Source organism: Streptomyces crystallinus (assembly GCF_039521265.1).
Taxonomy (GTDB): Bacteria; Actinomycetota; Actinomycetes; order Streptomycetales; family Streptomycetaceae; genus Streptomyces; species Streptomyces crystallinus.
The window spans coordinates 99079-155451 of record NZ_BAAACA010000066.1; the positions used below are offsets into that span (position 1 = coordinate 99079).

At 72.4% G+C, this 56373-nt stretch carries 49 protein-coding genes, 1 tRNA gene and 2 pseudogenes (1 of these 52 only partly in view); 22 read left to right on the forward strand and 30 right to left on the reverse strand.

All coding sequences use genetic code 11. From position 1 onward, the window contains the following. Positions 1-496: 496 nt before the first annotated feature. A complete protein-coding gene (locus ABD236_RS33955) occupies positions 497-1783 on the forward strand; it encodes a PucR-like N-terminal domain-containing protein (protein WP_344081276.1) in 1287 nt (428 codons plus the stop codon). Here the strand turns inward: ABD236_RS33955 and ABD236_RS33960 are convergent. Continuing rightward, positions 1719-3623 carry an AMP-dependent synthetase/ligase gene (locus ABD236_RS33960; protein WP_344081279.1) on the reverse strand — a complete coding sequence of 635 codons (1905 nt, stop codon included), beginning with the start codon at positions 3621-3623 and terminating at the stop codon, positions 1719-1721. The two genes, ABD236_RS33955 and ABD236_RS33960, sit on opposite strands and share 65 nt — an antisense overlap. Before the next feature lie 239 nt (positions 3624-3862). Here ABD236_RS33960 and ABD236_RS33965 point away from each other — a divergent pair, with 239 nt between their 5' ends. Both ABD236_RS33965 and ABD236_RS33970 read left to right on the forward strand, forming a co-directional pair. Continuing rightward, complete coding sequence (locus tag ABD236_RS33965; protein WP_344081282.1) at positions 3863-4855, forward strand: urea transporter; 993 nt, start codon at positions 3863-3865, stop codon at positions 4853-4855. A 70-nt stretch (positions 4856-4925) separates the two neighbouring features. Then, positions 4926-7004: an MDR family MFS transporter gene (locus ABD236_RS33970; protein ID WP_344081285.1), complete on the forward strand. Its 2079-nt coding sequence runs from the start codon at positions 4926-4928 to the stop codon at positions 7002-7004. A 52-nt stretch (positions 7005-7056) separates the two neighbouring features. On the opposite strand, the gene phsA is transcribed toward ABD236_RS33970, so the two are convergent. Continuing rightward, a complete protein-coding gene (gene phsA / locus ABD236_RS33975; RefSeq protein WP_344081288.1) occupies positions 7057-8889 on the reverse strand; it encodes an O-aminophenol oxidase PhsA in 1833 nt (610 codons plus the stop codon). A 66-nt stretch (positions 8890-8955) separates the two neighbouring features. After that, positions 8956-9372, reverse strand: coding sequence for a YchJ family protein (locus ABD236_RS33980; RefSeq protein ID WP_344081291.1), 417 nt, complete (start codon positions 9370-9372; stop codon positions 8956-8958). 182 nt (positions 9373-9554) lie between these two features. Here ABD236_RS33980 and ABD236_RS33985 point away from each other — a divergent pair, with 182 nt between their 5' ends. After that, positions 9555-11339, forward strand: coding sequence for a hydroxysqualene dehydroxylase (locus tag ABD236_RS33985; protein ID WP_344081294.1), 1785 nt, complete (start codon positions 9555-9557; stop codon positions 11337-11339). Between the two features lie 64 nt (positions 11340-11403). Here ABD236_RS33985 and ABD236_RS33990 read toward each other — a convergent pair whose 3' ends face one another. Together ABD236_RS33990 and ABD236_RS33995 are read right to left on the reverse strand one after the other, a co-directional pair. Continuing rightward, positions 11404-11640: a DUF397 domain-containing protein gene (locus tag ABD236_RS33990; protein ID WP_067166531.1), complete on the reverse strand. Its 237-nt coding sequence runs from the start codon at positions 11638-11640 to the stop codon at positions 11404-11406. Next, a complete protein-coding gene (locus ABD236_RS33995) occupies positions 11641-12501 on the reverse strand; it encodes a helix-turn-helix domain-containing protein (protein ID WP_344081301.1) in 861 nt (286 codons plus the stop codon). It lies immediately after the preceding gene. 184 nt (positions 12502-12685) lie between these two features. On the opposite strand from ABD236_RS33995, the gene ABD236_RS34000 reads away from it, so the two are divergent. Together ABD236_RS34000 and ABD236_RS34005 are read left to right on the forward strand one after the other, a co-directional pair. Continuing rightward, a complete protein-coding gene (locus ABD236_RS34000; protein WP_344081304.1) occupies positions 12686-13153 on the forward strand; it encodes an ATP-binding protein in 468 nt (155 codons plus the stop codon). Beyond that, the gene (locus ABD236_RS34005) at positions 13150-13578 is read left to right on the forward strand and encodes a hypothetical protein (protein ID WP_425544015.1); all 429 of its coding nucleotides are present in this window, start codon (positions 13150-13152) and stop codon (positions 13576-13578) included. The genes ABD236_RS34000 and ABD236_RS34005 overlap by 4 nt, the downstream gene beginning before the upstream one ends. An 81-nt stretch (positions 13579-13659) precedes the next feature. Here the strand turns inward: ABD236_RS34005 and ABD236_RS34010 are convergent, their stop codons facing one another. The 4 genes from ABD236_RS34010 to ABD236_RS34025 form a co-directional block, all read right to left on the reverse strand. After that, the gene (locus ABD236_RS34010) at positions 13660-14574 is read right to left on the reverse strand and encodes a LysR family transcriptional regulator (RefSeq protein WP_344081310.1); all 915 of its coding nucleotides are present in this window, start codon (positions 14572-14574) and stop codon (positions 13660-13662) included. Continuing rightward, complete coding sequence (locus ABD236_RS34015) at positions 14571-15752, reverse strand: glycine C-acetyltransferase (RefSeq protein WP_344081314.1); 1182 nt, start codon at positions 15750-15752, stop codon at positions 14571-14573. The genes ABD236_RS34010 and ABD236_RS34015 overlap by 4 nt, the downstream gene beginning before the upstream one ends. Before the next feature lie 47 nt (positions 15753-15799). Further along, on the reverse strand, positions 15800-16828 hold the full coding sequence (tdh, locus tag ABD236_RS34020; protein WP_344081317.1) for an L-threonine 3-dehydrogenase: 1029 nt from the start codon (positions 16826-16828) through the stop codon (positions 15800-15802). A 191-nt stretch (positions 16829-17019) separates the two neighbouring features. Further along, positions 17020-17736 (reverse strand): MmyB family transcriptional regulator, encoded by a 717-nt coding sequence (locus ABD236_RS34025; RefSeq protein ID WP_344081320.1) that lies wholly within the window; start codon positions 17734-17736, stop codon positions 17020-17022. Between the two features lie 292 nt (positions 17737-18028). On the opposite strand from ABD236_RS34025, the gene ABD236_RS34030 reads away from it, so the two are divergent. The 3 genes from ABD236_RS34030 to ABD236_RS34040 are packed head-to-tail and all read left to right on the forward strand — an operon-like array spanning position 18029 to position 20806. Further along, complete coding sequence (locus tag ABD236_RS34030; protein ID WP_344081323.1) at positions 18029-18709, forward strand: helix-turn-helix domain-containing protein; 681 nt, start codon at positions 18029-18031, stop codon at positions 18707-18709. A gap of 52 nt (positions 18710-18761) precedes the next feature. Next, positions 18762-20036 carry a VWA domain-containing protein gene (locus tag ABD236_RS34035; protein ID WP_344081326.1) on the forward strand — a complete coding sequence of 425 codons (1275 nt, stop codon included), beginning with the start codon at positions 18762-18764 and terminating at the stop codon, positions 20034-20036. Beyond that, on the forward strand, positions 20036-20806 hold the full coding sequence (locus tag ABD236_RS34040) for a hypothetical protein (RefSeq protein WP_344081329.1): 771 nt from the start codon (positions 20036-20038) through the stop codon (positions 20804-20806). Before ABD236_RS34035 ends, ABD236_RS34040 begins: the two co-directional genes overlap by 1 nt. Before the next feature lie 7 nt (positions 20807-20813). On the opposite strand, the gene pcaDC is transcribed toward ABD236_RS34040, so the two are convergent. The 5 genes from pcaDC to ABD236_RS34065 are packed head-to-tail and all read right to left on the reverse strand — an operon-like array spanning position 20814 to position 24864. Further along, on the reverse strand, positions 20814-21962 hold the full coding sequence (gene pcaDC / locus ABD236_RS34045) for a bifunctional 3-oxoadipate enol-lactonase/4-carboxymuconolactone decarboxylase PcaDC (RefSeq protein WP_344081332.1): 1149 nt from the start codon (positions 21960-21962) through the stop codon (positions 20814-20816). Next, entirely contained in the window at positions 21949-22470 is a 522-nt protein-coding gene (gene pcaG / locus ABD236_RS34050; RefSeq protein WP_344081335.1) for a protocatechuate 3,4-dioxygenase subunit alpha, read from the reverse strand. The genes pcaDC and pcaG overlap by 14 nt, the downstream gene beginning before the upstream one ends. Beyond that, positions 22467-23273: a protocatechuate 3,4-dioxygenase subunit beta gene (gene pcaH / locus ABD236_RS34055; RefSeq protein WP_344081338.1), complete on the reverse strand. Its 807-nt coding sequence runs from the start codon at positions 23271-23273 to the stop codon at positions 22467-22469. The genes pcaG and pcaH overlap by 4 nt, the downstream gene beginning before the upstream one ends. Next, positions 23270-24064 (reverse strand): CoA-transferase subunit beta, encoded by a 795-nt coding sequence (locus tag ABD236_RS34060; protein ID WP_425544016.1) that lies wholly within the window; start codon positions 24062-24064, stop codon positions 23270-23272. The genes pcaH and ABD236_RS34060 overlap by 4 nt, the downstream gene beginning before the upstream one ends. Beyond that, positions 24061-24864: a CoA transferase subunit A gene (locus tag ABD236_RS34065; RefSeq protein ID WP_344081341.1), complete on the reverse strand. Its 804-nt coding sequence runs from the start codon at positions 24862-24864 to the stop codon at positions 24061-24063. The genes ABD236_RS34060 and ABD236_RS34065 overlap by 4 nt, the downstream gene beginning before the upstream one ends. 188 nt (positions 24865-25052) lie before the next feature. On the opposite strand from ABD236_RS34065, the gene ABD236_RS34070 reads away from it, so the two are divergent. Further along, complete coding sequence (locus ABD236_RS34070; protein ID WP_344081344.1) at positions 25053-25514, forward strand: MarR family winged helix-turn-helix transcriptional regulator; 462 nt, start codon at positions 25053-25055, stop codon at positions 25512-25514. 59 nt (positions 25515-25573) lie between these two features. On the opposite strand, the gene ABD236_RS34075 is transcribed toward ABD236_RS34070, so the two are convergent. From ABD236_RS34075 to ABD236_RS34095, 5 genes are all read right to left on the reverse strand, one after another. After that, entirely contained in the window at positions 25574-26980 is a 1407-nt protein-coding gene (locus ABD236_RS34075) for an FAD-dependent oxidoreductase (protein ID WP_344081347.1), read from the reverse strand. Positions 26981-27186: 206 nt separating this feature from the next. Beyond that, on the reverse strand, positions 27187-29244 hold the full coding sequence (locus ABD236_RS34080; RefSeq protein WP_344081350.1) for a phosphocholine-specific phospholipase C: 2058 nt from the start codon (positions 29242-29244) through the stop codon (positions 27187-27189). A gap of 208 nt (positions 29245-29452) precedes the next feature. After that, positions 29453-31162, reverse strand: a complete 1710-nt coding sequence (qcrB, locus tag ABD236_RS34085; RefSeq protein ID WP_344081354.1) for a cytochrome bc1 complex cytochrome b subunit — start codon at positions 31160-31162, stop codon at positions 29453-29455. Positions 31163-31610: 448 nt separating this feature from the next. Beyond that, positions 31611-31994 carry a hypothetical protein gene (locus ABD236_RS34090; protein ID WP_344081357.1) on the reverse strand — a complete coding sequence of 128 codons (384 nt, stop codon included), beginning with the start codon at positions 31992-31994 and terminating at the stop codon, positions 31611-31613. 188 nt (positions 31995-32182) lie between these two features. Continuing rightward, positions 32183-32270, reverse strand: a tRNA-Leu gene (locus ABD236_RS34095). Positions 32271-32602: 332 nt separating this feature from the next. On the opposite strand from ABD236_RS34095, the gene ABD236_RS34100 reads away from it, so the two are divergent. Together ABD236_RS34100 and ABD236_RS34105 are read left to right on the forward strand one after the other, a co-directional pair. After that, positions 32603-33877 (forward strand): DUF2254 domain-containing protein, encoded by a 1275-nt coding sequence (locus ABD236_RS34100; RefSeq protein WP_344081864.1) that lies wholly within the window; start codon positions 32603-32605, stop codon positions 33875-33877. A gap of 66 nt (positions 33878-33943) precedes the next feature. Beyond that, complete coding sequence (locus tag ABD236_RS34105) at positions 33944-34399, forward strand: peroxiredoxin (RefSeq protein WP_344081360.1); 456 nt, start codon at positions 33944-33946, stop codon at positions 34397-34399. An 88-nt stretch (positions 34400-34487) separates the two neighbouring features. On the opposite strand, the gene ABD236_RS34110 is transcribed toward ABD236_RS34105, so the two are convergent. Both ABD236_RS34110 and ABD236_RS34115 read right to left on the reverse strand, forming a co-directional pair. Next, positions 34488-36023, reverse strand: coding sequence for an aldehyde dehydrogenase family protein (locus ABD236_RS34110; protein WP_344081363.1), 1536 nt, complete (start codon positions 36021-36023; stop codon positions 34488-34490). Positions 36024-36296: 273 nt separating this feature from the next. After that, entirely contained in the window at positions 36297-37235 is a 939-nt protein-coding gene (locus tag ABD236_RS34115) for a beta-ketoacyl-ACP synthase III (protein WP_344081867.1), read from the reverse strand. Positions 37236-37389: 154 nt separating this feature from the next. Here ABD236_RS34115 and ABD236_RS34120 point away from each other — a divergent pair. Then, positions 37390-37556, forward strand: a pseudogene (locus ABD236_RS34120) (2Fe-2S iron-sulfur cluster-binding protein); the annotation flags it as partial. A 32-nt stretch (positions 37557-37588) separates the two neighbouring features. Further along, positions 37589-38437 (forward strand): formate dehydrogenase accessory sulfurtransferase FdhD, encoded by an 849-nt coding sequence (fdhD, locus tag ABD236_RS34125; RefSeq protein WP_344081366.1) that lies wholly within the window; start codon positions 37589-37591, stop codon positions 38435-38437. 9 nt (positions 38438-38446) lie between these two features. Here fdhD and ABD236_RS34130 read toward each other — a convergent pair whose 3' ends face one another. Next, a complete protein-coding gene (locus tag ABD236_RS34130) occupies positions 38447-38911 on the reverse strand; it encodes a MarR family winged helix-turn-helix transcriptional regulator (RefSeq protein WP_344081369.1) in 465 nt (154 codons plus the stop codon). Between the two features lie 96 nt (positions 38912-39007). On the opposite strand from ABD236_RS34130, the gene ABD236_RS34135 reads away from it, so the two are divergent. Continuing rightward, positions 39008-39940 carry a quinone oxidoreductase family protein gene (locus ABD236_RS34135; RefSeq protein ID WP_344081372.1) on the forward strand — a complete coding sequence of 311 codons (933 nt, stop codon included), beginning with the start codon at positions 39008-39010 and terminating at the stop codon, positions 39938-39940. Here the strand turns inward: ABD236_RS34135 and ABD236_RS34140 are convergent. After that, positions 39924-40961 (reverse strand): bile acid:sodium symporter family protein, encoded by a 1038-nt coding sequence (locus tag ABD236_RS34140; protein ID WP_344081375.1) that lies wholly within the window; start codon positions 40959-40961, stop codon positions 39924-39926. The genes ABD236_RS34135 and ABD236_RS34140 overlap by 17 nt on opposite strands. 190 nt (positions 40962-41151) lie before the next feature. Here ABD236_RS34140 and ABD236_RS34145 point away from each other — a divergent pair, with 190 nt between their 5' ends. After that, positions 41152-42021 (forward strand): LysR substrate-binding domain-containing protein, encoded by an 870-nt coding sequence (locus ABD236_RS34145; RefSeq protein WP_344081378.1) that lies wholly within the window; start codon positions 41152-41154, stop codon positions 42019-42021. Here ABD236_RS34145 and ABD236_RS34150 read toward each other — a convergent pair. Then, positions 41996-42964: an Lrp/AsnC family transcriptional regulator gene (locus tag ABD236_RS34150; RefSeq protein WP_344081381.1), complete on the reverse strand. Its 969-nt coding sequence runs from the start codon at positions 42962-42964 to the stop codon at positions 41996-41998. The genes ABD236_RS34145 and ABD236_RS34150 overlap by 26 nt on opposite strands. A 115-nt stretch (positions 42965-43079) precedes the next feature. On the opposite strand from ABD236_RS34150, the gene ABD236_RS34155 reads away from it, so the two are divergent. Then, the gene (locus ABD236_RS34155) at positions 43080-44564 is read left to right on the forward strand and encodes an MFS transporter (protein WP_344081384.1); all 1485 of its coding nucleotides are present in this window, start codon (positions 43080-43082) and stop codon (positions 44562-44564) included. A gap of 242 nt (positions 44565-44806) precedes the next feature. Beyond that, positions 44807-46606, forward strand: coding sequence for an AMP-dependent synthetase/ligase (locus ABD236_RS34160; protein WP_344081387.1), 1800 nt, complete (start codon positions 44807-44809; stop codon positions 46604-46606). A 109-nt stretch (positions 46607-46715) separates the two neighbouring features. Here the strand turns inward: ABD236_RS34160 and ABD236_RS34165 are convergent, their stop codons facing one another. The 3 genes and pseudogenes from ABD236_RS34165 to ABD236_RS34175 form a co-directional block, all read right to left on the reverse strand. Beyond that, positions 46716-47984 (reverse strand): family 8 glycosyl hydrolase, encoded by a 1269-nt coding sequence (locus ABD236_RS34165; RefSeq protein WP_344081390.1) that lies wholly within the window; start codon positions 47982-47984, stop codon positions 46716-46718. 10 nt (positions 47985-47994) lie between these two features. After that, positions 47995-49020: a chitinase gene (locus tag ABD236_RS34170; RefSeq protein WP_344081393.1), complete on the reverse strand. Its 1026-nt coding sequence runs from the start codon at positions 49018-49020 to the stop codon at positions 47995-47997. A gap of 258 nt (positions 49021-49278) precedes the next feature. Next, positions 49279-49464: pseudogene (locus ABD236_RS34175) on the reverse strand (glycoside hydrolase family 88 protein); the annotation flags it as partial. Positions 49465-49953: 489 nt separating this feature from the next. On the opposite strand from ABD236_RS34175, the gene ABD236_RS34180 reads away from it, so the two are divergent. Then, positions 49954-50793 (forward strand): aldo/keto reductase, encoded by an 840-nt coding sequence (locus ABD236_RS34180; RefSeq protein WP_344081395.1) that lies wholly within the window; start codon positions 49954-49956, stop codon positions 50791-50793. Positions 50794-51059: 266 nt separating this feature from the next. On the opposite strand, the gene ABD236_RS34185 is transcribed toward ABD236_RS34180, so the two are convergent. After that, positions 51060-52028 (reverse strand): class I SAM-dependent methyltransferase, encoded by a 969-nt coding sequence (locus ABD236_RS34185; RefSeq protein WP_344081398.1) that lies wholly within the window; start codon positions 52026-52028, stop codon positions 51060-51062. Then, positions 52025-53011, reverse strand: a complete 987-nt coding sequence (locus ABD236_RS34190; protein ID WP_344081401.1) for an AraC family transcriptional regulator — start codon at positions 53009-53011, stop codon at positions 52025-52027. Before ABD236_RS34190 ends, ABD236_RS34185 begins: the two co-directional genes overlap by 4 nt. Positions 53012-53111: 100 nt before the next feature. On the opposite strand from ABD236_RS34190, the gene ABD236_RS34195 reads away from it, so the two are divergent. Beyond that, on the forward strand, positions 53112-54059 hold the full coding sequence (locus tag ABD236_RS34195; protein WP_344081404.1) for an NmrA family NAD(P)-binding protein: 948 nt from the start codon (positions 53112-53114) through the stop codon (positions 54057-54059). Positions 54060-54297: 238 nt separating this feature from the next. Then, positions 54298-55176 (forward strand): sigma-70 family RNA polymerase sigma factor, encoded by an 879-nt coding sequence (locus ABD236_RS34200; protein WP_344081407.1) that lies wholly within the window; start codon positions 54298-54300, stop codon positions 55174-55176. A 54-nt stretch (positions 55177-55230) separates the two neighbouring features. On the opposite strand, the gene ABD236_RS34205 is transcribed toward ABD236_RS34200, so the two are convergent. Continuing rightward, positions 55231-55542: a 4a-hydroxytetrahydrobiopterin dehydratase gene (locus tag ABD236_RS34205; RefSeq protein WP_344081410.1), complete on the reverse strand. Its 312-nt coding sequence runs from the start codon at positions 55540-55542 to the stop codon at positions 55231-55233. A gap of 78 nt (positions 55543-55620) precedes the next feature. On the opposite strand from ABD236_RS34205, the gene ABD236_RS34210 reads away from it, so the two are divergent. Next, on the forward strand, positions 55621-56373 hold the 5' portion of the coding sequence (locus ABD236_RS34210; RefSeq protein ID WP_344081413.1) for an NAD-dependent epimerase/dehydratase family protein. Its footprint extends 261 nt past the window's final position; only the first 753 of its 1014 coding nucleotides appear in the window; it begins with the start codon at positions 55621-55623; its stop codon lies beyond the right edge, outside the window.

Consider the following 56373-nt stretch of genomic DNA (forward strand, 5'->3'; position numbering starts at 1 on the left):
ATCGCGGGGCCCCGCCGGGATCCGCAGCCCTGGGGCGTGGGCCGCGCCACCGGGGAGCGGGCGGCGGCCCGCCGTGAGGGGCGGCGAGAGCCGTCTGCCCCGGGGCACCGAGGACGCTACGCGCGCCGAATCGGGGCGTGCAATACCGCACGGCCGAATCCGGCCGCCGGGCTCCCGGCCGCCACGCGCACGTACGTTATCGCGACTGAGTCGATCACGCCGAGAAATTCGTACACAGGTCAACGTTTTCCGCCGTGTTCGGGCAATCCCATTGCCGCTTCCGTGCCCCGGCGAGCATCTTTGTCTGCGGCCGGAACGAGAACCCGTCACGGGGCACACGTTTTCTCCGTACGCACGGGTGCCTTCGGGCTCGGGCTGGTCTATGTTGCAGATGTTGTGATGTGAGTTGACGTCGGCCCCGCAGCAGGCCCACGGTGCGTCGCCCACCCGAGCCGAACGTCGAGCCGTACGTCCCGGCCAGTGAAAGGGACCACGCATGCCGAACGCCCTCCACGCATCGGCTTCCTCGGAGCAGCTGGGACCGATCCCCCGGGAGCTCGCCACCATCATGTGGCCCGAACTCCCGCCGCTGCTCGACGAGATCAAGGCCGAGGTCGTCCGCGCCTACCCGGAGTTCGCGGAGGTCTTCGCGGGCCCGCACGGCCGGTTCGTGCACTCGGCGATCGAGCAGAGCCTGACCATCTTCGTGGACCAGGTGGTGCGGCCGTCGGTGCCCTCGCCGCTGCGGGACGAGATGATCCGTACCTTCGGCCGGTTCGCGGCCTCCCGGGGCGGCAGTCTGGACACCCTGCGCGGCACCTTCCGCGTCGGCGCCCGGGTGGCGCTGCGCCACACCAAGAAGGTGGGCAAGCGCTACAACCTCTCCCCCGTGTTCATGCTGTCCTTCGCGGACAGCCTGTTCGCGTACATGGACCAGCTGGAGGCGCTGGCCGGCGAGGGCTATCTCCAGGCCAGGTCGTCGGCCGAGGACAACCAGGACGAGCTGCGCAGGAAGATCCTCCGGCTGATCGTCTCCGGCGGCGGCACCCCCCAGGCCGCCCTGGTCGAGCTGGCCGAACGGGCGGGCTGGCGGCTCCCGGAGGAGCTCACCCTGGTCGCGCTGAGCGCCGGCGCCCACCCGGCCCGCACCGCCCTGCACGGCGATGTGCTGATGGACCTCGCGGATCCGCAGCCGTATCTGCTGGTGCCGGGCGCCCTGCACGGCGAGCGCCACAGATCCCTGGTCCAGGCGCTCGGCGGGGCGCGCGCGGCGGCCGGGCCCACGGTGGCGCCCGCCGGGGCGGCCGACTCGCTGCGCTGGGCCCGCCAGGCGCTCGGCCTCGCGCTGTCCGGGATCATCACCGAGGCGCCCGTCGTGCACAGCGCGGACCATCTGGTCACCCTGTTGCTGATGTCCGACCCGGCGCTCGTCGAACTGCTCGCGGCCCGTGAACTCGCCCCGCTCCAGGGCCATACGGCGACGCGCCGCGAGCGGCTGATCGAGACGCTGCGGGCGTGGCTCGCCACCCGTGGCACCGCCGCCCAGATCGGCGAGGTGCTGCACATCCACCCGCAGACCGTCCGCTACCGCATGCGCAACCTGGACGCGGCCTTCGGGCGCCGGCTGACCGACCCCGAGCACCGCTTCGCCACCGAGATCGTGCTGCGCGCGATGCATCTGCGCGAGCGCGCCGACCCCTTACCGGAGGAGTCCTCGCTCACCCCTTCTCGTACAGCTCCTCGATCTCGCGGGCGTACGCGTCGGCCACCGCCCGCCGCCTGACCTTCAGGGACGGCGTCAGCAGCCCGTTCTCCTCGGTGAACTCCCCCGCCACCAGCCGGAACCGGCGGATCGACTCGGCCCGCGAGACCGCCGCGTTGGCGTGGTCCACGGCCTGCTGCACCTGAGCGATCAGCTCCGGGTCGTCCACCAGCCGCTCCACGGGGGTGTCCTGGTCCCGCCCGCGCACCGCCAGCCAGTGCTTGAGCGCCTCGGGGTCGAGGGTGACCAGTGCGGCGACATAGGACCGGTTGTCGCCCACCACCAGGCACTGACCGACCGGCGGACGGCTGCGCAGCCGGTCCTCCAGGACGCTGGGCGAGACGTTCTTGCCGCCGGAGGTGACCAGGATGTCCTTCTTGCGGCCGGTGATGGTGAGGTAGCCGTCGTCGTCGAGCCGGCCGAGGTCGCCGGTCGCGAACCAGCCGTCGGCCAGCACCCCGTCGGTGGCGGCCTGGTCGTTCCAGTAGCCGCTGAACACGATCGGCCCCTTGACCAGCACCTCCGCGTCGTCCGCGATCCGCACCGAGTTGCCCGGCACGGGCAGGCCGACCGTGCCGGGGCGCGGGGCGTGCGGCGGGGTGAGGGAGGCGGCCGCGGAGGTCTCGGTGAGCCCGTAGCCCTCGTAGATGAGGATGCCGGCGGCGTAGAAGAACAGGCTCAGCTCGCGGTCCAGGGGGGAGCCGCCGCTGATGGCGTAGCGCAGCCGGCCGCCGAGCTCCTTGCGTACGCGCCGGTAGACCAGCAGGTCGTAGAGCGCCCAGCCGAGCCGCAGCCCGGGGCCGGGTCCCTTGCCCCGGCCCAGGAAGCGGTCGAGGGCCGCCTCGCCGTAGCGCACGGCGACCCGGTGGGCGCGGTCGAAGGAGGCGCCGCGGCCGATGCGCTCGGCGGTGGCCCGCCCGGTGTCGTGGATCTTCTCGAAGAGATAGGGCACCCCGACGATGAAGGTGGGCCTGAACTCCCGTAGCTGCGGGCGGAGTTCCTCGGGCTTGACGCTGGGCCAGTGGCCGATCTCGATGCGGGCGAGCAGACAGGCTATCTGGAGGCTGCGGCCGAGGATGTGGGCGAGCGGCAGGAAGAGCAGGGTGGAGGCGGCCACGCCGGTGGCCGCCTCAAAGACGGGTTGGGCCAGCTCGGCGGTGTTGGCGGCCTCGGTGTAGAGGTTGCCGTGGGTGAGGACGCAGCCCTTGGGCTTTCCAGTGGTGCCGGAGGTGTAGCAGAGGGTGGCCAGGGTGTCCGGCCCGACCGCGGCGCGCCGCTTGTCGAGCTCCTCGTCGCCCGTCTCCCGTCCGGCGACGGCGAGTTGGGCCAGTGCGCCGTCGTCGATGACGAAGACCCGGCGGCCCTCGGCGGCCGCCCCGGCCGTCCGCAGCTCGGCCCCGCTCTCCACGACCAGCGTCCGGGCACCGGAGTCCGCGAGGATCCAGTCGATCTGCTCCGCCGAGGAGGTGGCGTAGATGGGCACGCTCACCCCGCCCGCCGCCCAGATGGCGAAGTCGAGGACGGCCCACTCGTACCGCGTGCGCGACATCAGCGCGACGCGCCCGCCCGGTTCGAGGCCCGAGGCGATCAGCCCCTTCGCGGTGTCGGCGACTTCACGGGCGAAGGCGGCCGCGGTGACCGGCTGCCAGCGCCCGCCGCGTCTGCGCCGCAGCGCCACGGCGTCCGGCGCCTCGGCGGCGTTGGTGAACGGGATGTCGGCGACGCTGCCCGCCCCGGGCGCGGCCAGTGGGGCGACCCGCACCTCGCGCACCTCACCGCCCTCGCGCACCAGCTCCACCTGGGCCCGCGAGGTGAGGTCGGCGCGCCGCGCGGCCTTTCTGAGGTCTTTCCGTACGCCCATGCGCGGACTCCTCTGCTCTGCTCGGGGCACAGTGGTACGGAGCACTTACCGGTTGGTACGAGAAGGCTGACTCGCCAACTTACCGCCGCGTAAGGAGAAATCAATCCCGCCGGATCCACCGAGTGGAGCCGGCGATTGTGGGAGGTTCCGACCAGAGCGCACCTCTTGCCCCGGCCTGACCCGCCCCCCGTACAGTGCCCCGGGGCCGTCCGGAGCCCCGTCGGACGGGAGGGGTTCAGGTGGGGCAGGGGCGTCGCGCGCGGTGGGGGCGGTTCGCCGTCCACGTGCTGCGGGGGCAGGCTCAGGTCGACTTCGTGCCGAGCGCGGTGACCGGCGCGGTCTTCACCGTGGGGCTCTTCGTCGCGGGCTGGCACTACGGCCTGTACGGGCTGCTCGGCACCGCCGTCGGCACCGCCACCGCCCAGCTCCTCGGCGTCGCGCGCGGCAGGGTCGCCGCCGGGCTCGAGGGGTTCAACGCCTGTCTGGTCGCCGTCGGCTGCGCGGTGGGCCTCGGGCCGGGGCATCTGTCCACCGCGCTGCTCGCGGCCGCCGGCTGCGCGGTGGTGACCGTGGTCGCCGCGGCCACCGCCACCGTGCTGCGCACCTGGGGGCTGCCGCCGCTGACGCTGCCCTTCTGTCTGACGGCGAGCGCCATGACGCTCGCGGCGCCGGGCTTCAGCAAGGTGTGGCACCACGGCGAGGGCCCGGCCGCGCTCGCCCGCGCCGCCGAGGGACCGGCCGCCCTGGGGCTGCGCGACGCGGCGCACGGCTTCTTCGCCAATATCGCGCAGGTCTTCCTGGTGCCGCAGTGGTACGTGGGGCTGATCTTTCTCGCCGGGATCTTCGCGGCCGACCGGCTCGCGGGCGCGATGGCCTGCGCGGGCAGCGCCGTGGGCATCCTCACGGCGTGGGCGCTGGGCGCCCCGGCGGAGCGGATCGCCGACGGGAGCATGGGGTACAACGCGGTCCTGGTGGCGATGGCCCTGTGCGGGGCGCTGCTCGCCGCCGACCGGTGGAGCCTCGGGTTCGCGGTGGTGGGGGCGGCGGCCGCGACCGTCCTGGGACCGGCGCTGAGCGCGCTGTTCGCCCCGGCCGGGGGCCGGGCGTTCACCTGGCCGTTCGTCCTGACCACGCTGGTCTTCCTGGCCTCGGTCCCGGCGCTGCCGAGGCTGCGGCGTACGCAGGAGGCGGTCGAGGCGCGGGACGCGACCGGCGCCGCGCTGCCCGGCTGAGCCGCCCTCCCGCTCACCCGCACGGCCTACCGCGCATGCGCCCCCTCCGCGCCGGTGTGAGGGTGCCAGTGTGACCACAGCCAGCGACACCGCGCCCCCGGCGGCCGCCGCGCCGCCCGTGCTGGACGTCCGCCGGCGGAACATCGTCTTCGGCACGATCATGCTCGGGATGCTGCTGGCCGCGCTGGACCAGACGATCGTGGGCACCGCGCTGCCGACGATCGTCTCGGACCTCGGCGGCGCCGCCCATATGTCCTGGGTGGTCACCTCGTATCTGCTCGCGGAGACCGTGGCGACCGCGCTGGTGGGCAAGTTCGGCGACCTCTTCGGCCGCAAGGTGGTCTTCCAGGTCTCGGCGGTCGTCTTCATCACCGGCTCCTTCCTGTGCGGCCTGGCGACCAACATGTCGCTGCTCATCGCCTGGCGGGCGCTCCAGGGCATCGGCGCCGGCGGGCTGATGGTCACCGCGATGGCGCTGATCGCGGACGTCATCCCGCTGCGCGAGCGCGGCAAGTACCAGGGCGCGATCGGCGCGGTGTTCGGCGTGTCCACCGTCATCGGGCCGCTGCTCGGCGGGCTGTTCACCGACCATCTGAGCTGGCGCTGGGCGTTCTATGTGAACGTGCCGATCGCGGTCCTGGTGGTGATCGCCGCCGCCCGTAACATCCCCTCGATCCGCTCGGTCGCCAAGCCGGTGATCGACTACCTCGGCATCGGGCTCGTCGCGGCCGGGGCGAGCGCCCTGATCCTGGCGACGAGCTGGGGCGGCAACGAGTACGCCTGGTCCTCGCCGACCGTCCTCGCGCTCTTCGCGGGCGGGGTGGCCGCGCTGGCCGCGTTCTGCTGGGCGGAGACCCGGGCCGTCGAGCCGATGCTGCCGATGCGGCTGTTCCGCAACCCCGTCTTCACGGTCTGCTCGGTCCTCAGCTTCATCGTGGGCTTCGCGATGCTGGGCGCGATGACGTTCCTGCCGACCTACCTCCAGTACGTGGACGGCGACTCCGCGACCGTCTCGGGCGTGCGCACCCTGCCCATGGTTGTCGGCCTGCTGATCGCCTCCGTGTTCAGCGGCAACGTGGTCAGCAAGACCGGCCAGTACCGGATCTTCCCCGTCGTGGGCGCCCTGGTGATGGGCGTCGGGCTCTATCTGCTCTCGCTGATGGGGCCGGGCAGCGGCGCCTGGCTGGAGTCGCTCTACATGTTCGTGCTCGGCCTCGGCATCGGCCTGTGCATGCAGGTCCTGACGATCGCCGTGCAGAACACCGTCGACTACGCGGACCTCGGCACCGCCACCTCCGGGGTGACCTTCTTCCGTACGCTGGGCAGCTCCTTCGGCACCGCGGTCTTCGGGACCATCTACGCCAACACCCTCAAGAGCCATCTCGCGGACGGGATCGCGGCCGCCGCGAAGGCGGGCGGCGCGGACCCGGCCGCGCTCGCCAGGGCGGCGCAGTCCCCCGAGGGCCTCAAGTCGCTGCCGTCGGCGACGGCCGCGCCGATCGTCCAGGCGTACGCCGACTCCCTGCACACGGTGTTCCTGTGGACCGTGCCGGTGGCCGCCGTCGGGTTCCTGGTGGCGCTCTTCCTCAAGCAGGTCGAGCTGCGCGACACCGCCCGCTCCTCCTCCACCGACATGGGCGAGGGCTTCGCCCAGCCGACCACCGGAGACTCGCAGAAGCTGTTGGAGCTGTCGGTCGCCAAGATCGTGCGCAGTACGGGCATGGACACCGCCCGCCATATCGTCCTGCGCTCCGACTCCCGCCTCGATGTCGCGGGCGCCTGGGCGGTGATGCAGGTCGAGCTGTTCACCAGGATGGTCGGGCACGCGAGCCTCGGTCTGATCGCGGCCCGCCGCCATGTGCCGCCGGAGGTGCTGGTGCCGGTCTTCCAGCGGATGGTCGACGAGGGCTTCCTGACCCGCGAGGGCACCTACTTCGAGCTCAGCGGGGCCGGGCGGCGCGAGGTCGACGCCATCACCGCGTCCTGGTCGGACTGGCTCAATGAGCAGTTGGAGCGGGACCGGGGGCGGCCGCGCAGCGCGGAGCTGCGGGCCGCCGCCGACGCCATCGCCAAACGGCTGCTGGCCGAGGACCTGGCCAACGGCCTGCCCCCGGCCGACCGCCGGACGGTGGGCGCGACCCGGTCCTGACCCTGCCCCACCCCCGACCGCGCCCCCGTTTCGAGGAGTCGAGTCCCGTGTCTCAGCCCGAATGCGCCCCGTGGCCGTCGTGGCCGCCGTGCCCGGCGTGGTCGAACTTGAGCGCCTCCGCCGGCGCCACCACGTACGGCCGCATCATGCCCATGTCCTCGTGCTCCAGCAGATGGCAGTGGTACATGAACCGCCCGTACGCGCCGTCGAAGCGGCCCAGCACCCGCACCAGCTGTCCCGCCGGGACGCGGAAGACGTCCTTGAAGCCGCGCTCATTGGGGGCGAGCGGGATCGGCCGGGCCGCGTCGTAGGCCACCGGCGCCCGGGTGCCGCCCAGCTTCTGGTCGAAGCCGTCCACGGTGTACGCGTCACGGCCCATCAGCTGGAAGTCGGCCAGGTGGATGTGCATCGGGTGGACGGGCCCGCCGAGGTTGAGGAAGCTCCACTGCTCGAAGGAGCCCTCAGCGACGGTGAACCCTAGGCCGTCGTTGAAGGTGCGGGAGATCCGCCGGTAGGTCTTCACCTTGCCGTCGGCGCCCCGCAGCTGGATCACGCCGTCGGCCGGCTCGGCGGGGGCGTCGGCGACCTCGGCCATCTCCCAGATCTCCGGGTGGCCGCCGCCCCCGGCGGTGCCGGGCGGGGTGAGCACGACCAGGCGGTGGCCGTGGTGCAGCTGCCCGTGCTCGTACCGCCGGAAGGAGCCGGAGAGCACCTGGGGCAGCACGAAGGGGTCGCGCTCGTGGCCCTCGCGCACCCGGAACTCCATCACGTGCGGATAGCGGACGTTGCCGGCCGGGTCGGGCACCCCGGCGGGCTTGCCCGGTCCCTTGTTGACCAGGCGCAGCCGGCGGCCCGCCAGCTCCCGGAAGTCGATCAGCAGGTCCATGCGCTCGGCGGGCGCCACGGTCAGCGCCGGCAGCGCCGCGTCGAAGTCGACCGGCACCGGGGCGGGCAGCAGTCCGCCGTCGCTGCCGATCTGGTGGAGCACGCCGGGCACCGGGGTGTCGTCCTCGTCGAGGAGCACCAGGTCGTAGATGCGGGCGTTGGAGGCGTTGACGAGGCGGAAGCGGTACCAGGCCGCGTCGGTGTCGAGGTGGGGCCAGATGACGCCGTTGACGGTGGTGAAAGGGCCGGTGAAGGGGGCCGTGACCGGCCGTCCCGTCTCGGCGTTCTTCGGGTCGACGACGATCGTCTTGTGCAGCAGCCGCCCGTCGAGGCGGCCGTCCTCGTCGGTGTCGAGGTTGCGGTCGATCAGGATCAGCGGGATCTCCCGCCTGCCGTGCGGCAGCCGCAGGGCGTCCTCCTCGTCGTCGCGCAGCAGATACGTTCCGACGAGCCCGGCGTAGACGTTGAACCGGGTGATGTTCATGGCGTGGTCGTGGTACCACCACTGCACGGCCTGGTGGTCGTTGGGGTACTCGGAGAGCTGGGCGTCGCCCTCCCCCAGCGCGTTGTCGGCCCAGCCGTCGTTTCCGCCGCCGGTCTGGGCGCCGTGCAGGTGCGTGACGGTCCAGGCGGGCAGCGCCGCCACGTCCGCGCTGGGCTCGGCGCCGCCGCGCCCCGGCTCGGTGGTGGCGGGCGGGGTGCCCTGCGGGCGCAGCGGCACCTCGACGGCGGTGACCGGGTACTCGCTGCCGCGCGGCACCCGGTTGGTCCAGGCGATCCGCACCCGCTGCCCGCGCCGCACCTCGATGGTGGGCCCGGGCACGGTGCCGTTGTAGCCCCACATCAAGGTGGGCGGCAGCTGGCTGTGCAGCCGCACCCAGGCGGGGCGGATCGCGATCTCGGTCTCCCGGCGCACATCGGCCTTGGCGGGCCGCAGCACTTCGGGGATGGGCAGGCGGTCGGTGTACGGGACGAGTTCGTCCCCCGTGGTGTCGGACATCTTCTCCCCCTGATCCCGGCCTTCACGGCCGTTCACGGAAAAAGACGCCGAAAGCCGTGATCCGGTTCAGTCCGTGGAGACCGCGTCCAGATACACCCAGGCGCCGTCGTATCGGACGAATCGGCTCCGCTCGTACAGCGCGCCCTCGCCGCCGCCCTCGGTGTAGTGGGCGCGGAAGGCGACCTCGCCGGTGGTGTGGAAGGCGCTGCCGTCCTTGGTGTCCAGGACCTCCAGCCGGATCCAGCGCATCCCCGGGTCGAAGTCCACGGAGGCGGGCCGGTGGTCGGGGTGCCAGGTGCGCAGCAGATACGGCTCGTCGTGGACCGCGAAGGCGCTGAAGCGGGAGCGCATCAGGGCCTCGGCGGTGGGGGCCGCCTGCCCGGCGTGATAGCGCCCGCAGCACTCGGCGTACGCCGCGGGCAGCCCGCAGGGGCAATCCACGGGGGCCTGGGGGCGGGCGGTTCGGGGGGTGCGTCGAGCCATGGCCCTATCTGACCACATCCGGATCCGGCCATCCCCGCGCCGGCCCACCGGGCCCACCCGGTGGTGGCCGCAACTGCCGTACGCCCGGGGAACACTGGGCTCGATTGCCTCTTCCGGCTTGTCCGCCGCGACCGTATGCTCCTGCGCCGACGTGACCGTTACCACCGGTAATAGGGGGCACCATGGAGCGTTCGGGCAGTACGAGGCGCACGTTTGTCGCGGGGACGGCGGTGGCGGGCGCGGCGACCGCTCTGGGGCTCGACGCGGCGGTGCCCGCGGCGGCGGCGTCGCACGCGGCGGCCGCCCCGGCGCAGGGGCAGTCGGTGGTGGTGCTCGGCGGCGGCGTCGCCGGGCTGACCGCCGCCCACGAGCTCGCCGAACGCGGCTTCCGGGTCACGCTCTACGAGCGCCGGGCGCTCGGCGGCAAGGCGCGCAGCATGGACGTGCCCGAGAGCGCCCGGGGCGGACGCGCACCACTGCCGGCCGAGCACGGCTTCCGGTTCATCCCCGGGATCTACCACAACCTCCCCGACACGATGCGGCGGATCCCCTTCCCCGGCAATCCGCACGGCGTCTGGGACAACCTGGTCGCGCCCAAGGAGATGATGTTCGCCCGGACCGGCTACGAGGACCTGCGCCTGCCGCTGCCCTGGTCCGGCACCCCGCAGCAGCTCACCCTGGACGCGCTGCGGCGCGCCCTGACCGGGGTGCTCGGCACCTTCCAGCGGCTGCCCGCGCGCGAGATCGCGTACTTCGCCGACCGTCTCGTCACCTTCCTGACCAGCTGCGAGGAGCGCCGCGACGACCAGTGGGAGGCGACGCCCTGGTGGACCTTCACCAAGGCGGGAAAGATGAGTTACGAGTACCAGCGCATCCTCGCCGTCGGCGTCACCCGCAACATCGTGGCGACCAAGGCGGAGGAGGCCAGCACCCGTACGGTGGGCTCACTGCTCGAGGCGTTCGTCTTCAACGCGCTCGGCCGGGGCGCGGACGGCCCCCTGGACCGCATCCTCAACGCCCCCACCAACGAGGCGTGGATCGACCCCTGGGTGGCCCATCTGCGCACCCTCGGCGTCCGGTTCGAGGTGGGCTGGACCCTGCGGGAGTTCGGGTACGACGGCGGGAAGGTGACGGGGGCGGTGGTCGAGGACCCGGGCGGGGTGCGCCGCACGGTGAGCGCCGACCACTACGTCTGCGCGCTGCCGGTCGAGCACGCCCGGCGCACCTGGAGCGCCGCGATGCGCGCGGCCGACCCGCAGCTGGCCCGCTGCGACAAGCTGCGCACGGACTGGATGACCGGCATCCAGTTCTATCTGACCGAGCGGCCCGACGGGGTGCACGGCCACTTCGACTGCATCGACTCGCCCTGGTCGCTCACCGCCATCGCCCAGGCCGAGCACTGGCCGCACCACGACTTCCGCACCGACTACGGCGACGGCACGGTGGCGGACTGCCTCTCGGTGGACATCTCCGAGTGGGACAAGCCCGGGATGCTGTACGGGAAGACGGCCAAGCAGTGCACCCGCGAGGAGGTCGCCCGCGAGGTGTGGGCGCAGCTGAAGGCGTCGGTCAACGACACCGGCAAGACCGTGCTCAGCGACGGCAAGCTGCACTCGTGGTTCCTGGACCCGGGGGTCTCCGGTATCGGGACGCCCGACCCGAGGAACGAGGACGAGCTGCTCATCCACCCGGTCGGCACGTTCCACAACCGGCCGTCGGCGGGGACGAGGATCCCCAACTTCTATCTGGCGGGCGACTACGTGGCCGTCCCCATCGACCTGGCGACCATGGAGGGCGCCAACACCTCGGGCCGCCTCGCCGCCAACGCGCTCCTCGAGCGGACCGGTTCGACGGCCCCGCGCTGCTCGGTGGCCCCGCTCTACAGCGCCCCCGAGCTCGATCTGCTCAAGCGCGACGACCGCTTCCGCTACCGGCTGGGGCTGCCCAACGTCTTCGACGTGGGGTGACACCGACACGGCTCGGCCGCCGCCCCGGCCCCTGGAGGGCTGTGGGCGGCGGCCGTCCGGTGGATCACGTCAGCAGGAAGTCGGCCTGGCCCGACTTGGCGCCGAGGATGAACGCGGCGATCTCGTTGCTGGTGTAGATCAGAGCGGGGCCCTCCGGGTCGGCCGACTGGCGCACCGCGACCCGGCCGTCGGCCAGCTTCATGGCCTCGACGCAGTTGCCGCCGTTGCCACCGCTCCACGGCTTGTGCCAGCCCTCGGTCCCGAGCTCCCGGGCCGGCATGCCGTTGTATATGTGATCCATTCACAGCTCCTCGCGGAGATCCGCCAGGATCTCCTTCGTGCGTCGTGCAGTGGCGGCCTGGGCCGCCATGCGATCCATGACCTCCAGGTGGGTCGCCACCTCGGGGCGCGCGTCGAGATAAACCGCGCCGGTCAGGTACTCGCTGTAGACCATGTCCGGGAGTTCCGGCACGGCGAATCTGAAGAGGACGAAGGGGCCGTAGGTCCCCGGGTGGTGCCCGGTCGCGAACTCGGCGAGCTGGAGGGTCACATGGGGCAGCTCGGCGGCTTCGAGGAGCCGGTCGAGCTGGCCGCGCATCACCTCGGGACCGCCCACCGGGCGCCGCAGCACCGTCTCGTCCATGATCACCCAGAGCCTCGGCGCGTCGGCCCGGGTGAGCAGCGACTGGCGCTCCATGCGCAGCGCCACATGCCGCTCGATGTCGGCGGCCTTCGTCTGCCCGAGCGCGCCGCTGATCATGACCGAGCGCGCGTACTGCTCGGTCTGGAGCAGCCCGGGGACGAAGTGCGGCTCGTACGTCCGGATGAGCGAGGCGGCGCCCTCCAGGCTCACGTACATGCTGAACCAGTCGGGCAGGATGTCGTGGAAGCGCTGCCACCACCCCGGCTTGTTGGCCTCCTCCGCCAGTTCGATGAAACGGTCCGTCTCCTCGTCCCCGATGCCGTACGCCTTGAGCAGCAGCTGGACGTACGGGATCTTCAGGGCGACCTCGGCGGTCTCCATCCGGCGGATCGTGGCGGGGGCGACGCGGAGCACCTTCGCCGCCTCTTCGCGCCTGAGGCCTGCACGCTCGCGCAGATCCTGCAGGCGTCTGCCCAGCACGACCTGCCCCACGGTCGGGGCGGACCGGGGTTCACTCACGTCAGACCTCCCCTAACCCTGTTGCCGAGCAGTGTGCCATGCCACCTCAGCCCAGAACACAGCACTCTGCAATTTTCAGAGTGCCCCTTGCCAAGTGTCACGGATGGGTGGAAGGTAGGTCGGTGAACGCCAGCACATGCGGCTGTCGCGAGCGACGCCGCTACCCCACTGTGAGGACCCGGTCGTGGCCCCTGGTAATGCGCTCGTCCCGCAGCTCATAGGCGCGGCCCCGACGGTCTCCGTCGCCGACGTCCGCCGGTACGCGTTCGACCTGGCGGCCCGGCCCGAATCCGCCTCCGCGGCCCGCCGCCACACGGCCGAGGTCGCGCTCCGGTGGGGGCTCACCGAGGAGCTGGGCGACGCCGCCGCCCTGGTGATATCCGAGCTCGTCACCAACGCCGTCGTCCACACCGCGGGCACCCGGGTTTCCTGCGAACTCTCCTTCGCCGCGCACCACTTGACGCTCGCCGTCCGCGACCAGGGGTACGGGAGCGACGGTCCCACCCTGTGCGACGCGGCCGACAGCGAGGAGGGCGGCCGGGGGCTGCTGCTCGTCGACGCGCTCAGCGTGGCCTGGGGCGCCCACGACGTGCCGCACGGCACCGGCCGGATCGTCTGGGCCCGGCTCGGGGCGGACCCCGCATGCCGATGAGCTCACGCACACTTCTGTCCAGAGGCGGCCGGGAAGAGGCTGGGGGGCCTCGGGGGCCCGGCTCGCAAGGGGGCGCCGGAGCGACCGGCGGCGGCAGACTGGTGCTGCCGCCGGCGCTCCCGGCGTCTGTGGGCAGCGACGCGGTCGCGGTGCCCGCCTCCTACGGCTTCCGGGTCCTGGCGCGGCTGCCCCGCTCGGGGTGCGTCTTCGCCGACCCGGACCGCTGGTGGTGGATCGTCCCGGCGGGCTCGGACCACGAGCTCAGCTGGCCGTACCCGGCGCACTACGCACCCGGCGCACACGTCCCGGAGAACCCGGGCCGAAGGATGATCCACTGTCCCGAGGGCAGCAGCCCTTATACGCCCCCCATCCCGCTCTACCTGGTGGTATGCCAGCTGACTGGAACGGCACCGGCATGGACCTAGCCCGCTCGCTCGCCCTTCTCGCCGACCCGGGGTGGGACGTCGCTCCCCGCCCCTGCGGACCCGATCTCCGCGCCCACGGCCTCAGCCCGTCGTCAGCCCTCCCGCCGCCCGTGCCAGGGCGTCCAGGACCGGGCTGATCAGCGGGTGGTGCTCGGCGCCGCTGCGTACCGCCGCGAAGACGCGCCGGGTCGCCGCGGGGCCCGCCACCGGGCGCACCACCGTGTTCTTCTGCTCCATGCCGCGCAGCGCCGAGCGGGGCACCAGGGCCACGCCCGCCCCCGCGCCCGCCAGCGCCACCACCGCGCGGAAGTCGTCCGAGGAGTGGATCAGCCGCGGCTCGAAGCCCGCCAGCTCACAGGCGAGGAAGACCACGTCGTGGCAGGGGTTGCCGGGGTACGGACCGATCCAGTCGTCCTCGGAAAGGGCCGACAGACGCACCTCCGGGGCCAGCGCCAGCGGGTGCCCGGCCGGGAGCACCGCGTCGAAGGGCTCCGCGTAGAGCGCGACGCGGGCCAGGCGCCGGTCGTCCTCCCGGGGAGCGCCCCGGTACTCGACCGCCAGCGCCAGGTCCGCCTCGCCGTGCAGGACCATGGGCAGCGACGCGTCGCCCTCGGCGTCGCGCACCCGCACCCGGATCGTGGGGTGGGTGCCGCGCAGCAGGGCCACGGCCGGGGCCAGCACCTCGGCGATGCCGGTGGCGAACGCCGCCACGGTCACCTCGCCGGCCGCGCCGCCCGCGTACGCCGCGAGCTCCGCCTCGGCCCGCTCCAGCTGGGCCAGGACCGCGTTGGCGTGCTCCAGGAGGATCTCGCCGGCCCGGGTGAGCCGTACGCCTTTGCCACTGCGGGTCAGCAGGGTGTGGCCGGTCTCCTGCTCCAGGGCGGCGAGCTGCTGGGAGACGGCGGACGGGGTCAGATAGAGCGCTGCGGCCGCGGCGGTCACCGTACGGTGGTCCGCCGCGGCGCGCAGGATGCGGAGCCGGCGCGGGTCGATCACCCAGCCATTGTCGCCCTGGCGTCGACGAACGCCGCCACCGCCCGCTCCACGTCCGCCGTGGAGTGGGCCGCCGAGAGCTGGACGCGGATACGGGCCGCGCCCATCGGGACCACCGGGTAGGAGAAGCCGATCACATAGACACCGCGCTCCAGGAGCAGCTCGGCCATCCGGCCGGCCTCGGCGGCGTCGCCGATCATGACGGGCGCGATGGCGTGGTCACCGGGCAGGATCTCGAAGCCCGCCTCGGTCATCTTCGTCCGGAAGAGCGCGGTGTTGGCGGCCAGCTTGTCGCGCAGGTCGCCCGCCGACTCCAGCAGGTCGAGGACCTTGAGCGAGGCCGCGGCGATCACCGGGGCCAGCGAGTTCGAGAAGAGGTACGGGCGCGAGCGCTGGCGCAGCAGGGCGACGATCTCGGCGCGGGCCGCGACATAGCCGCCGGAGGCGCCGCCGAGCGCCTTGCCGAGGGTGCCGGTGATGATGTCGACGCGGTCCATCACGCCGTGCAGCTCGGGCGTGCCCCGGCCGCCGGGGCCGACGAAGCCCACCGCGTGCGAGTCGTCGACCATGACCATCGCGTCGTAGCGGTCGGCCAGGTCGCAGATCTCCTGGAGCGGGGCGACATAGCCGTCCATGGAGAAGACGCCGTCGGTGACGATGAGGCGGCGGCGCGCGCCGGAGGCCTCCTTGAGCTTCGCCTCCAGCTCGGCCATGTCCCGGTTGGCGTAGCGGTAGCGGGCGGCCTTGGACAGCCGGATGCCGTCGATGATCGAGGCGTGGTTGAGGGCGTCGGAGATCACCGCGTCCTCGGCGCCGAGCAGGGTCTCGAAGACACCGCCGTTGGCGTCGAAGCAGGACGAGTAGAGGATCGTGTCCTCCTGGCCGAGGAAGGCCGAGAGCCGCGCCTCCAGCTCCTTGTGGACGTCCTGGGTGCCGCAGATGAAGCGGACCGAGGCCATGCCGTAGCCCCAGCGGTCGAGCGCCTCCTTGGCGGCGGCGATCACCTCGGGGTGGTCGGCCAGGCCCAGGTAGTTGTTGGCGCAGAAGTTCAGCACCTCACCGGTGGGGACGGCGACCGAGGCGTTCTGCGGGGTGGAGATGACCCGCTCGGGCTTGAAGAGACCGGCCTCGCGGATCTCGTCGAGGGTGCTGCGGAGGTCGTCGCGGACGGACGCGTACATGCTTCAGGCTCCTAGATGCCGAGTGACTTCCTGGGACCGCCGGGGACTCAGGCGGTCCAGTCAAGGATGATCTTGCCGCTGCGGGCGGTGGCGGCCTCGTCGAAGGCCGCGTCGAAGTCCCGGTACGCGTAGCTGCCGGTGATCACCGGAGAGAGGTCGAGGCCGCCTTCGAGCAGCACCGTCATCGCGTACCACGTCTCGAACATCTCACGGCCGTAGATGCCCTTGACGGTGATCATCGAGGTGACGATCTTCGACCAGTCGACGGCGAACTCCTGCGCGGGCAGCCCGAGCATCGCGATCCTGCCGCCGTGCGTCATGTTGTCGATCATGTCGCGCATCGCCTCGCCGCGGCCGGACATCTCCAGGCCGACGTCGAAGCCCTCGCGCAGACCCAGCTGCCGCTGCGCGTCCGCGATGGACGACGTCGCCACGTTCACCGCCAGGGTCGCGCCCGCCTTGCGGGCCAGCTCCAGGCGCTCGGGGCTGACGTCGGTGATCACGACGTTGCGGGCGCCCGCGTGCCGGGCCACGGCCGCCGCCATGATGCCGATCGGGCCGGCGCCGGTGATCAGGACGTCCTCGCCGACCAGTGGGAAGGAGAGCGCGGTGTGCACGGCGTTGCCGAACGGGTCGAAGATCGCGGCGACGTCGAGGTCGACGGGGGTGCGGTGCACCCACACGTTGGAGGCGGGCAGCGCCACGTACTCCGCGAAGGCCCCGTCGCGGCCCACGCCCAGGCCGACGGTGGAGCGGCACAGGTGGCGGCGGCCCGCCAGGCAGTTGCGGCACTTGCCGCAGACCAGATGGCCCTCGCCGCTGACCAGGTCGCCGACCGCGATGTCCCGGACGTCCGCGCCGACCGCCGCGACCTCGCCGACGAACTCGTGGCCGAGGACCAGGGGGGTCTTGACCGCGCCCTGCGCCCAGCCGTCCCAGGAGCGGATGTGCAGGTCGGTGCCGCAGATGCCGGTGCGCAGCACCTTGATGAGCACATCGCCGGGGCCGGTCTCCGGCTCCGGGACGTCCATGAGCCACAGTCCGGGTTCGGCGTGCTGCTTGACAAGGGCCTTCATGGCGGGCGGCTCCCGGGAGCGTACAAAGGGGGGCGAAAGCCATGGTTCCATGGCTGATCACCAATCTGCCGAGCAGGAGCCGCCGCGTCCATCGAGGATTTCTTAAGCGGGCCAACAGCCGAGCTTCACGCGCCCCTGGCGCACTCCCCCCTCACATGCCTCACGCCCGCCCCTCGGACCAGGGCGACGGCTCAGTCTCCGGCGGGGGCGGGGTCCGCGCGGACGACGCTCAGATGGCCCCGGCGCCGGGTGACCACGACGTTCCCGGGCGCGCTCACGCTCTCCCGGGCGCGGGGCGCGGCGGGCTCACGGCGCGGGACCAGGGTGACCCGGCGCAGCCCCAGCTCGCCCAGCGCGCCGGAGGACTCCTCCAGGACCCGGCACTCCACGGCGTCCCAGCCGGGGTCCGGGTGGCGCACGGCCCGTACCGCCCCGTCGTGCTCGACGGCGGCCCGGCCGACCGCCCGCATCCAGTGCGGCAGGCCCTGCTGGTAGGCGGCGCTCATCAGCGGGTCGTCGGCGACCTCGCGGCGCACGGCCCGCAGTTCGGGGTCGTGCGGGTCGCGCTCCAGGGCGGCGGAGAGCCGCGCCAGCATGGGCAGGCACCAACTCGTCTCGTGCTGGGCGAGCACCGCGCCCGCGTGCGGGTGGAAGAGGACGAAGCGCAGGAAGTTGTCGCGCGGCATCGCGGTGGGGTGCGGGCCGACGGCCCCGAAGAGCCGGTCGTACGCGGTATTGGCGTGCACGACGTTCCAGCCGCGGTCGACGAGGAACGACGGTAAGTCCGTGGCGTCCATCATCGCCATGTGGTCGTCGACGTAGGCGCGCGCCTCGGCGTCCCACTGGTCGGTGGCGGTGGCGGCGGTGCCCCGTACGTTCTCCGGTACAGGGCCGGTTGACCTGTTCACCAACGGTTCTTTCACCATCGAGAACGCGACTCCTCTTGCAGGCACGCGGTGCGCCTGCCGTCCCCCGGCCACGTCCTCATGGCACAGAGGTCGATCTTCGCACCGTGCTGCGATCCTGCTCCCGCCGACAAGAGGATGTCAACCATCGTGGCATTCCGGCCCGAGAACGCCTCAAATACGCCACAGCTGTGGCAAGTTCTGGTTCTCTTCGACGGGAGCAAGTAGCCTCCGGACATATTCACTCTGTGTTCGAGCTGTGCGGAGCAACTCGTGTGATCTAGGAGAATGACTGGTGACGGACGGCTTCTCGGATCCGGGACCGGCGGCCGCGGGCCCCCTGGGCGACATCGCCGCCCGCGTCGCCGAACTGGCCCGCAAGCTCGGAATGAGCCAGGCAGAGGTCTTCGACGTACACCAGCTCTCCGACGCCTCGGGGGTCCCGGCCGACGTCGTCCAGGCGCTGCTCGACGGCCGTGCGGCCGGTGAACCGGACGTCCAGGCGCGCTTCCTCCAGCGGTTCGCGGCGCTGCGCCGCTCCCGGCTGAAACCCAACGGCCGCCCCTACACCCAGCAGGAGATCGCGGACGGCGCCGGGATGTCCCGGCAGCAGGCGGGCGCGCTCATCAACGGCGACCGGCGCCCGACCATGGAGCACTGCGACGCCATCCAGCGCTTCTTCAAGGTGCACGCGGGCTATCTCACCGCCGAGGACAGCGAGGCCCTGGGCGACGCCCTGCTCCGCACCGAGCAGGAGCTGCTGCACGCCTTCGCCGCCCGTGAGCACGACCGCGAGCGCGAGCTCGACGCGCTCGCCCCGGCCGGGGAGCAGGACCCGCTGGAGCGCCTCCTCCAGGACCACGGGGTGCGCGGCATCGCCTGGCGGGCCGCGCAACTGCCCACGGACAAGCACCGGGACAAGGTCACCGAGTGGCTGGACATGCTGCTGGAGAGCGTCAAGCGGGTGGATCCCTGACGAAAGCCCTCGGCGATTTGGGCGGGGATCCGATCTTCCATAGGATCCGGCGATGATCACCAGAAAACGGCTGGCGGCCGGGGTGGGCGCGCTGCTCGCCACCCTCGCCACCGGTATCCTCCCGGCCGACGCGGTCGCGGCCGACGGGCCATCCGCGCAGAAGGCCGCCCCCAAGGTCGAGTTGGTGCTCGACGTCAGCGGCTCGATGCGGGCCCGCGACATCGACGGCCAGTCCCGGATCGCCGTCGCCAAGCAGGCGTTCAACGACGTACTGGACTCGGTCCCGCCGGAGGTCCAGCTCGGCATACGCACGCTCGGCGCCAACTACCCGGGCAACGACCGCAAGGTCGGCTGCAAGGACACCCGCCAGCTGTACCCGGTCGGCCCGCTGGACCGCACCGAGGCGAAGACGGCCGTGGCCACCCTCGCCCCGACCGGCTGGACCCCGATCGGCCCCGCCCTCCAGGGCGCGGCCGAGGACCTCAAGGGCGGTGACGCGACCCGCCGGATCGTGCTCATCACGGACGGCGAGGACACCTGCGCGCCGCTCGACCCGTGCGAGGTGGCGCGTGACATCGCCGCCCAGGGCATCCACCTGGTCATCGACACCCTCGGCCTCAACCCGGACGCCAAGACCCGGGACCAGCTGACCTGTATCGCGCAGGCCACCGGCGGCACCTACACCTCGGTGAAGCACAAGGACGAGCTCAAGGACCGCGTCAAGCAGTCCGTGGACCGCGCCGCCGACCCGGTCGTGGTCCCGGTCGCCACCAGCGGCGCCGCGAGCTGCGAGAGCGCGCCCCAGCTCAAGCCCGGCCTGTACACCGACCGCGAGACCTTCGGCGAGCACCGCTGGTACAAGGTCGACGTCAAGCCCGGCCAGGAGCTGCGCGCCGCCGTCAGCATCGGCGCCGACCGCGCGGTCAACAACGACTACGGCGTCCTGCTGCGGGCCGTCACCCGGCACGGCCGGGAGATCGTCCGCGGCTCCGAGGCGGGCGACGGCCGCACCGACCTGATCTCCACGGGGCTGCGCTACCCCAAGCCGAAGGCGGAGGACGACGACGACAAGGACACCCTGGAGACCGTCTGCCTCCAGGTCAGCAACTCCTTCTCGGCGCCCGCGTCGGTGAAGACCACGCCGGGCATGCCCGTCGAGCTGACCGTGGACCTCGTCGACGGCCCCGACCAGCCGTCCGACGTCGCCGCCTTCGGTCTGGGCCGCGGCTGGTGGCTGCTGGGCGCCCTGGTGCTCACCGGCTTCCTCGCCGGTCTGCTGTGGGGCTGGATCTCGCGCTGGCGCGTGGCTGTCTGGAGGACCAACTGATGCGTACCCCAAGGATGCTGGCCGCGGCGCTGCTGACCGGCGCGGCGCTGCTGGCCCCGGTGGCCCCGGTGGCCCCGGCGCTGGCCGACACGCCGTCGCCCGCGCCGAGCAAGTCGTCCGGCGCGCCGACCGAGGCGGGCACCACGTTCCGTACCGCCACGCCCGTCAAGCAGGGCCAGCTGGCCACCGCGGCGGCCTCGACGGGTGACTACCTGTACTGGGTCTTCCCCGCCGACGCGGGCCAGCGCCCCACCGTGGACGCCACGGTGACGCTGCCGTCGTCCGGCCGCCAGGCGGCGACGACCTGGCGGATCGACGTGTACGACGGGCTGCGCCGCCGCCAGCCGTGCATGTACGGGGCGCAGTCCCGCTCGGCCGCGCCCGACGCCACCGCCGTGACGCTCTCCTGCACGCTGCGTCCGGTGCACGCCTGGGCCGACGCCTGGTCGAACGACATGCTGCCGGGCAGCTACTACGTACGGCTGACCGCCGTCGGGCTGCCCGCCTCCGAGCGGGGTCTGCCGGTCAAGGCGGAGATGAAGCCGCACACGGTGAAGGCGGGCGGCGCCCACGCGGTGGACGGCGCCCTGTCCACGCCGCTGGGCGCGGGCGGCCCGAAGACCGAGCCGGAGGACGGCTGGTCGTCCGGCTGGTGGACCGACCGCTGGATCTGGACGGCCGTCGGCGGTGTCCTCGCGGCGCTCGCCGGCGTCGGCGGCTACGCGCTGACCCGCGGCCGGGGCCGCCCGGCGCGCGTGCCCGGGAGCTGACGGCCCCTCACTGCTCCGTCTGCGCCGTCGGCTCGGCCAGTACGCGCCGGGCCACGGCGAAGGCGGAGTTGGCGGCGGGCACCCCGCAGTAGACGGCGCTCTGGAGCAGGGCCGCGCCGATCTCGTCCGGGGTGAGCCCGCCGCGCCGCGCCGCCCGCACGTGCAGGGCGAGTTCGTCCCAGTGGCCGCGGGCCACCAGCGCGGTCAGCGTGATCAGGCTGCGCTCGCGCCGGCTCAGTGTCGTGTCGCCCCAGATCTCGCCCCAGGCGTACCGGGTGACCAGGTCCTGGAAGCGGGCGGTGAAGGCGTCGGTGCCCGCCTCGGCCCGGTCGACGTGGGCGTCCCCGAGCACCTCGCGGCGGATCGCGGCGCCGCCGGGCGCGGGCGGCGCGAAGTGGCCCCGCAGCGCCCCCAGTACGGCCTCGGGCCGCTCCACGGGGGCCAGATGGGAGGCGCCCGCGATCTCGACGAGGGAGGCGCCCGGAACGGCGTCCGCCAGATGGCGCGCCTGGGCGGGCGGGGTGACCGGGTCGGACCGCCCGGCGACCACCAGCGTCGGCGCCGCGATCTTCTTCAGCTCGGTGCGCAGATCGAAGGCGGCCAGGGCGTCGCAGGCCGCCGCGTAGCCGCGCGGGTCGGTGGCGCGCAGGTCCGCGAGCGGGCCCGGCGCCTCGAAGCCGGGGGTGAACCACCGCCCGGCGGCCCCCGCCGCGACCGGCTCCATCCCCTGCCTTCGTACGACGGCGGCGCGCTCCTGCCAGGGTTCGCGGCCGCCGAAGTCCGCCGAGGCGCAGACCACGGCGAGCCGGTCCACCCGGTCCGGGTGGTGCGCGGCCAGCCACATCCCGACGGCGCCGCCGAGCGAGACCCCCGCGTACGAGAAGCCGCGCACGCCCAGCGCGTCCGCGAGCCGCAGCACCAGCCGGGCGAAGTCGCCGACGTCGGCGCCGGGGCCGATCGGCCCGGTGGGCGAGCCGCCGTGGCCGGGCAGGTTCCAGCGCACCACGCGATGGGTGGCGGCGAGCCCCGGGGCGACGCCGTCCCACACGGCGGTGGAGGTGCCCAGGGCGGGCCCGAGGAGCAGCACCGGGCCGCCCGCCGGGCCCTGGCAGCGGTGGTGGAGCGGCTCGGCGTCCCCGGGGTCAGCGGAACTCAAGGAACACCGTCTCCTTCTCGCCCTGGAGGTGGATGTCGAAGCGGTGGGCGCGCGCGGCGGGGTCGGGCACCGCCAGGAGCGTGCGGCGCAGCTCCGGCTCCAGGGAGTCCAGCAGCGGGTCGGGCGCGTCGATCAGATAGACCCGGGTGAACAGGTGGTCCAGCAGGCCCCGGGCGAAGAGCGCGACGCAGAGGTAGGGCACCCCGCCCGGCGCCAGGGTGTGCAGCGTCCAGTGGCCCAGGGCGTCGGTGGGGACGCGGCCGAAGCCGGTGAAGTCGACGCCGTTGCGGCCCAGCGACCCGGGCTTCCCGGTCCGGGAGCCGTCCGGGCCGGGCTGCCAGAACTCCAGGAGCGCGTCCGGCACCGGCTCGCCCTCGCCGTCGTGGACCTGGCCGTGCAGCGTGAGGGTGTCCGGGTGGCCCGGCGGGGCCATCGCCGAGCCGCCCGCGAAGGGCAGGGCGTGGCCGTAGAAGGGGCCGATGGTCTGCGACGGCGTGGCAGGCCTCATCGCGCCGCCTCCTCGAACGCGGTGGCCGAGGGCCCGTCGAGCACGATGTCCCAGTGGTAGCCCAACGACCGGTCGGGCACCGAGAGTTCCGGCGCGTACGCCGCGACCAGACGGCCTCGGGCGGCCTCGTCGGACACGGCGTGCAGGATCGGGTCGTACGCGAGCAGCGGGTCGCCCGGGAAGTACATCTGGGTGATCAGCCGCTGGGTGAAGGCGGTCCCGAAGAGCGAGAAGTGGATGTGCCCGGGCCGCCAGGCGTTCGTGTGGTTGTCCCAGGGGTAGGCGCCCGGCCTGATGGTGGTGAAGGCGTAGCGCCCCTCGGCGTCGGTGAGGCAGCGGCCGTAGCCGGTGAAGTGCGGGTCGAGGGGCGCGTGGTGCCGGTCGAGCTGGTGGGCGTACCGCCCGGCCGCGTTGGCCTGCCAGATCTCCGTGAGCTGGCCCGCCACCGGCCGCCCCCGCCGGTCCAGGACCCGGCCGCTGACCGTGATGCGCTCGCCCAGCGGCTCGCCCCGGTGGTGCGCGGTCAGGTCGTGGTCGAGCGGGCCGACGTCGGTGGCGCCGAAGACGGGGCCGCGCAGCTCGACGGCGTCGGGGTCGCGCACCGGCACCGGCGGGCGCCGCGGGTGGCGCAGCCGGGCTCCCACGTACGGGGGGATCTCGCGCGGCGGATGGCCGGCACCCCGCACGGCGGCCCGGACGTCGGGCGCCCCGATGCCGACGACCGGCTGATCGAGCCCGTCGGACGGTGCCTCCTGGGGCGCGAGGGCGTCCGGCGGTGCCCCGTAGTGCTGACGCGATGTCATCCCTGCCTCTTTCCGGGCCTGTTTTCGGCCGTTTTGAGGGCGTGCAGCTCCTTCAGCTCCCGTTCGCTGGGCGGCGGGGTCACCCCCACCCGGTCCGCCGTCCGCAGCCGCCACCCCGTGGCCTGCCGGACCTGTTCGACGGTGACGCCCGGGTGCACCTCGGTCAGGACCAGTTCGGCGCTCTCCGGGTCGGGCCGCAGGATGCCGAGGTCGGTGATGACCGCGACCGGGCCGCGCCCGCGCAGCCCGTACCGGGCGCGGTCGCCGGGGCCGCAGCCGTGGCCCAGGGTGGTGACGAAGCCGAGGCGCTCGACGAGGGCACGCGGTGTGTGGCGCAGCAAGATCAGCACCTCGCCGCAGTGCGCGGCGATCTCGGGCGCGCCGCCCGCGCCGGGCAGCCGCCCCGGCGGGCGGCCGGAACCCCGGTCCACCTCGGTCGTGTTGATGTTGGCGTACCGGTCGAGCTGGGCGGCGCCGAGGAAGCCGACGTCGATCCGGCCGCCCTGGAGCCAGTAGTTGAACATCTCGGCCACCGGGACGAGCGTGTCGGCGGTGTCGGCGAGTTCGCCGTCGCCGATGGAGAGCGGCAGCCGGGACGGCTTGGCGCCGATGGCGCCGGACTCGTAGACGAGGACCAGGCCGGGGTTGTGCACCCGGCGGGCGAGGTTGGCGGCCGTGGACGGCAGTCCGATGCCCACGAAGCACGTCCGCGCGCCCGCCAGGGCCCGCGCCGCGCCGACCTCCATCAGCACGTCGCCGCCGACGCCGCCCCGGCCCGGCCGTTCGCTCATCCGGTCACACACTCCTTGAGCCACCGCTGGAACACCTCGCGGTCCCGCGAGACGCGGTCCCACTCCCGGTAGTAGTCGTTGTCCCGCTCCGAGTACCCCGCGGCGTACGAGGGATGGGCGCCGCCCGGCACCCAGGCGACCGCGTCGACCACCCAGCCCGGCAGCACCACGCCGCCCGGCCGCGGCTCCAGCTCCTCGACGAGCTCCTCGACGGTGACGAGCACCCGCTCGGCCGCGAGGACCGCCTCCTTCTGCACCCCGGCGAGCCCCCAGAGCTGGACGTTGCCCTCGGTGTCGGCCTGCTGGGCGTGGATGACCGTGACGTCCGGGTTGACCGCGGCCACCGCCGCCAGCTCCTGCCCGGTGAAGGGGCAGTCGACCGTTGACAGCGTTGTCGTACGCCGTCCCAGATGGCTGCCCCGATAGCCGTTCAGCAGCGCGAACGGCAGCCGGGACGCGCCCGCCGCATAGCGGTTGGCCATCCCCGCGTGGCTGTGCTCGTCCAGCTCCAGCGGCCGTGGCCACCCGTTCTCGACCGCGTCGCGGAACCGGTGCAGCGAGCCGACGCCGGGGTTGCCGCCCCAGGAGAACACCAGCTTCCTGGCCAGCCCCGCGCCGATGAGCTGGTCGTAGATCACGTCCGGGGTCATCCGCACCAGTGTGAGATCGGTGATGCCCTGGCGGATGACCTCATGGGCCGCCGCGAACGGGATGAGGTGCGTGAACCCCTCCATGGCGACCGTGTCCCCGTCGTGGATCAGATCGGCCACCGCCTCGCGCAGCCCTCGGATTTCGGCCATTGACTCCCCCTGCCCTTCGCTTCCCCGTAGCGGTAGGGTCAGTGTTTAGTCAGTGCACTGAGTACCTACCGCTTCCGAAGCTAACGGGACGACTCGGACGGGTCAACACCCTTCGGGCGCTGAACACTTGACCGTACGCGGTTGACCGAAAGCGCTCGCCATGAGCGGCAGCACGAGAGGAACACGCCGTGTCCGCAGTCGATTTGAGCAGCCACCCCGGACATCTGGCCCGGCGGCTCCAGCAGGTCCACTATCTGCTCTGGAACACGATGGTCTCCGAGCAGATCACCTCTCCCCAGTTCGCCGTCCTCAACACGCTGGTCGCCTCCCCGGGCCTGGACCAGCGGACGGTCGGCGAGCGGGTGGGCCTGGACCGCTCCACCATCGCGGAGGTCATCAGCCGGCTCACCCGGCGCGGTCTGCTGCGCAAGACGCGCGACCCGCGCGACGGCCGCCGCTCCCGGCTCGCCGTCACCGACGAGGGCCGCGCGGTGCACCACGAACTGACCCTGCGCACGGCCCGGATGAACGAGGTCTTCCTGGCCCCGCTGGACCCCGCCGAGCAGACCCTCTTCCTCGATCTGCTGCGCCGGGTCGCGGACGCGGCCGAGGGACTGGGCGGGGCGACCGAGCCGGCCGAGGCCGGCTGACCCCGGGGCGCGGAGGCTGTCCTCGACCCCGCCCGCGCCCCGTCCGCCCGGACGGGCTCCTAGACCGACTCCGGCCGCATCGGCGGCTCCTGCGGGGTCGGCCGTACGGGACCGAACAGCACCGCCTTGGCGATGCGCGGCGCGAACAGCGCGGACACCGGGGCGGACAGGTACAGCACGTCGCGGAAGACCCGGCCGACCGCCGGATCGCCGGGGGCGCGGGCCTCGACGCGCCCGAGGTACCAGCCGGAGACCCGGTCGGCGAGCGTGCTACGCGCCGCGCTGCCCGAGGCGGTCGGCATGTTCTTGTCCGACCCGGCCGAGATGTCCCACGCCTGGCGCGAGGCCGCGTACATCGCCTTCTGGACACGCCCGGTCGTCGGCGTACGCCGGTTCTCGCCGAGCGCGTCGCGCAGCGCGAGGGCGCTGAACGCGGCGACCGTCATCCCCTGGCCGTAGATCGGGTTGAAGACGCACTGGGCGTCGCCCGTGGCCAGGAACCCGGCGGGGCGGCGGCCCGGGCGGTCGTAGCGGCGGCGGATGTTGGCGGTGGTGCGGTAGGCGAGCGCGGGCGCGTCGGCCTTGGCCGCGTCCAGGAACTGCCGGGTGATCGGATGCGGCAGCCGGTCGGAGAACTCGGTGAACCCCCGGTCGTCCAGCGGCGGTTCGGCGCCCCGCAGCCCCCACATCGTGACCATCCACCGCTCGCTCTCGACCGGCAGCACCACCGCGCCGTACGTCTGGCCGGGGTTGGGCACGATGAAGTGGGCCTGCGCGTCGCCGTCCTCGCCGGTCCGGTAGACACGGGTGGCGTAGGCGAGACCGGTCTCCAGCGTCTCCTCGACGGGCGGTTCGGCGCCGAGGGCGGTCAGCCAGTCGGCGGCCTTGCTGCTCCGGCCCGAGGCGTCGACCACCAGGTCGGCGGCGAGCGGCTGCGGCTCCCGGCCCACCGCGACGGCCGCGGCGCCGCGCTCGCGCAGTAGCACCCCGCGCACCCGCGAGGCGTCGCCGACCAGGCCCACGGTCTCGGTGCCCTGGACCACCTCGATCCGCGGGTTGGCCAGCACCCGGCGGCGCACCAGCCACTCAAGCAGCGGCCGGGTGGGGCTGATGAAGTAGGCGGTCTCCTCGGTGCGGCGGAACCAGCGCCCCGCCTGCCAATGCGCCAGATCGGTGGGCGCGGCGACGCGGGGCGCGCCGTGCGCCATCAGCTCGTCGCAGAAGCCGGGCAGCAGTTCGTCGTAGGCGCGCTGGCCGCCCGGGATCAGCACATGGGTGTGGCGGCTCTGCGGGACCCCGCCGCGCGGCTCCGGCCCCTGCGGCAGCCGGTCGCGCTCGACGATGGTCACCCGGTCGGCGTGGTCGGCGAGCACATGGGCGGCCAGCAGCCCCGCGAGACTGCCCCCGATGACGACGGCGTGCCGCCCGCCGCGGCTCGCGCCCGTCCCGTTCACGGTGTCCACCAACGTAGGTCCCCTCGCTCGGCGCGCTCCCCGGCCGACCAGTATGACGTGCCGCACGGCCCGGAACGTGCCCGAGCCATACGATTTGGCCCGATCCGGTCGTACGCGGACTCCTGGCGCGCCGACGGACGCGTACGCGCGCACGCGGTCCCGTACGAACGAACCGGGCCGCCCCCGAAGGGACGGCCCGGCCGTACGCGTCCGCCCGGTCAGGCGGTCAGGATCGCCGGGTCGCTGACGCCCGCCGCGCCGGTCTCCACATGGCCGGCGAACCGCCGCAGGAACGTCGAGTCCGCGCTGGACACCACCGACACGTCGTACCAGCGCCTGCTGGCCGTCAGGTCGACCGTGTACTTGACGGTGGCGCCGGGCTGGACGGTGAGCGCCTGGGACGCGCCGCCGTACCCGTTGGTGACCGTGAGGCGCACGCTGGAGGTGCCCGCGTTGGTCAGGGTCAGGTCGAGGTTGCCGGTGGCCGCGTTGTGCCGGGCGGTCACCTCGGGGCCCGCGGTCCTGCCCGGGTTGCGGAAGGTGCGCAGGAACCCGTTGGGCCCGAAGACCGTGAGGTCGGTGGTGCCCTTCGAGTACGCCGTGTTCCACGTGTCGGAGAGCGCCTTGCCGGCCTCGGTGGTGTACGTCCACGGCCCGTCGGTGCGGTTGGGGGAGGTCACCAGGAACTGCGCCCCGGCCGAGGCGCCCCCGCTGAAGGTCAGCGTGAACTTCCCGGTGGACACGTTCGCCGAGCCGTCCACGTACGGCGCGTACCGCAGCGGCCGGGTGTTGCGCGAGCCCCGCTCCTGCTTGGGCACGCTGCCGGTGGTCGGCGGCACCGGCACGAAGTCCGGGTGCCGGTTGTGGTCCGGCGGCACATAGGCGGCCGTGGAGGGCAGCGAGGCGGGCGCGGTGTCCGACTTGCCGAAGTCGAACGCGGAGGTCAGGTCGCCGCAGATGGCCCGCCGCCAGGGCGAGATGTTGGGCTCCTGGACACCGAAGCGGCGCTCCATGAAGCGGATGATCGAGGTGTGGTCGAAGGTCTCGGAGCAGCTGTAGCCGCCGGTGGACCAGGGCGACACGACGAGCATCGGGACACGCTGGCCGAGCCCATAGGCACCGGCCGCGTAGCCGACGCTGCCGGCGTAGTAGTCGGCCGAGGTGGAGACCGTCGACAGGCCCTGGTTGGCCGAGGACGGCGGGAACGGCGGCACGATGTGGTCGAAGAAGCCGTCGTTCTCGTCGTACGTGATGAACAGCGCGGTCTTCGCCCACACATCGGGGTTGGAGGTGAGCGCGTCGAGGACCTGCGAGATGTACCAGGCGCCGTAGTTCGCGGGCCAGTTGGGGTGCTCGGTGAACGCCTCGGGCGCGGCGATCCAGGAGATCTGCGGCAGCTTCCCGGCCTGTACGTCGGCCTTGAGGATGTCGAAGAAACCCTGTCCTGCCTTGGCGTTGGTGCCGGTGCGCGCCTTCTCGTACAGCGCGTCGCCGGGCTTGGCGTTGCGGTAGCTGTTGAAGTACAGCAGCGAGTTGTCGCCGTAGTTGCCGCGGTAGGCGTCGTTGATCCAGCCCCAGCCGCCGGCCGCGTCCAGGCCGTCGCCGACGTCCTGGTAGATCTTCCAGGAGACCCCGGCCTTCTCCAGCCGCTCGGGGTAGGTCGTCCAGCCGTACCCCTTCTCGTCGTTGCCGAGGACGGGCCCGCCGCCGGTGCCGTCGTTGCCGGTGTACCCGGTCCACATGTAGTAGCGGTTCGGGTCGGTGGAGCCGATGAAGGAGCAGTGGTACGCGTCGCAGATGGTGAAGGCGTCGGCGAGCGCGTAGTGGAACGGGATGTCCTCACGGGTGAGGTAGGCCATCGTGGTGGACGTCTTGGCGGGCACCCACTGGTCGTACTTGCCGTTGTTGAACGCCTTGTGGCCGCCGGCCCAGTCGTGGTTGAGGTCCTGGATGAACTGGAGTCCGAGGTTGTCCGCCTTGGGCCGGAACGGCAGCACTTCCTTGCCGCCGCTCTGCTGGTGCCACACCGACTTGCCGCTGGGGAGGGTGACGGGGCGGGGGTCACCGAAGCCGCGGACACCGTTCAGCGAGCCGAAGTAGTGGTCGAAGGACCGGTTCTCCTGCATCAGGACGACGATGTGCTCGACGTCCTGGATGCTGCCGGTGCTGCCCTGCGCCGGGATGGCGGCGGCGCGGGCGATGCTGTCGGACAGCATGGTGAGGGCCGCGGTGCCGCCGGCGAGCTGCATGAACCGGCGCCGATTGAGTTCAGCCATGAGGGAGATGACCTCTGCAAACGTGTGGGGACAGAAGCGACTGGAGTGTTCCAAGAACAGCGCCGCATACGGAAGACCCGGTGGCGGATCCGTGTCGGACGGCGGTACGCGAGACGAACAGGACCCCGCCGTGAGGGCGGGGTCCTGTCCTGTCCTGTTCGGGTATGGGCCGCGATCCGCTGTTCTGTACGGGTGGGCGAGGCGCGCCCTAACGCGGCTGACGCGCCTCGGAGTGCTCCTCGTGGTCGTGCCCCTGGCCGCCGTCATGACCGTCGTCATGGCCGTGCGCGTTCTGGATCTGCCGGTACTCCTCGACGGTGGCCTTGGGTACGTGCGAGCCCGGCCCGTACAGGGCCTTGGCGAGCTTGGCGCGCAGCCGCTGGGAGCGGGTGACCTTGCGGCGTACGCCGTTCGCGTCGACCTCGGGGCCGAGTTCGAAGGGCGCGGGCTGCTCGTGCTGGGTGAGCTTGTAGAGCTGGCCCTGGTCGAGCGGCTCGTGCACCTCGACGTACTCGCCGTGCGGCAGCCGCTTGATGATGCCGCTCTCGCGGCCGTGCAGCGCCTTGTCCCGGTCACGCAGCTGGAGTCCGTGGCAGATGCGCTTGGTGACGATGAAGGTGAGCACCGGCCCGGCGAAGAAGGCGATCCGTACGAACCAGGTGATCGAGTTGATCGAGAGGTGGAAGTGCGTGGCCCACAGGTCGTTGCCGCCGCCGATCAGGCACACGAAGTACATGGCCAGCCAGGCGGTGCCGAGGCCGGTGCGGACGGGGTGGTTGCGCGGCCGGTCGGCGATGTGGTGCTCGCGTTTGTCGCCGGTGACCCACGCCTCGATGAAGGGATAGGCGCCGATCGCGGCGAGCAGCAGCGGGAAGAGGGTGAAGGGGATGAGGACGCCGAGGGCGAGCGTATGGCCCCAGGCGTTGATCTCCCACCCCGGCATCACCCGGATCAGGCCCTCCGAGAAGCCCAGGTACCAGTCGGGCTGGGCGCCGGTGGAGACGAGGTCGGGCCGGTAGGGCCCCATGGCCCAGACGGGGTTGATGGTCGCCACCGCGCCCATGATCGTCAGCAGCCCGAAGACCAGGAAGAAGAACCCGCCGGCCTTGGCGGTGTAGACGGGCATCAGGGGTGCGCCGACGACGTTCTTCTCGCTCCGGCCGGGCCCGGCGAACTGGGTGTGCTTGTGGTAGAAGACCAGGATCAGATGGGTGACGACCAGCCCGAGGATGAGCCCCGGCAGCAGCAGTACGTGCGCCGAGTAGAGCCGGGGGATGATGTCGTGGCCGGGGAACTCCCCGCCGAAGAGGAAGAACGAGATGTACGTGCCGATCACCGGGATCGACAGGATCGCGCCGTCGGCGAACCGGATGCCGGTGCCGGAGAGCAGGTCGTCCGGGAGCGAGTAGCCGGTGAGTCCGGTGATCAGGGCCGTGAAGAGGATGGTCCAGCCGAAGAGCCAGTTCAGCTCGCGCGGCTTGCGGTAGGCGCCGGTGAAGAACACCCGCATCATGTGCACCAGCAGCCCGGCGCAGAAGACCAGCGCGGACCAGTGGTGGACCTGACGGATCAGCAGCCCGCCGCGCACGTCGAAGCTGAGGTCGATGGTGGACTCGTAGGCCCTGGTCATCCGGACGCCGCTGAGCGGGGTGTACGAGCCGTGGTAGACGACCTCGACACCGCTGGGCTCGAAGAAGAGGGTCAGATAGATGCCGGTGAGTATGAGGACGAGAAAGCTGTAGAGGCAGATCTCCCCGAACATGAAGGACCAGTGGTCCGGGAAGATCTTGCGCATCTGGGTCCGGGCGAGGGAGTAGATGCCGAGGCGCCCGTCCGCCCAGTCGGCGAACTTCTCGCCCTTCGCCGGCTCCGCCGGCCGCTCTGTGTCCTGCGTGCCGCTCCTGATATCGGTGCTCATGCGTTCCCCCTCAGGCGTTCCATCCCTCAAGGCCTGTAACAGGGTAGACATCCGAACACCCGGGCCAACAGCCCCCACCCGGACGCGACTTGCGTGAGCCGGACCACTCGGCGGGCGGCGCCGGGCGCTCTCAGCGGCCGGGGCGGCGCTCGCGGGCGACGAACTCCCAGGTGGGCTCCGCCGCGGGCGCGGAGGCGGGCACAGCGGCGGACTCGGCTGCGGCTATGGGCATGACGGTGGCGTTCAAGTGTCGCTCCCCTGCGAGGTGTTCGGAATCGGGGTGGGGGTGGGTGACATAACGACGGCGGCTCGCGACGCGAACGTGACAATACCAACCGGAGGGTCTACTTCACTACTGAAGTCCCTCGTAATTCAGCCACCCAAACGACAAATATCGCCTAATACCCGGACGTCCATCTACTGCAAAACAAGCACATCGGTCTGATACTCACTCCGCCACGGGGAGGGCGGCCAGCGCATCCGCCGAGAGGGGGTAGCGCTCGGCGAGGGCGGCGATGATCTGGTGGGCCACCTCCCGGTCCGCGTCCGGGTCGGCCACCTCGACCGCCGGGCTCCCCTCACCTCCGGCGAGGATCCCGACCAGCTCGTCCCGCACGGACTGCTCGTGCACCCCGTACGCCCGCGCGTCCGCGATCTGCTCGTCGACGTACCGGTGCACGCGCTCCAGGCTGGCCTTGACGGGCACCCCCTGGAACTCGCCCGGGACGGCGGGCCCGGGCCTGCCCTGCCACGACCCGGCGGGCGCGGCCAACAGGGCGAGCACGGCGTCCTTCACGTCGAGACGGGTGAGAAACACGCTGACGACGGACATGGGGGGCTCCTTGGCGGCCGGGCGAGGGTGCGGGGAGGACGGCGCGGACGTGGGGGCGCCGATCGTTCGTGAAACGTGTGTATCGCATACGGCTAGAGCGGGACTCACCCGCGTGGGTTCCGCTGGACTCGGCCCGCCGCCACGGCCCCCAGAAACGCAAAAAACCCCAGATCAACTGGGGTTCTCGCTGGTGTCCGAGGGGGGACTTGAACCCCCACGCCCGATAAAGGGCACTAGCACCTCAAGCTAGCGCGTCTGCCATTCCGCCACCCGGACAAGGTGTCTGTCTCGCGGGCTGTTCCCCCGCGGCGACAGAGATAACTCTACCAGGGGTTTGAGGTGGCGTTCACCCGCATATTGCGTGGTCAGGCCAGCGGCGGGCCTTGGCATGGGGTGCGTTTGGGGGATTCGGCCGTGGATCGCCGGTTCGGGGGCGGAGGGTGGCCAGGTGGATACTCGACGTGATTTCGCAGCACGGCTGGGGCAGGGCGGCGCCACCATGTGGGTAGGGGCGGCGGCTCGCCGGGCGTGGATCGGGGGGCCGGGGGGCGGGGCGGCCCTAGCCTCGGGGGGTGGGTTACGGCGAGCAGCGTTATCGGCGGCCGCGCATGCTGTCGCCGCTCCGGGAGCATCTGCGGGACACCTTCTGGTTCGCGCCCAGCGCGGCGCTGGTGCTGGTGGGTGTGCTGTGGCAGCTCGCGTACTGGCTGGACACGGCCATCGTCGAGGATCTCCAGGGAGAGCGGGAGTACGAGACGGTCGGCGATCTCATCGGGGTCGTCGACGACCTGAAGACCGTGATCACCACCGTCAGCTCCGCGATGATGACCTTCATCGGTGTCGTCTTCAGCATCTCGCTGGTCGCCGTCCAGATGGCGAGCGGCCAGTTCACCCCCCGCGTGGTGCGGATCTTCGTACGGTCGCGGATCACCAAGCTGACCTTCGCCGTCTTCCTGGCCACCTTCGCGCTGTCGCTGCTCGTCCTCACCTCGTACAGCGGTGAGACCGATCCCCAGCTCGTGGACAGCGTGCCCATCGCGCAGAGCCTGGTCACGATCGCCATGGTCGCCCTCAGCCTGCTGCTCTTCATCGCGTACGTGAACGCCACCCTGCGGCTGATGCGCGTCGGCCACGTCGTCGACCGCATCACCGTCGAGGCCTTCCGGGTGGTGCACAAGATGCCCCGGGGAGAGAGGGGGCAGGAGCCGCTGCCGGTGGAGAGCGGGCAGGTGGGGCACAGCGGGCGGGCCGGTGTGCTGCGGGACGTGAACATCGCCCGGCTGGTGCGCGCCGCCCGGCGCCAGGGCGTCGTCCTGCGGCTGATCCCCCGGATCGGGGACTTCGTCGTGCCGGGCACGCCCGTGCTCGCGGTGCACGGCGGACGCGAGCCGTCGCGCGGGGCGCTGGGGTACACCGTGTCGGTGGGGGTGGAGCGCACGTTCCACCAGGACCTCGGGTTCGGGCTGCGGCAGCTGTGCGACATCGCGCTGCGGGCCCTCTCCCCCGCCGTGAACGATCCGACCACCGCCGTGCAGTGCCTCGACCGGATCGTGCAGTTGCTCGCCGAGCTCGCCCACCGGCCGCTCGGCGCGGTGGGACACCGTGACCGCAAGGGCGAGGTACGGCTGGTGCAGCCCGTCCCCTCCTGGGAGAACCTCGTCGACCTCGGCTTCGCCGAGATCCGGGTGTACGCCGTCGGCAGCCCGCAGGTCACCCGGCGGATCGTGGCGGCCCTCGACGAGCTGCTGCGGCTCGCCCCCGAGCGACGCCGCCCACCCCTCCTTCGCCATCGCGCCCTGCTCGTCCACGCCGTGGAACGGGAGGTCCCGGAAACGGCCGAGCGGGCCTTCGCCCTGGAGGCCGACCGGCAGGGGATCGGCTGACCCCGACGCGCCTGCCCCGCGCCTCCCGCCCCGTACCTCCCGCCCCGCGAGTGGTTGACTGCGCGCATGAGAATTGGCGACGTGGTCGGCGACTTCACCCTTCCCGACGAGACCGGCACCCCGCGCACCCTCTCCGGGCTGGTGGCCGAGGGGCCCGTGGTGCTCTTCTTCTACCCGGCGGCCTTCACCCCGGGCTGCACCGCCGAGGCCTGCCACTTCCGTGACAAAGCCGGGGAGTTCCGGGCGCTGGGGACCCAGCCGGTGGGCATCAGCGCGGACGCGGTGGAGCGGCAGGCGGACTTCGCGCAGAAGCACTCCTTCGGCTATCCCCTCCTCTCGGACCCGGACGGCACCGTACGGGAGCTGTTCGGCGTCAAGCGCGGGTTCAGCATGGCGCCGACCAAGCGCGTCACCTTCGTCATCGACACCGATCTGCGGGTGCTCGAAGTCGTCAAGAGCGAGATCCGGATGAGCGTGCACGCCGACCGGGCCCTCGCCGCCCTGCGCGAGCGCGGCGCGTAGGGACGGGACGCGGGGTGGGTGGTGGGGCCGGGGCGGCATGCGGCGTTCCGCCCCGGCCCCCCTCCGTACGTGAGGGGCCCCGGCGCCCCTACGCGTACGACTCCGGGAAGTTCCCCGGCAGCCGCTCCCCCGGCGGGCCCTCGGTGACCGCCCGGACCAGCAGCTCGCCGCCGACGAATGCCCCGCGCCAGGACGCGCCGAAGCCGCCGAACAGCTCCTCGCGGTCGCCGCGCGAACGCGGCTTGCCCCGGCCCACCTTGAACGCCCGGATCTGCGGCGCCAGACGTCCGTACGTCTCGGGGTCGTCGGTCGACAGGGTGGCGACCAGCGCCCCGTTCGAGGCGTTCATGGCGGCCAGGAGCTCCGCCTCCGTGTCGACCAGGACGATGGTGTCGACCGGGCCGAACGGCTCCGCGTGGAACAGCGGTGAGGACGACGGCGGGTTGAGCAGGGTCACCGGCGGCAGATAGGCGCTGGTGTCCTGGCCCGGCAGGAACCGGCCGTCGGCGAGGCTGCCCCGGTGCAGCGGGACGGCGCCCCGGTCGATCGCCTCGGCGACCTGGTCGCCGAGCTCCTTGGCCTTCGCCGCGTTGATGAGCGGTCCGAAGTCCAGCTCGGGCAGGGCGTCTTCGGGGCGCTCGACCGCGAGGGGGTGGCCCGTGCGGACGGTGTGGACCGCCGGGAGGTACGCGGCGAGGAACCGGTCGAAGAGCGCGCGCTGCACGACGAACCTCGGATACGCGGTGCACCGCTGCTTGCCGTAGTCGTACAGCTTGGGGATGACGGCGGACAGCGCGTCCCAGTCCGTGTAGTTCCAGATTCCCCAGGTGTTGAGTCCTTCCTGTTCGAGGATGTGCCGCTTGCCGATGTCGGTGACGGCCGTGGCGATGCGCGCGCCGGTGTCGCGCCCGCCCACGAACGACACACAGCCGATCTCCGGCGAGCGCACCAGGGCCTCGGAGAGCTCGCCGCCGCTGCCGCTGACGAGGGTGACGGGGATGCCCTCGCGCGCGGCCAGCGCACTGGCCAGGGTGAGGCAGGAGAGGCCGCCGTCGGTCGGGGTCTTGGCGATGACCGCGTTGCCCGCCAGTGCCTGTACCAGCATGGCGTGAACGAGCACGCTCATCGGATAGTTCCAGCTCGCGATGTTGGAGACGGGGCCGTCGAGGGGTGTGCGGCCCTCCAGCATCGCGTCGATGTTCTCCACGTACCACCGGACCCCGTCGATTGCCCGGTCGACGTCGGCCTGGGCCAGGCGCCAGGGCTTGCCTATCTCCCAGACGAGGAGCAGGGCGAGGAGTTCGCGGTGTTCGGTGAGCGCGTCGAGGGTGGCTCCGACGCGGGCGCGGCGCTCGGGCAGCGGGGTGTGCCGCCAGGCGCGGTGCTGGTCGAGGGAGGCGCGGACCGCCTGGCGCGCGGTGGGCGCGTCGAGTCGCGGCGGGCCGGCGATGGGGCTGCCGTCGACGGGGCTGGTGGCCGGCAGGGCGCGTCCGTCGGGCTGCCACTGGCCGCCCCAGAGGTTCAGGACGCGGTCGTCCCGGAAGGCCTCGGGGGCGGTCGCCCGGCAGCGCTGCCAGGCGTCGGCCCAGGCGGTGCCGGGCTTGAGGGTGAGGGTGGGTGCCATCTGTGGGTCTCCGCTCAGGTCGGGCGGGGCAGGAGGTGGCGCTGGCCGCCCTCGCACCGGGCGGCCGTACGGCGACGTTAGTGACTGCGGGACCGGCCGCGATACGCACCCACGGTCAATTATGAGTGACATCACTTGAGGCCGGGATCGCCGCCCTGGAGGCGCTGTGCGCCCCAGGGCGGGCAAGCGGTGGCCGACGACGACTTGGACCTGGTCGCTCTCGCGGCGACGCGATCGTCGTAGGTGATGGGTGATGGGCTACCGCCTATGACCTCAGGGGCAGCGGATGACCTGCCCCGCGTACGAGAGGTTGCCGCCGAAGCCGAAGAGCAGGACCGGATCGCCGGTGCCGATCTCGCCGCGCTCCACCAGCTTGGACAGGGCCATCGGAATGCTCGCGGCCGAGGTGTTGCCGGAGTCGACCACATCGCGGGCGATCACCGCGTTCACCGCGCCGATCTTGCGGGCCACCGGCTCGATGATGCGGAGGTTGGCCTGGTGCAGTACGACGGCGGCCAGCTCCTCGGGGGCGACCCCGGCGCGCTCGCACACCCGGCGGGCGATCGGCGGCAGCTGGGTGGTCGCCCAGCGGTAGACGGCCTGGCCCTCCTGGGCGAAGATGGGCGGGGTGCCCTCGATCCGTACGGCGTGCCCCATCTCCGGGACCGAGCCCCACAGCACCGGGCCGATCAGCTCCTCCTCCGCCGCCTCCACCACGGCGGCGCCCGCGCCGTCGCCGACCAGGACGCAGGTGGTGCGGTCGGTCCAGTCGGTGATGCCGGTCATGTTGTCCGCGCCGATGACCAGGGCCCGGGTCGACGAGCCCGCCCGTACGGCGTGGTCGGCGGTGGCCAGGGCGTGGGTGAAGCCGGCGCAGACGACGTTGAGGTCCATGACGGCGGGCGCGCCCATGCCGAGGCGGGCGGCGACGCGGGCGGCGGTGTTCGGCGAGCGGTCGATCGCGGTGGAGGTGGCGACCAGGACCAGGTCGATGTCGGCGGGGGTCAGCCCGGCGGCGGCCAGCGCCTTGGCGCCGGCGTGCGCGGCCAGCTCGTCGACGGGTTCGTCGGGCCCGGCGACATGGCGGGTGCGGATGCCGACCCGGCTGCTGATCCACTCGTCGCTGGTCTCGACCATGGCGGCGAGCTCGTCGTTGGTGAGCACCTTGGCGGGCTGGTAGTGCCCGAGCGCGACGACGCGTGAGCCTCGCATGCCGGTCATGCCTGGAGTTCCCCTCGTAGGACATCAGGAGCCATCCAGTCTTCGTGGCTACCGATCGGTACAGAGGCAAGAGATCCCACAGGCTTCCCGGCGCGCCTTTGGAGCCTTGTGTCAGCTCCCGGGTGTTCTGGCCACACCTGTGCCGACCGCCACGGTGTGCGGGTACCGCAGCGCGGCCGCACCCTCACCCTCCCCGTGCAGGACAATGAGATCGCCAAGGTCACCTCACCGCACGACCACCCGGTGCCCCATGGCAACCTCTGCATCACAGGCCGCTTCGGCTTCCAGCACATACAAAGTGCCGGTCAGTAACGAACACCGGTCAAAAACGAAGGAATTGCGTCATGGGACGGGTCACCGAGAGCCGCCGCGTCATCCGTATCCGGGACGGGGCCGTCTCCGCCCGGCCGGACACGCTGGTGGCCGAGGAGCCACTGGAGATCCGGCTGAACGGACGGCCGCTCGCCATCACCATGCGCACCCCCGGCGACGACTTCGTGCTCGCGGCCGGGTTCCTGGTCAGCGAGGGCGTGATCGGGGCGGCGGACGACGTCCAGTCGATCGTGTACTGCGCCGGGGCGACCGCCGACGGCGTCAACACGTACAACGTGGTGGACGTGAAGCTCTCGCCGGGCGTCGAGGTCCCCGACATCACGCTGGAGCGCAACGTCTACACCACCTCCTCGTGCGGGCTGTGCGGCAAGGCCAGCCTGGACGCGGTCCGTACGCAGGCGCGCTTCGAGATCGCCGACGCTCCCCCGGTCCGGGTCACACCGGAGCTGCTCGCGAGCCTCCCCGACCGGCTGCGCGCGGCCCAGCGCGTCTTCGACCGGACCGGGGGCCTGCACGCGGCCGCGCTCTTCTCGGCGGAGGGCGAGCTGCTCGACGTACGCGAGGACGTGGGGCGGCACAACGCGGTGGACAAGCTGGTGGGGCGGGCGCTCCAGGACGGGCGGCTGCCGCTGTCGCGGGCGGTGCTGCTGGTGTCGGGGCGGGCCTCGTTCGAGCTGGCCCAGAAGGCCGTGATGGCCGGGATCCCGCTGCTGGCGGCCGTCTCGGCGCCCTCGTCGCTGGCCGTGGACCTGGCCACCGAGACAGGGCTGACGCTGGTCGGCTTCCTGCGGGGCGCCAACATGAACGTGTACGCGGGCGAGCACCGCGTCCTCCTGGAGGCTCCGGCCACCCGGGGCTGACGGGCCCGCCTAGGCCCGCTGCTCCAGCTCCTCGGCCCCGATCCGCCGGAGCAGCCCCATCAGCCGCTCGCGCTCGGCCGGGCTGAGCGGTGCCAGGAGTTCGTCGTTGGCCCGCTCGGCCGCCGCCGCGCAGCGCGCCAGCATCGCCTCGCCCTCCGGCGTGACCGTGACCGCGTTCTTGCGGCGGTCGCGGGGGTCCGGCTCGCGCACCACATACCCCTCGGCCTGGAGGTCGTTGAGGACGCCGACCAGGTCCTTGGGGTCGAGGGAGATACGGCGGCCGAGCTCCGCCTGGGCGATCGGCCCGTACTCGGAGACGGCCGCCAGCACGGCGTGGTGCCACATCTTGGCGCCCTCGTGCGCGATGGCCGCCGCCACCAGGCCGCGGCCACGGGTGGCCACCCGGCCGAGGACCCAGCTGGGCAGGGTCTGGATGCGCTGGAGCGCGGGGAGGGAGTCGGCGCGTTCGGTCACGGCACCGACCTTACCCAAAAACCATTGGACTTCCCAACGACTTCCCCTCTATCGTTGGGACCACCAACGAATCCGTCTTCGTCAACGGGAGAGTCCATGCGCCGTGTTCGCTTCGAGGTCAACGGCGGCCCCGAGGTCCTGTTCACCGAGGACGTCGAGGCCCCGGCGCCCGGCCCCGGCGAACTGCTGGTCCGCACCGACGCCATCGGCGTCACCCTGCCCGTCGTGCGCAAGGTGCGCGAGGGCAAGGAGCCGTTCCCGCTCGGCGGCGAGGTCGCGGGCACGGTGGTCGCGGTCGGGGAGGGCGTCACCGCCTTCGCCGAGGGCGACCGCGTGACGGGGCTCTGCTTCTCGTACGGATACGCCGAACTGGCCGTCCTCCACCAGGGCATGGCCTCCCGCATCCCCGACCACGCCACCTGCGTCGAGGCGGTGGCGCTGGTCCGCAGCGGGCTGGTGGCCCGGGGCGCCTATGAGTCGGCGCGGCCGCGGCCGGGCGAGTCGGTGCTGGTGACCGCGGCCGCGAGCGCGGTCGGACAGCTCGCTCTCCAGCTGGCCCGGGCGGGCGGCGCGAGCCGGGTCGTGGCGGCCGTGAGCTCGGCCGACAAGGCGGACTTCGTCCGGGACAGGGGCGCCGACGAGGTGGTGCTCTACGGCGACGCGTCCTGGGGCGAGCCGGTCGACGTCGTCCTCGACGGCGTGGGCGGCGAGCTGCTCGCCCCGGCGGTGAAGGCGCTCGCGCCCGGCGGCAGGCTGGTCGCGTTCAGCTCGGGCGGCGGCACGATCGAGGTGTACGACCTGCTGGTGGGCGGGAAGTCGGTGATCGCGTTCCAGATGGCGATGATCGCCCGCGACAAGCCGGAGCTGTACGCGGCCTGGCGCGACGAGCTGTGGGAGTCGCACCGCACCGGCGAGCTGCGCGCCGCCGTGCACGCCGAGGTGCCACTGGAGGAGGCGGCCCGCGCCCATGAAATGGTCGACTCGCGGCGCAACCGGGGCAAGGTGGTGATCGTCACCGGCCGCGCGTGAGTACGGCGGGCGGCGCCGCGCCCCGGTCGGCCGGGGCGGGCTCCTCCAGCGGGTCGCGGGCCCGGCGCCGGGCGATGACCGCACAGACCATCAGCTGCATCTGATGGAAGAGCATCAGCGGCAGCACCGCGAGCGCCGCCCGGTCGCCGAACAGGACGCTGGCCATGGGCAGCCCGGCCGCCAGGCTCTTCTTGGACCCGGCGAACTGGATGGCGATCCGGTCGCCCCGGCCGAACCCGAGCCGCTTCGCCCCGTACCAGCTCAGCGCGAGCATCGCGGCGAGCAGCACCGCCTCGACCCCGAGCAGCGCGCCGAGCCGGGCCGGGCTCGCCTGGTGCCAGATGCCCCGGACCATGCCCTCGCTGAACGCGGTGTAGACGACCAGCAGGATCGAGCCCCGGTCCACCAGGCGCAGCACCTTGCGGTGCCGGGTCAGGAAGCCGCCCACCCAGCGGCGCAGCAGTTGCCCGCAGGCGAACGGGACCAGGAGCTGGAGGGCGATCTTCAGCACCGAGTCCACCGAGACGCCTCCGGCACTGCCGCCCAGCAGCAGCGCCGCGAGCAGCGGAGTCACGAAGATCCCGGCCAGGCTGGAGAACGAGCCCGCGCAGATCGCCGCGGGCACGTTGCCGCGCGCGATCGAGGTGAACGCGATCGAGGACTGGATGGTGGAGGGGACCAGGCACAAGAACAGCAGCCCGTGGAAGAGGTCCGGGGTCAGCACCAGCGGTACGAGGCCCCGCGCGGCCAGCCCGAGCAGCGGGAAGAGCACGAACGTACAGACCAGGACCGTCACATGGAGCCGCCAGTGACGCAGCCCGTCCAGCGCCTCCCGGGTGGAGAGCCGGGCCCCGTACAGGAAGAAGAGCAGGGCGACGGCCCCGGTCGACGCGCCGGACGCCACGTGCGCGGCGGAGCCGGAGACGGGCCACAGCGCGGCCAGGACCACCGTGCCGATCAGCGTCAGGATGAACGGGTCGATCGGCAGCCAGGACGGCAGCTGGGGCGTGCGGCGGTTCATCTGCTCCACATGGCTTCGTGCTCGGTGCTGTGCTTCGGCGTTCGTGCGCCGGAGCCGGGCCCTGGTTACGTCGGACTCGTGCTCCGCGTACCTCGGGGTCGTGCCCTTCCGATGATTCACCCGGCGGCGGCCGATCGGGAATCCCGTACACCACTCTGACTGCCATCACGTTCCGCGATAACCTGCCGCCGTGTACGAGCCCCACCAGCTGAGGACGTTTCTCGCCGTCGCGCAGACGCTGAGCTTCACGCAGGCCGCGCGGCGGCTGGGGCTGCGGCAGTCCACGGTCAGCCAGCACGTGCGGCGCCTGGAGGAGGCGACCGGGCGGCCGCTGTTCAGCCGGGACACGCACAGCGTGCGGCTCACCGAGGACGGCGAGGCGATGCTCGGCTTCGCCCGGACGATCCTGGCCGCGCACGAGCGCGCGGCCGCCTACTTCACCGGGACCCGGCTGCGCGGGCGGCTGCGGTTCGGCGCCTCCGAGGACTTCGTGCTCACCCGGCTGCCGGAGGTGCTGGAGTCCTTCCGGCGCGACCACCCGGAGGTCGACCTGGAGCTGACGGTGGAGCTGTCCGGCACCCTGCACAGACGGCTGGAGGCGGGCCGCCTCGACCTGGTGCTGGCCAAGCGGCGGCCGGGCGACACCCACGGCGAGCGCGTCTGGCAGGACGCCCTGTGCTGGATCGGTGCGCCGGGGCTGCGGCTGGACCCCGGCCGGCCGGTGCCGCTGATCCTCTTCCCGCCGCCGGGCATCACCCGGGCCCGGGCGCTGGAGGTCCTGGAGGAGCACGGCCGGCCGTGGCGGATCGCCTGCACCAGCGGCAGCCTGAGCGGACTGGTCGCGGCGGCCCGGGCGGGGCTCGGCGTGATGGCCCACACCCGCGGCCTGGTCCCGCCGGGGCTGGCGCCGCTGCCGGCCCGGTCGGGGCTGCCCGAGCTCGGGCCGGTGGACTTCGTGCTGCTGCACGGCGGGCGGCGCCCGGCCGCCCAGGAGGCGGCGGACGCGCTGGCGGCGGCGATCCTGGCGAGCGGACTCAGCCCGCGTACGTCAGCTGCTTGACCTGGCGCAGTATGGGGGCCGTCTCGACGTGGCGGACGCCTTCCAGGGTGCCGAGCTTCTCGCTCAGATACGTGTAGAGCCCGCCCGGGTCGCGGCAGATGACCACCGCGACGAGGTTGGCGGGGCCCGAGGTCGCCCCGGCGAAGGCGACCTCCGGGTGCGAGGCGAGGGCCGCGCCCACGGCGGCCAGCGCCGAGGGCGCCACCGTGATCCACAGCAGCGCCCGGGTCCGGAAGCCGAACCGGGTCGTGTCGAACTCGACGTCGATGAACAGCGCGCCGCGGCGCAGCAGCTGGTCCAGGCGCCGCTTGACGGCGGACTCCGAGCGTCCGGTGGCCTTCTGGAGCTCGGGGTAGCCCGCTCGCGCGTTGCGCCCGAGCGCGGCGATCAGGGCCAGGTCCTCCTCGTCGAGCCGGACCGGCCCGGCCGGGGGCTCCACCGGCTCGGGCAGCAGCGCGGCCCGCTCCTCGGCGGTGAGCGCGGAGTCCTTGGCGAACCAGCCGAGCGGGCCGCCGTAGAACCGGTGGAGCAGCTGGTGGGCGCCGATCTCGACGATGCTCGGCGTGCGCGGCAGCTTGCCGAGCAGCAGCGCCTCGTGGTCCTCGGGCCGGCGCGCCTCGGTCGTGCAGACCACCTCGGTGCCGCCGGAGGTCAGCCCGATCCAGGCGGTGTCGGGCCGCCGGGCCAGCGCGGTGGCGATGGAGACGGACGCGTCGGGGGTGCAGCGCAGCCGCAGCATCCAGCGGGTGTGGCCGAGCCGTTCGGGGTCGCGGACGCCGACGACCCTCAGCTCACCCTCCGCGTACAGCCTGCGGTAGCGGCGGGCGACGGTCTGGTCGGAGACGCCGAGCACGGCGGCGATCCGGCTGAAGGGGGCCCGGCCGTCCAGCGCGAGCGCGCTCACCAGCCGCTGGTCCAGCTCGTCGAACTCGGGTGAATCCATCGCCTTGAGCCCTTCCGGTGTCGGATTCCTGCGTCCTGGACGGACTGGGTGGAACTTCGGTCCGGTCGCCGCCGATCGTACGGGACGACGAAACGAACAAGCTCGGAGGAATGTGATGCGCAAGTGGGGGCCGCTGGTCGCCGTGTCGTTGGGAACCTTCATGCTCCTGTTGGATGTCACCATCGTCACGGTGGCGCTCCCGGACATGGCGAGCTCGCTGGACGCCTCGTTGTCGAGCCTCCAGTGGGTGATCGACGTGTACGCGCTGGCGCTGGCCGCGCTGCTGCTCGGCGCGGGCGCGGGCGCCGACAAGGCGGGGCGCCGCAAGTTCTACGCGGCGGGCACGGTGCTCTTCGCGGGCGCCTCGCTGGCCTGCGGGCTCGCGGGTGACGCGGGGACGCTGATCGCGATGCGCGCGCTCCAGGGCGTGGGCGCCGCCGCGATGTTCGCCACCACGCTGCCCCTGCTCGGCGCCGCCTACCAGGGCCGCGACCGCTCGGTGGCGCTCGGCGTGTGGGGCGCGGTGAACGGCGCCGCGGCCGCGCTCGGCCCGATCCTGGGCGGGCTGCTCACCGAGGGCTTCGGCTGGCGGTGGATATTCTTCGTCAACCTCCCGGTGAGCGCCGCCGCGGTGTGGCTGACGGTCCGGGTGGTCCCGGAGTCCAAGAGCCCGGCGGGCGGCCGCACCGACTGGACGGGCACCGTCCTGTTCGCGCTCTTCGCCGGAGCCCTCACCTACGGGGCCGTCAACGCGGGCTCCGACGGCTGGGGCGACTCCCGCACCCTGCTCTCCTTCGCCGTCTCGGCTGCCGCGCTGGTGGCGTTCGTGGTCGTGGAGAAGCGCACCGAGCGGCCGCTGATGGATCTGTCGCTGCTGCGGCGCCCGGCCTTCGTCGGTGTCCTGGTGGCGGCCCTGGCGCTGAACTCCGCGGCCTTCGGCGTGCTCCCGTACACCTCGATCTGGCTCCAGACTCTCCTGGACATGAGCCCGGTGACCGGCGGTCTGGCGCTGGTGCCGCTGGCGCTGGCCTCGTTCGTGACCTCGGCGCTCGGCGGCCGGTTCCTGCACGGCGTCTCGCAGCGGCTGCTGATCTGCCTCGGGCTGCTGCTCATCGCCCTCGGGCTGTTCGGCCAGGCGCTGCTCGACGCGGACTCCGACTGGACGTCGCTGGTGGCCGGTCTGGTGGTGACCGGTGTGGGCGTGGGCCTGGTCAGCCCGGCGCTGGCGTCGGCGGCGCTCGCCTCGGTGCCGCAGCGCAGCAGCGGTATGGCGACCGGCGCGATGAACACCTTCCGCCAGCTCGGCTACGCCGTCAGCATCGCGGTGTTCGGCACCCTCGCCACCTCCCGGATGGCCGACTCGCTGCACAGCGCGCCCGAGGCCCGGGCGCTCGCGGGCGGCGCGGCCGGTTCGCTGCGCGGCCACGTCCCCGATGAGGCGCTGCACACCGCCTTCGCCTCGGGTCTGAACGGTGCTGCGGTGGCGGCCGGGGCGCTCGCCGTGGTGGCCGGGCTCGCCGTGTTCGCGCTGGTACGGACGCCGTCGACCGCGCCCGCGCAGGTACGGACCAACGGTGCGATCCCGGTAGAGCGGGCGTGACCAGGTCGTACAGATTCCGTGGAGAAAAAACGGCCCGCTACTGACTCCAGGGTCAGAATGCGGGCCGCACGGGCCCCACAGGACCGCGTCCACGGTGCTGACCTGTGGTGATGGCCGTCACTGCCGCACTTGACCGTATTCCTTGACGCCCCTCCCGTCGGGACCCCGGGTGGGGTACCGTCACCGGCGCTGTGCGGAGCGCCACAAGGAGCAAGGTATTGCGCGAGTTCACTGTCCCACCCATGGCGACGGCGCCGCACGTCGGCGGGCTGGCGGACGTGGTGTTCGACCACGCCCTGGACGATCCGGACCGGATCGCGCTGGCCCGCAAGGACGCGGCGGGCCAGTGGCAGGACGTGAGCGCGGCACGCTTTCGCGACGAGGTGCTGGCGCTCGCCAAAGGGCTGATCGCGGACGGTGTGCGGTTCGGTGACCGGGTCGCGATCATGTCCCGTACCCGCTACGAGTGGACGCTCTTCGACTTCGCGCTCTGGTCCATCGGCGCCCAGCCGGTGCCCGTCTACCCGACCTCCTCCGCCGAGCAGGTCTTCTGGATGCTGCACGACTCCGAGGTCACCGCGTGCGTGGTCGAGCACGAGGACCACGCCATGACGATCGGCTCGGTCGTGGACCGGCTGCCGCACCTCAAGCGCCTGTGGCAGCTGGACGCGGGGGCGCTCGCCGAACTCCTCGCGGCGGGCGCGCAGATCGACGACGACGTGGTGCACCGCCACCGGCGCGCGGTCACCCCCGAGTCGACCGCGACCGTCATCTACACCTCCGGCACCACCGGCCGCCCCAAGGGCTGTGTGATCACCCACGCCAACTTCATGTTCGAGGCGGACACCATGGTCGCCCGCTGGGAGCCGGTCTTCCACTCCCGCCCCGGCGACGAGGCCTCCACCCTGCTCTTCCTGCCGCTGGCGCACGTCTTCGGCCGGATGGTGGAGGTCGCCGCGGTCCGGGGCCGGGTCAAGCTCGGCCACCAGCCCGCGCTCTCCGCCTCCGCGCTGCTGCCCGACCTCCAGTCCCTGCGGCCCACCTTCATCCTCGCGGTCCCGTACATCTTCGAGAAGGTCTTCAACGCGGCCCGCCGGCGCGCCGAGGCGGACGGGCGGACGGGGCCCTTCGACAAGGCCGTCGAGATCGCGGTGAAGTACGCGGAGGCGATGGAGCAGAAGGCCTTCGGCCAGGGCCCTGGGCCGTCGGCCGCGCTGCGGATGCAGCACCAGTTCTTCGAGAAGGTCGTGTACGGCAAGGTCCGCGAGGCGATGGGCGGCCGGGTGCGGCACGCCATGTCCGGCGGCTCCAGCATGGGCCGCCGCCTGGCCCTGTTCTTCGCGGGCGCGGGCGTGACGATCTACGAGGGCTACGGTCTGACCGAGACCACCGCCGCCGCCACCGCCAACCCGCCCGAGCGCACCCGGTTCGGCACGGTCGGCCTGCCGGTGCCGGGCACCACCGTGCACATCGCGGAGGACGGCGAGGTGTGGCTGCACGGCGGCCAGGTCTTCTCCGGCTACCTCAACGAGCCCAAGGCGACCGAGCGGGTCCTCAAGGACGGCTGGCTGGCCACCGGCGACATCGGCGCGCTCGACGAGGACGGCTATCTGACCATCACCGGCCGCAAGAAGGAGATCCTGGTGACCTCCGGCGGCAAGAGCGTCTCGCCGGTGGCCCTGGAGGAGCGGGTCCGGGCGCACCCGCTGGTCGCCCAGTGCATCGTCGTCGGCAACGACCGCCCCTACATCGCGGCCCTGGTCACCCTCGACCAGGAGGGCGTGGACCACTGGCTGGCGATGCGCAACAAGCCGTCGATGACGGCGGCGGAGCTCGTGCGCGACCCCGACCTGGAGACCGAGGTGCGGCGCGCGGTGGTGGCCGCCAACACCCTGGTCTCCCAAGCCGAGCAGATCCGTACCTTCCGGATCCTCGCCCATCAGTTCACCGAGGAGCACGGTCTGCTCACCCCGTCGCTGAAGCTCAAGCGGCGGGCCATCGAGGAGGCCTACACGGTGGAGGTGGACGCCTTGTACCGCTGAGCCGTCGCGGTACAGGGCGCGCCGCCCCCGTGTCGGGCAGCCGGGTGGCCGCCTTGCGGCCGGATCACCTGATCAGCACGTTGAAGACCTTGTCCGAGCCGTCGGGCCATCACGGCACCCAGTAGTTGCCGGACGCGACGATCATGGACTGGAGCTGGACGCTGGCGCCGTAGTAGAGCTTCGGGTCCACCGGGGTGGCGGCGAGCTTGCCCCACAGCGCGTCGAGCCAGGTCTGCGAGCCGGGGTCGGTGAGCGCGGTGACGGCGAAGGGGGCGGTGAACGCCATGTCGTCGCCGCTCTCGAAGACCGAGCCGCTGAGGCGGTACCCCGTGGCGATCTTGTTCGGGTCGCCGCCCGTCTTGGCCCTGATCCAGCCGTTGAGCTTGCGCGCCGAGGCGAGCGAGGCGGCGTCGCCGCTGGTCACCGCGTCCGTACCGATGCGCCAGGGGTCGCGGCAGGCGTTCCAGCCGAAGTCGCCGTCGTGGGAGCTCTCCAGCACCTTGCCGGACGCGGGCCTGGGCGTCTTGTCGGTGCCGACGACGAAGTCGGCGAGCAGCCCGGTGGAGGCGGCGTACTGGGACTGCTGCGAGGTGATCAGCTTCTGGTGCGCGGTACGGATGGTGTCCCAGCCGCTGTCCCCGGTAGCGGTCCGGAACGCGCGGAAGTGGTCGATCATCCAGTCCGAGGAGCGGGTGATCCAGTGGTGGGACTCGCCGGAGTCGGACCAGTCACCGAGCAGCGTGAGGTGGGTGGTGGCGTTGACCTCGCTCTTCTTGATGGCGGCGATGTGCTTCACCGCCAGGTCCTTGTAGTCGTACGTCCCGCCGCTCCCCCACTGCCGGTCGGCGAGCAGCAGTCCGTACGCCACGTCGAGGTCACCGTCGGTGGCCGAGTCGGAGCCGTCGACGCTCCGGCAGGAGGAGTCCTGCTCGGCGGCGAGCAGATGGGAGTTGTTCACGGACGGGTGGGCCAGGGTGTATTTCACCAGGCCGTCGAAGATCTTCCGGGCGTCGGCGTCCGCCCCCGCCATCAGGGCGGTGACGACCATCCCGTACCCCTGCCCCTCGGCCACATAGGGGTGGTCGGCGTCCGGCGAGAGCACCTGGTACCAGCCGTTGCCGCAGTTCTGCTTCACGAACGCGGCCTTCCACGCCTTGTACGTGGCCACCACCTGCTGGTCCACCGCGGCTTGCGGGCCGCTGGGCTTCAACGTGCCCGCGGTGTACGGGAACTGGTGGCTGCCGAAGGGAACGGCCGGTCCGGCGTTCGCCGCGACCGCTGGCTGGGTGGCGGCGAGCGCGGTGACCAGGAGGCCCGCCACGGCGACGAGTGAGCCGGCCACGGGGAGGCGGCGGCGCGGGGACTGCTGCTGGGTCATCTCCACTCCCTCAGCCGGTGTACTGGACGACGATCTTGGTGAAGGCGTAGGGCGCCTGGGATATCCCGCTGCACGAGTCGCCGCTGCCGCCCGAGCCGCACTGCCGGTCGCGGTTGACCGACCAGAAGGCGAACCGCGCGATGTGGTGCTGCCGGGCGTAGCCGAGGACGGTCTGGAAGTCGCCGGTGGTGACGGTCTCGCCCGCCTCGTCGGTCTTGCCGTTCATGGAGGAGACCCCGATGTGCCGGTACGCGGTGTCGTCGCCGTAGCCGTACGCGCTCTTCACTGCGGCCTTCAGCCCTTCGAGGGCGCTCACGGTCGCCGAGCCCATGGAGCCGCTGTGGCCGCCGAAGTCGAACGGCATGATCACCCAGCCGTCGTTGGCGAGACCGGTGGCGGCGCCCTTCTTGATGAGGTCCTTGCCGTTGGCGTCGGGCCCGCTGGGAGTGGTCCCCATGGTCACGTAGGTGACGAGGCCGGGGTTGTCGCTCTTGACGATCTTCAGCGCGTCGACGACCCGCTTGCGTACGGTCGCGTTGGAGAACTCAGTGTCCTCGATGTCGATGTCCAGCGCCTTGAGGTGGTACGCGTTGATCACCTTCTGATAGGCGCCGGCCAGCGCGGAGGCGCTGGTGCACTTCTCGCCGAGCTTGTTGCCGCTCCAGCCGCCCACGGAGATGACGACATCGCCGCCCGCGCCCCGGATGGCGTTGATCGCGGACTGGTCGGAGCCACCGGTGAGCGCCCGCGACCCGTCCCACTTCGGGTTGCAGCCGCCGTCGGAGAGGATGAAGGCGAGGGTGAACCACTTGACGCCGGTGGCGGCCATGACGTCGGTGGGCTTCTGGGGGTTGCCCCAGCCCAGGTACTCGTAGGGGGCGGCGGCCATGGTGCCCGCGGCGAGCGGCGGGGAGGCCACGGTCTTGGGCGCGGACGACGCGTCGGCGTGCTGCCCGGACGCGACGAGGGGCAGGGCGAGACAGCCGAGGCCGGCGGCGACCGCGGCGGCGCGGCGTCGGGGAGCGGCAGTGTGCATGGGGGGTTCCTTCCAGAAGGGGCGAACAGGTGGGGGGTGGCGGCATTCAGGCGGGGAGGTGCGGCGGGCAGGCAGGAGGCTTGCCGCGTTAGGAAACTTTCCTAACCAGCACTGCATAGCAGCGCCTGTGAGGCCTGATGTCAATGGTTCGCGCAGGCCCAACTTCCTTCACCACTGCGCCGGTTGGGGGGTTTGTGGCGAGTGGGCCCGGGATCAGCCCCGGTGGATGCGCCCCGTTTCCGCCGGAGCCGCCGTCGCGTACGCCGAGCCCAGCCAGCTCTCGTCGATCCGCAGCCGCATGTCGGCGTGCCAGAAGCCGCCGTCGGCGGTGCGGGGGTAGGTGTCCAGCCGGTCGCGGATCTTCTTGGCGGCGATCCGGTAGCGGTCCTGCCCGGTCTCGTGGTGCAGGATCACCAGGAGCCGGCCGGCCTGCATGCTGTCGAGGCGGCGCGGGCCGTCGTCGACGTGGTCAGGGCGACCGACCAGTCCGTGGCGGCGCACTCGTCGGAGCCGGGCGCCGCTCGACTCGGGGTGACGGTGGCGGCGGCCGGCGGGCTGTCGTCATGGTCACCTCATGGGGACGTCTGGGGTGGCCACGTGCTCAGGAGTCGGCCAGGCCGCCGTTTCGTCCGATGTTTCCTTGTGTGCGTTCATGAGGGCGTGCCTGCCTTCCGTATCTTCGTGGGGGTGGGTTTCAGGTATGAACCCGGTACGGCATATGCGGGGCAGTGGGGAGCATGGCGTTCACAAGGATGTACTGCGTTCAGCGATGTGCCATAGAGTCGCGTCTCGTCTCGGTGTGGTCAATGGTCTGAACCGAGAAGGTCGGATCTGTAGCGCGGTGATTCAGCCATGGGCAGGATGGGAATTGTTGCGTCCGCGTGATCGTTGACGTTCTGAGTACCAACCGACGACGTAAAGGATCGACCGCTCGTGAGCAAGGTCCCCTCCATCACCCTCAACAACGGCGTCGAGATGCCGCAGCTCGGTTACGGCGTCTGGCAGGTGCCGGACGACGAGGCGGCGCAGGCGGTCGCGACCGCGATCGAGACCGGATACCGGTCGATCGACACGGCCGCGATCTATGAGAACGAAGTGGGCACCGGCAAGGCGATCGCGTCGTCCGGGGTGGCCCGCGAGGAGCTCTTCGTCACCACGAAGCTGTGGAACGGGAAGGGCGAGACGTGGACGCGGGACGGCGTGCTGCGCGAGTTCGACGCGTCCCTGTCGAAGCTGGGCCTCGACTACGTCGACCTGTATCTGATCCACTGGCCGCGCGCGATGCGCGAGGACTACGTCACGATCTGGCGCGCGTTCGGGGAGATCGCCGCGAGCGGGCGGGCCAAGGCGGTCGGTGTCTCCAACTTCAAGGAGCCGCATCTGCGGCGGGTCATCGACGAGTCGGGCGTCGTCCCAGCGGTCAACCAGGTCGAACTGCACCCGCAGCTGGCCCAGCCCGGGCTGCGCGCGTTCCACGCCGAGCACGGGATCGCGACCGAGGCGTGGTCGCCGCTGGGGCAGGGCAAGGGGCTGCTCGAGGTCCCGACGATCGTGGCCATCGCGCAGAAGTACGGGAAGACCGCGGCGCAGGTGGTGCTGCGCTGGCACCTTCAGCTGGGCACGATCGCGATCCCGAAGTCCGTGACGCCGTCGCGTATCGCGGAGAACTTCGATGTGTTCGGGTTCTCGCTCGACGCGGAGGACATCGCGGCGATCGCGGCGCTGGACGAGGCGAAGCGGCTGGGGCCGGATCCGGACGAGTTCGACTTCTGAGCCACGGGCCCCTTGCGGGGTGCCGTGCGGGTGTGGGGTGCGGTGTGGTGGCGTTGTCGTTCGTCTGCGGGCCGTAGGTGGCTGGTCGCGCAGTTCCCCGCGCCCCTGAGCGGGGCGGGCGTTGCCCGGGACGGCTGGCTCGGCCGGGCGGTGGCGTTGTCGTTCGTCTGCGGGCCGTGGGGGGCTGGTCGCGCCGTTCCCCGCGCCCCTGGGGGGTTGGGGCGTGGGGAAGCGTGTGCGGCGGCCCGGCATGGGCCGTCGGGTGGTCAGGTTGCGCGCCTCGCCGTGTGGATCGAGCGGGCCGCCAGGAGGAACACGTCCGGGCGGTGGGTGAGGCCCGCCGGGTCCCGGGGGTCCATCAGGCGGGCCAGTACCGCCGCGTCCTCCGGAGAGAGCTGGTCGCCCACCGTCTCCGAGGTCCGGGCGAACGCGTAGACCACCTGGTCCCGCACCGCCGGCGCCAGCGGCGCCGGGTGGTCGACCAGGAAGCTGCGGGTGGCCGGGGACACCAGGCCCACGGACGTGAGCAGGGCACCCCAGTCCTCGGTCTCCTCCTTCGCGTCCGGCAGCTCCGCCCGCATCCGGGCGAACCGCTCGTCCACCAGCACGTCAATCCTGGCCTCCAGACCGGGCTTCCCCATGCCGATGTCGCGGGGCAGCCGGCGCGTGGGCAGACCGCCCTCCGCGAGGGCCACCGTGCCGCCCGGCCGCAGCAGCCGGGCGAACCCGGCGAGCGCGGCCCGCTGGTCGCCCAGGTGGTGCAGCGAGTTGCCCGCCCAGATCAGATCGGCCTCGCCCAACTGGCCGAACCCCGCAGGGAGTTCCGTCTCGATCGTACGGACGCGGTCACCGAGGCCCAGCCGTTCCGCGCGGGCCAGCGCATGGCCGAGGAGCGCCCGGTTGCCGTCCACGGCGACGACCTCCGCCTGCGGGAAGGCCTCCGCGAGCAGACAGGTCACCACACCGGGCCCACTGCCGATGTCCAGGATCCGCCGCACCTCGGTGTCGGGCCGCTGTCCGCCGATCCAGGCCGCCGCCTCCCGGTAGGCGCCCGAGAACAGCTCGGCCTCACCCACAAGGAGCGGGAGCAGGGCCTCCCAGTCGAAGTCCGCCCAGCCGTGGCCGTGGCTGTGGCCGTGGCCGTGGCCGTGACCATGACCCTGGGCCTGGGCGTGGGTGCCGCGGTGGGTTGTGTCGTGGCTGTGCCGGCCCTCGTGGCCGCGTGTGTCGCTCATGGCCCCACCCTGCCCCCGGCCTCCGCCGAAGCGGGAATCCCTTTGCCGTTTCGGCAATTCGTCCGGTGTTCCTGCGGGCTCAGACCCCGTACCCGCTTGAACGCGGCACTCAGCGCGAACGCGCCCCCGTACCCCACCTGCCGCGCGATCGCCTCGACCGTCGCGTCGCCCTCGCGCAGCAGGTCCGCCGCGAGCGCGAGCCGCCAGTTCGTGAGGTACGCCATCGGGGGCTCCCCCACCAGCTCACCGAAGCGCCGGGCCAGACCGGCCCGGGAGACCCCGCACTTCGCGGCGAGCGCGGCCACCGTCCACGGGTGCGCGGGGTCGTTCTGGAGCAGCCGCAGCGCCGGCCCCACCACCGGGTCGCCCATCGCCCGGTACCAGGCGGGCGCGTCGGCGCCCGGCCGGTTGAACCAGGCCCGCAGCACCGCGATCAGCAGCAGGTCCAGCAGCCGGTCGAGGACGACGCTCTGGCCGGGCTCGTCCTTGGAGATCTCCTCGTCGAGCAGCGGCATCACCGAGCAGCTCCACTCCTCGGCGGTGAGCACGAGCAGCGGGGGCAGCGCGTCGAGCAGCCGCCCGCTGATCTCGCCCTCCATCAGATACGTGCCGACCAGCATGGTGACCGAGCCGTCGGCCGCGTTGCCCCAGGTCCGTACGCCCAGTTCCATCGACTGCGCCAGCGGCTCGCCGCGCAGGGTGGTGCACACGCCGCCCGGGCCGATCCTGGTGGACGGTTCGGCGTCCGGGGCGTGGGCGACGGTGTAGGGGTCGGGGCCGCGGACGATGACGATGTCACCGGCGCGCGCCAGGACCGGCCGCCCGGAGGCCGGCACGATCCAGGCCTCTCCCCGGGTCGGTGACATCAGACAGATGGGCGCCCGGTCCTCGATCCGCAGGGACCACGGCGGGTCCATCACCATCCGCAGCAGAAACGCCCCTCGGGCGCGCGGTCCGTCGAGCAGTCCGGCGAGTGCGTCCATGGGCCCGACCCTATCGGCCGCGCGGAAACGTGGACGCAGACGTATGCGTATGAGCCCCTGGCGCATGGAGAGTCCAGGCCGCACCGACGAGTCTGGACACATGACGAACACAGAGCAGGACGCAGCCCGGGCCGTCGAGCAGAACGCCGCCCGGGCCACGGGACAGAATGCGGCCCAGACCACCGACCTGAACACCGATCTGAATGGCCGTCAGGTCAGCAGTTCCCCTGCCGGGACCGTGCTCGTGACCAGTGGCACCGGCAAGACCGGGCACCGCGTCGTCGAACGGCTCACCGCGCTCGGTGTGCCGGTCCGGGCGGGTTCGCGCAGCGGTGAGGTGCGCTTCGACTGGACGGACGAGTCGACGTGGGGGCCCGCGCTGGCGGGTGCCGACTCCGCCTACGTGGCGTACTCGCCGGACCTCGCCGCGCCCGGCGCGGTCGAGGCGATGCGGTCCTTCGGCGAGCAGGCGAGCCGGCAAGGGGTGCGGCGCCTGGTGCTGCTCTCCGGGCGCGGTGAACCGGAGGCGGTGCTCGCCGAGGACGCGCTGCGCGCCTCGGGCGCGGACCTCACGGTCATACGCTGTGCCTTCTTCGACCAGAACTTCAGCGAGGGCGCGCTGAGGGAGGCCGTGCTCTCGGGCGAGATCGCGTTCCCCGCGGGCGACACCGCCGAGCCGTGGGTGGACACCGACGACATCGCGGACGTGGTGGTCACGGCCCTCACCGAGGACGGACACGCGGGCCTCACCCATGAGTTGACGGGGCCTCAGCTGCTCACCCTGGACGAGGTCGCGGCGGTGCTGTCCAAGGCGACCGGCCGGCCCGTGCGGTATGTGCCGATGACCGGGCCGCGGTACGCGCAACTCCTGGTGCGGTACGGTCTCCAGGAGGGGGAGGCGCGGTGGCTCGCGGAGCTGTTCACGACGCTCCTCGACGGGCACAACTCCTCGACCACGGACGGCGTCAAGCGCGTCCTGGGCCGCGAGCCGAAGGCGTTCGCCGACTTCGCGCGGGACGCGGCGGCGGCCGGTGACTGGCAGGGCTGAACACCCGCCCGCCCAACCGGCCCGGTACCCGTCGTTCACCGCCTCGGGTGCCCCGCCGACCACCCCGACCGTTGATCTCAGGCCACGTGACCAAAACCTGCCGTGACCAACACCACGCCCTCCGTGAGCGTCCGATTACCGCAATCGGGGCCTGCCGTCGGGTGACCGCCATTCCTTCGCACTAGGTTTTCGTCTGTCACCGCATTGACGGCACGCCGCGACGAAGGAAGCTGAACCGATGGACGAGAACGAATCCCTGGCGGAGCGTTTCGAGGAGAACCGCCCGCGCCTGCGGGCGGTCGCCTACCGGATGCTCGGCTCGCTGAGCGAGGCGGAGGACGCCGTCCAGGAGGCCTGGCTGCGGGCGGACAGCTCCAGCGAGGGCGTGGAGAACCTGAGCGGCTGGCTGACCACGGTCGTCTCGCGGGTCTGCCTCGACATGCTGCGCTCGCGCCAGGCCCGGCGCGAGGACCCGCTCGACGTCCATGTGCCCGACCCGATCGTGGACCGCCCGGACCGGGTGGACCCCGAGCACGAGGCGCTGCTCACCGACTCGGTCGGGCTCGCCCTGCTGGTCGTGCTTGACACGCTGGCCCCGGCGGAGCGGCTGGCGTTCGTGCTGCACGACATGTTCGGCGTGCCCTTCGAGGAGATCGCGCCGATCGTGGACCGCGCCCCGGCGGCGACCCGGCAGCTGGCCAGCCGGGCCCGCCGCCGGGTCCAGGGCCGGGCCGTGCCGGACCCCGACCTGAACCGGCAGCGCAAGGTCGTCGACGCCTTCCTCGCGGCGGCGCGCGGCGGCGACTTCGAGGGCCTGCTCGCCACGCTCGACCCGGACATCGTGCTCCGCGCCGACTACGGGCCGGGCTCGCTCACCCCGTCCAAGACGGTGCTCGGCGCCCACGCCGTGGTCCAGAACGCGCTGTCCTTCGCCCAGTACGCGCAGTTCGCCCGCCCCGCGCTGGTCAACGGCGCCATGGGCGTGGTCAACGCCCCGGAGGGCCGCACGATGGCGGTGCTGGGCTTCACCGTCCGGGACGACCGCATCGTGGAGATCAACATCCTGGCCGACCTGGAGCGGCTGGCCGACCTCGATGTGGCGGCGCTCGACGCGTGACCCCGGCGCCTCCCGGGGCCGACGCGCCCCGGGAGGGAGTTCGCTCCCGGGCTCTCAGCCCGCGCCGTGGCCCGGTGCGATCGCCTCCACGCGGTGGGCGAGCTCGAAGTCCTTCTCGGTGACCCGGCCGCCCGCGTCATGGCTGTTCACGGTGAGCGCCACCGTGTTGTAGCCGAGGGTGAGTTCCGAGTGGTGGTTCAGCTCGTCCTGGATCTGCGCGATGTGGATGACCATCGCGGTGGCCGCGAAGTGCGAGGTCAGGCGGTAGGTGCGGGCGAGGCGCTCCTCGCCGTCCGGGAGCGACCAGCCCGGCAGTTCGCGCAGGCGGTCCTCGATGTCCTTCTGCGACAGCGGCTCAACGGGCATGACCGGACTCCTTACGAGGTGGTGACGGTGCGGAGTGGAGCGCGCCATCCGCGACTCCGTCTCCGTAGCGTCGCCCCTATGCGTGTACTTGTCACGGGAGGCGCGGGCTTCATCGGCTCGCAGATCGTCACGGCCCTTACTGCCCGGGGCCATGAACCAGTCGTCCTCGACCGCGCGGTCAGCCCCGCCGACGACGTCCGCGACCGGGCGGCCGTCGCCCGGGCGCTGCGCGGCGTGGACGCCGTCTGCCACCAGGCCGCGATGGTCGGCCTCGGCACGGACTTCTCCGACGCGCCCGACTACGTGTCCTGCAACGACCTGGGCACGGCGGTGCTGCTCGCCGCGATGGCCGAGGCGGGGGTGCGGGACCTGGTGCTCGCCGGGTCGATGGTGGTGTACGGGGAGGGGCACTACGCGTGTCCGCGCCACGGGCCCGTACGCCCGGGGCCGAGGCCGTACGAGGAGCTGGCGGCGGGGCGCTTCGAGCCGCTGTGCCCGCGCTGCGGCGCGGAGCTCGCGCCGGGCCTGGTCGGCGAGGACGCGCCGACCGACCCGCGCAACGTGTACGCCACCACCAAGCTGGCCCAGGAGCATCTGGCGGCCGCCTGGGCGCGTGCCACCGGCGGGCGCGCGGTCTCGCTGCGCTACCACAACGTGTACGGGCCGGGGATGCCGCGCGACACGCCGTACGCGGGGGTCGCCTCCTTCTTCCGCTCGGCCCTGGCGCGCGGCGAGGCACCCCGGGTCTTCGAGGACGGCCGCCAGCGGCGGGACTTCGTCCACGTACGGGATGTGGCGGCGGCGAACGCGGTGGCCCTTCAGGCCCTGCCG

Coding starts and splice junctions, on each gene's coding strand:
- ABD236_RS33955 (WP_344081276.1), top strand. CDS start 497: ATGCCGAACGCCCTCCACGCATCGGCTTCCTCGGAGCAGCTGGGACCG.
- ABD236_RS33960 (WP_344081279.1), bottom strand. CDS start 3,623: ATGGGCGTACGGAAAGACCTCAGAAAGGCCGCGCGGCGCGCCGACCTC.
- phsA (WP_344081288.1), bottom strand. CDS start 8,889: ATGTCCGACACCACGGGGGACGAACTCGTCCCGTACACCGACCGCCTG.
- ABD236_RS33980 (WP_344081291.1), bottom strand. CDS start 9,372: ATGGCTCGACGCACCCCCCGAACCGCCCGCCCCCAGGCCCCCGTGGAT.
- ABD236_RS33985 (WP_344081294.1), top strand. CDS start 9,555: ATGGAGCGTTCGGGCAGTACGAGGCGCACGTTTGTCGCGGGGACGGCG.
- ABD236_RS33990 (WP_067166531.1), bottom strand. CDS start 11,640: ATGGATCACATATACAACGGCATGCCGGCCCGGGAGCTCGGGACCGAG.
- ABD236_RS34005 (WP_425544015.1), top strand. CDS start 13,150: ATGAGCTCACGCACACTTCTGTCCAGAGGCGGCCGGGAAGAGGCTGGG.
- ABD236_RS34015 (WP_344081314.1), bottom strand. CDS start 15,752: ATGTACGCGTCCGTCCGCGACGACCTCCGCAGCACCCTCGACGAGATC.
- tdh (WP_344081317.1), bottom strand. CDS start 16,828: ATGAAGGCCCTTGTCAAGCAGCACGCCGAACCCGGACTGTGGCTCATG.
- ABD236_RS34035 (WP_344081326.1), top strand. CDS start 18,762: ATGATCACCAGAAAACGGCTGGCGGCCGGGGTGGGCGCGCTGCTCGCC.
- ABD236_RS34040 (WP_344081329.1), top strand. CDS start 20,036: ATGCGTACCCCAAGGATGCTGGCCGCGGCGCTGCTGACCGGCGCGGCG.
- pcaG (WP_344081335.1), bottom strand. CDS start 22,470: ATGAGGCCTGCCACGCCGTCGCAGACCATCGGCCCCTTCTACGGCCAC.
- pcaH (WP_344081338.1), bottom strand. CDS start 23,273: ATGACATCGCGTCAGCACTACGGGGCACCGCCGGACGCCCTCGCGCCC.
- ABD236_RS34060 (WP_425544016.1), bottom strand. CDS start 24,064: ATGAGCGAACGGCCGGGCCGGGGCGGCGTCGGCGGCGACGTGCTGATG.
- ABD236_RS34065 (WP_344081341.1), bottom strand. CDS start 24,864: ATGGCCGAAATCCGAGGGCTGCGCGAGGCGGTGGCCGATCTGATCCAC.
- ABD236_RS34080 (WP_344081350.1), bottom strand. CDS start 29,244: ATGGCTGAACTCAATCGGCGCCGGTTCATGCAGCTCGCCGGCGGCACC.
- qcrB (WP_344081354.1), bottom strand. CDS start 31,162: ATGAGCACCGATATCAGGAGCGGCACGCAGGACACAGAGCGGCCGGCG.
- ABD236_RS34090 (WP_344081357.1), bottom strand. CDS start 31,994: ATGTCCGTCGTCAGCGTGTTTCTCACCCGTCTCGACGTGAAGGACGCC.
- ABD236_RS34100 (WP_344081864.1), top strand. CDS start 32,603: ATGCTGTCGCCGCTCCGGGAGCATCTGCGGGACACCTTCTGGTTCGCG.
- ABD236_RS34105 (WP_344081360.1), top strand. CDS start 33,944: ATGAGAATTGGCGACGTGGTCGGCGACTTCACCCTTCCCGACGAGACC.
- ABD236_RS34110 (WP_344081363.1), bottom strand. CDS start 36,023: ATGGCACCCACCCTCACCCTCAAGCCCGGCACCGCCTGGGCCGACGCC.
- ABD236_RS34115 (WP_344081867.1), bottom strand. CDS start 37,235: ATGCGAGGCTCACGCGTCGTCGCGCTCGGGCACTACCAGCCCGCCAAG.
- fdhD (WP_344081366.1), top strand. CDS start 37,589: ATGGGACGGGTCACCGAGAGCCGCCGCGTCATCCGTATCCGGGACGGG.
- ABD236_RS34135 (WP_344081372.1), top strand. CDS start 39,008: ATGCGCCGTGTTCGCTTCGAGGTCAACGGCGGCCCCGAGGTCCTGTTC.
- ABD236_RS34140 (WP_344081375.1), bottom strand. CDS start 40,961: ATGAACCGCCGCACGCCCCAGCTGCCGTCCTGGCTGCCGATCGACCCG.
- ABD236_RS34150 (WP_344081381.1), bottom strand. CDS start 42,964: ATGGATTCACCCGAGTTCGACGAGCTGGACCAGCGGCTGGTGAGCGCG.
- ABD236_RS34155 (WP_344081384.1), top strand. CDS start 43,080: ATGCGCAAGTGGGGGCCGCTGGTCGCCGTGTCGTTGGGAACCTTCATG.
- ABD236_RS34160 (WP_344081387.1), top strand. CDS start 44,807: ATGGCGACGGCGCCGCACGTCGGCGGGCTGGCGGACGTGGTGTTCGAC.
- ABD236_RS34165 (WP_344081390.1), bottom strand. CDS start 47,984: ATGACCCAGCAGCAGTCCCCGCGCCGCCGCCTCCCCGTGGCCGGCTCA.
- ABD236_RS34170 (WP_344081393.1), bottom strand. CDS start 49,020: ATGCACACTGCCGCTCCCCGACGCCGCGCCGCCGCGGTCGCCGCCGGC.
- ABD236_RS34185 (WP_344081398.1), bottom strand. CDS start 52,028: ATGAGCGACACACGCGGCCACGAGGGCCGGCACAGCCACGACACAACC.
- ABD236_RS34190 (WP_344081401.1), bottom strand. CDS start 53,011: ATGGACGCACTCGCCGGACTGCTCGACGGACCGCGCGCCCGAGGGGCG.
- ABD236_RS34195 (WP_344081404.1), top strand. CDS start 53,112: ATGACGAACACAGAGCAGGACGCAGCCCGGGCCGTCGAGCAGAACGCC.
- ABD236_RS34200 (WP_344081407.1), top strand. CDS start 54,298: ATGGACGAGAACGAATCCCTGGCGGAGCGTTTCGAGGAGAACCGCCCG.
- ABD236_RS34205 (WP_344081410.1), bottom strand. CDS start 55,542: ATGCCCGTTGAGCCGCTGTCGCAGAAGGACATCGAGGACCGCCTGCGC.